Origin of the sequence: Kordia sp., assembly GCF_050633145.1 — a bacterium.
GTDB lineage: Bacteria > Bacteroidota > Bacteroidia > Flavobacteriales > Flavobacteriaceae > Kordia.
The window spans coordinates 1-57,671 of record NZ_JBOEFY010000023.1 but is presented as its reverse complement, the minus strand read 5'-3'; the positions used below and the strand labels follow the sequence as shown (position 1 = coordinate 57,671).

43 protein-coding genes and 1 tRNA gene (1 of these 44 running past the window's edge) are annotated in these 57,671 nt (G+C 33.9%); 23 read left to right on the top strand and 21 right to left on the bottom strand.

Annotated elements, in window-relative coordinates:
* From ACRBBL_RS11620 to ACRBBL_RS11605, 4 genes are all read right to left on the bottom strand, one after another.
* A protein-coding gene (locus ACRBBL_RS11620) for a DUF2911 domain-containing protein (RefSeq protein WP_431369222.1) crosses the window boundary here: on the bottom strand, nt 1-158 show its 5' portion. The gene continues 418 nt to the left of window position 1, outside the view; the window shows 158 of its 576 coding nt (coding positions 1-158); the start codon lies at nt 156-158; its stop codon lies beyond the left edge, outside the window.
* Between the two features lie 2 nt (nt 159-160).
* The gene (locus ACRBBL_RS11615; protein WP_431369221.1) at nt 161-967 is read right to left on the bottom strand and encodes a DUF6503 family protein; all 807 of its coding nucleotides are present in this window, start codon (nt 965-967) and stop codon (nt 161-163) included.
* A 99-nt stretch (nt 968-1,066) separates the two neighbouring features.
* Nucleotides 1,067-1,666 carry a methyltransferase gene (locus ACRBBL_RS11610; protein ID WP_431369220.1) on the bottom strand — a complete coding sequence of 200 codons (600 nt, stop codon included), beginning with the start codon at nt 1,664-1,666 and terminating at the stop codon, nt 1,067-1,069.
* Between the two features lie 233 nt (nt 1,667-1,899).
* Nucleotides 1,900-2,844, bottom strand: a complete 945-nt coding sequence (locus tag ACRBBL_RS11605) for a hypothetical protein (RefSeq protein WP_431369219.1) — start codon at nt 2,842-2,844, stop codon at nt 1,900-1,902.
* Nucleotides 2,845-3,032: 188 nt separating this feature from the next.
* Between ACRBBL_RS11605 and ACRBBL_RS11600 the strand changes: the two genes are divergently transcribed.
* The 4 genes from ACRBBL_RS11600 to ACRBBL_RS11585 are packed head-to-tail and all read left to right on the top strand — an operon-like array spanning nt 3,033 to nt 7,581.
* On the top strand, nt 3,033-3,542 hold the full coding sequence (locus ACRBBL_RS11600; RefSeq protein WP_431369218.1) for an RNA polymerase sigma factor: 510 nt from the start codon (nt 3,033-3,035) through the stop codon (nt 3,540-3,542).
* 51 nt (nt 3,543-3,593) lie between these two features.
* Nucleotides 3,594-4,502 carry a FecR family protein gene (locus ACRBBL_RS11595; RefSeq protein ID WP_431369217.1) on the top strand — a complete coding sequence of 303 codons (909 nt, stop codon included), beginning with the start codon at nt 3,594-3,596 and terminating at the stop codon, nt 4,500-4,502.
* A complete protein-coding gene (locus tag ACRBBL_RS11590) occupies nt 4,503-6,857 on the top strand; it encodes a TonB-dependent receptor plug domain-containing protein (protein ID WP_431369216.1) in 2,355 nt (784 codons plus the stop codon). It abuts the gene before it with no gap.
* Nucleotides 6,858-6,915: 58 nt separating this feature from the next.
* A complete protein-coding gene (locus ACRBBL_RS11585) occupies nt 6,916-7,581 on the top strand; it encodes a class I SAM-dependent methyltransferase (protein WP_431369215.1) in 666 nt (221 codons plus the stop codon).
* Nucleotides 7,582-7,898: 317 nt separating this feature from the next.
* Here ACRBBL_RS11585 and ACRBBL_RS11580 read toward each other — a convergent pair whose 3' ends face one another.
* From ACRBBL_RS11580 to ACRBBL_RS11565, 4 genes are all read right to left on the bottom strand, one after another.
* Nucleotides 7,899-9,068, bottom strand: a complete 1,170-nt coding sequence (locus ACRBBL_RS11580) for a glycosyltransferase family 2 protein (RefSeq protein ID WP_431369214.1) — start codon at nt 9,066-9,068, stop codon at nt 7,899-7,901.
* Nucleotides 9,058-10,341 carry a hypothetical protein gene (locus tag ACRBBL_RS11575; protein WP_431369213.1) on the bottom strand — a complete coding sequence of 428 codons (1,284 nt, stop codon included), beginning with the start codon at nt 10,339-10,341 and terminating at the stop codon, nt 9,058-9,060. The genes ACRBBL_RS11580 and ACRBBL_RS11575 overlap by 11 nt, the downstream gene beginning before the upstream one ends.
* Nucleotides 10,342-10,455: 114 nt before the next feature.
* Nucleotides 10,456-10,935 carry a DinB family protein gene (locus tag ACRBBL_RS11570; protein WP_431369212.1) on the bottom strand — a complete coding sequence of 160 codons (480 nt, stop codon included), beginning with the start codon at nt 10,933-10,935 and terminating at the stop codon, nt 10,456-10,458.
* 81 nt (nt 10,936-11,016) lie between these two features.
* Nucleotides 11,017-12,108: an SGNH/GDSL hydrolase family protein gene (locus ACRBBL_RS11565; protein ID WP_431369211.1), complete on the bottom strand. Its 1,092-nt coding sequence runs from the start codon at nt 12,106-12,108 to the stop codon at nt 11,017-11,019.
* 476 nt (nt 12,109-12,584) lie between these two features.
* Here ACRBBL_RS11565 and ACRBBL_RS11560 point away from each other — a divergent pair, with 476 nt between their 5' ends.
* Both ACRBBL_RS11560 and ACRBBL_RS11555 read left to right on the top strand, forming a co-directional pair.
* Nucleotides 12,585-19,889 (top strand): PKD-like domain-containing protein, encoded by a 7,305-nt coding sequence (locus tag ACRBBL_RS11560; RefSeq protein WP_431369210.1) that lies wholly within the window; start codon nt 12,585-12,587, stop codon nt 19,887-19,889.
* A 7-nt stretch (nt 19,890-19,896) separates the two neighbouring features.
* Nucleotides 19,897-20,904, top strand: a complete 1,008-nt coding sequence (locus tag ACRBBL_RS11555; RefSeq protein WP_431369209.1) for a PorP/SprF family type IX secretion system membrane protein — start codon at nt 19,897-19,899, stop codon at nt 20,902-20,904.
* A gap of 26 nt (nt 20,905-20,930) precedes the next feature.
* Here the strand turns inward: ACRBBL_RS11555 and ACRBBL_RS11550 are convergent, their stop codons facing one another.
* Genes ACRBBL_RS11550 through ACRBBL_RS11535 form a run of 4 tightly spaced genes read right to left on the bottom strand, consistent with a single transcriptional unit; the run spans nt 20,931 to nt 25,141 of the window.
* Nucleotides 20,931-22,025, bottom strand: coding sequence for an acyltransferase family protein (locus ACRBBL_RS11550; protein ID WP_431369208.1), 1,095 nt, complete (start codon nt 22,023-22,025; stop codon nt 20,931-20,933).
* Nucleotides 22,026-22,037: 12 nt separating this feature from the next.
* On the bottom strand, nt 22,038-23,348 hold the full coding sequence (locus tag ACRBBL_RS11545) for a sugar MFS transporter (protein WP_431369207.1): 1,311 nt from the start codon (nt 23,346-23,348) through the stop codon (nt 22,038-22,040).
* Between the two features lie 18 nt (nt 23,349-23,366).
* Nucleotides 23,367-24,089: a LytR/AlgR family response regulator transcription factor gene (locus tag ACRBBL_RS11540; protein WP_431369206.1), complete on the bottom strand. Its 723-nt coding sequence runs from the start codon at nt 24,087-24,089 to the stop codon at nt 23,367-23,369.
* A complete protein-coding gene (locus tag ACRBBL_RS11535) occupies nt 24,086-25,141 on the bottom strand; it encodes a sensor histidine kinase (protein ID WP_431369205.1) in 1,056 nt (351 codons plus the stop codon). The genes ACRBBL_RS11540 and ACRBBL_RS11535 overlap by 4 nt, the downstream gene beginning before the upstream one ends.
* 222 nt (nt 25,142-25,363) lie before the next feature.
* Between ACRBBL_RS11535 and ACRBBL_RS11530 the strand changes: the two genes are divergently transcribed.
* The 13 genes from ACRBBL_RS11530 (at nt 25,364) to ACRBBL_RS11470 (ending at nt 44,593) form a co-directional block, all read left to right on the top strand.
* Nucleotides 25,364-28,450, top strand: a complete 3,087-nt coding sequence (locus ACRBBL_RS11530; RefSeq protein WP_431369204.1) for a SusC/RagA family TonB-linked outer membrane protein — start codon at nt 25,364-25,366, stop codon at nt 28,448-28,450.
* A 4-nt stretch (nt 28,451-28,454) separates the two neighbouring features.
* Nucleotides 28,455-30,035 (top strand): RagB/SusD family nutrient uptake outer membrane protein, encoded by a 1,581-nt coding sequence (locus tag ACRBBL_RS11525; protein WP_431369203.1) that lies wholly within the window; start codon nt 28,455-28,457, stop codon nt 30,033-30,035.
* Between the two features lie 108 nt (nt 30,036-30,143).
* On the top strand, nt 30,144-32,075 hold the full coding sequence (gene nagB, locus ACRBBL_RS11520; protein ID WP_431369202.1) for a glucosamine-6-phosphate deaminase: 1,932 nt from the start codon (nt 30,144-30,146) through the stop codon (nt 32,073-32,075).
* A gap of 3 nt (nt 32,076-32,078) precedes the next feature.
* On the top strand, nt 32,079-32,510 hold the full coding sequence (locus ACRBBL_RS11515) for a lipocalin family protein (protein WP_431369201.1): 432 nt from the start codon (nt 32,079-32,081) through the stop codon (nt 32,508-32,510).
* Nucleotides 32,507-34,555: a beta-N-acetylhexosaminidase gene (locus ACRBBL_RS11510; protein WP_431369200.1), complete on the top strand. Its 2,049-nt coding sequence runs from the start codon at nt 32,507-32,509 to the stop codon at nt 34,553-34,555. The genes ACRBBL_RS11515 and ACRBBL_RS11510 overlap by 4 nt, the downstream gene beginning before the upstream one ends.
* A gap of 7 nt (nt 34,556-34,562) precedes the next feature.
* Nucleotides 34,563-35,180 (top strand): LacI family DNA-binding transcriptional regulator, encoded by a 618-nt coding sequence (locus tag ACRBBL_RS11505; protein WP_431369199.1) that lies wholly within the window; start codon nt 34,563-34,565, stop codon nt 35,178-35,180.
* Between the two features lie 12 nt (nt 35,181-35,192).
* Nucleotides 35,193-35,504, top strand: coding sequence for a hypothetical protein (locus ACRBBL_RS11500; RefSeq protein ID WP_431369198.1), 312 nt, complete (start codon nt 35,193-35,195; stop codon nt 35,502-35,504).
* Nucleotides 35,505-35,514: 10 nt separating this feature from the next.
* Entirely contained in the window at nt 35,515-36,381 is an 867-nt protein-coding gene (locus tag ACRBBL_RS11495; protein ID WP_431369197.1) for a BadF/BadG/BcrA/BcrD ATPase family protein, read from the top strand.
* Between the two features lie 63 nt (nt 36,382-36,444).
* Nucleotides 36,445-37,677, top strand: a complete 1,233-nt coding sequence (locus tag ACRBBL_RS11490) for a T9SS type A sorting domain-containing protein (RefSeq protein WP_431369196.1) — start codon at nt 36,445-36,447, stop codon at nt 37,675-37,677.
* Nucleotides 37,678-37,754: 77 nt separating this feature from the next.
* Nucleotides 37,755-39,113, top strand: coding sequence for a Gfo/Idh/MocA family protein (locus ACRBBL_RS11485; protein WP_431369195.1), 1,359 nt, complete (start codon nt 37,755-37,757; stop codon nt 39,111-39,113).
* The gene (locus tag ACRBBL_RS11480; protein WP_431369194.1) at nt 39,113-40,192 is read left to right on the top strand and encodes a mevalonate kinase family protein; all 1,080 of its coding nucleotides are present in this window, start codon (nt 39,113-39,115) and stop codon (nt 40,190-40,192) included. The genes ACRBBL_RS11485 and ACRBBL_RS11480 overlap by 1 nt, the downstream gene beginning before the upstream one ends.
* A gap of 17 nt (nt 40,193-40,209) precedes the next feature.
* Complete coding sequence (locus ACRBBL_RS11475) at nt 40,210-41,100, top strand: sugar phosphate nucleotidyltransferase (RefSeq protein ID WP_431369193.1); 891 nt, start codon at nt 40,210-40,212, stop codon at nt 41,098-41,100.
* 217 nt (nt 41,101-41,317) lie between these two features.
* Entirely contained in the window at nt 41,318-44,593 is a 3,276-nt protein-coding gene (locus ACRBBL_RS11470) for a VCBS repeat-containing protein (protein ID WP_431369192.1), read from the top strand.
* Between the two features lie 344 nt (nt 44,594-44,937).
* On the opposite strand, the gene ACRBBL_RS11465 is transcribed toward ACRBBL_RS11470, so the two are convergent.
* The 3 genes from ACRBBL_RS11465 to ACRBBL_RS11455 form a co-directional block, all read right to left on the bottom strand.
* Nucleotides 44,938-45,011 (bottom strand) — tRNA-Asn (locus ACRBBL_RS11465).
* 103 nt (nt 45,012-45,114) lie between these two features.
* Nucleotides 45,115-46,443: an RIP metalloprotease RseP gene (rseP, locus tag ACRBBL_RS11460; protein WP_431369191.1), complete on the bottom strand. Its 1,329-nt coding sequence runs from the start codon at nt 46,441-46,443 to the stop codon at nt 45,115-45,117.
* A gap of 120 nt (nt 46,444-46,563) precedes the next feature.
* Nucleotides 46,564-48,306, bottom strand: a complete 1,743-nt coding sequence (locus ACRBBL_RS11455; protein ID WP_431369190.1) for a M1 family metallopeptidase — start codon at nt 48,304-48,306, stop codon at nt 46,564-46,566.
* 139 nt (nt 48,307-48,445) lie between these two features.
* Between ACRBBL_RS11455 and ACRBBL_RS11450 the strand changes: the two genes are divergently transcribed.
* From ACRBBL_RS11450 to ACRBBL_RS11435, 4 genes are all read left to right on the top strand, one after another.
* Nucleotides 48,446-49,114 (top strand): SCO family protein, encoded by a 669-nt coding sequence (locus ACRBBL_RS11450; RefSeq protein ID WP_431369189.1) that lies wholly within the window; start codon nt 48,446-48,448, stop codon nt 49,112-49,114.
* A gap of 82 nt (nt 49,115-49,196) precedes the next feature.
* Nucleotides 49,197-49,421, top strand: a complete 225-nt coding sequence (locus ACRBBL_RS11445) for a FeoA family protein (RefSeq protein WP_431369188.1) — start codon at nt 49,197-49,199, stop codon at nt 49,419-49,421.
* Nucleotides 49,422-49,433: 12 nt separating this feature from the next.
* A complete protein-coding gene (feoB, locus tag ACRBBL_RS11440; RefSeq protein ID WP_431369187.1) occupies nt 49,434-51,590 on the top strand; it encodes a ferrous iron transport protein B in 2,157 nt (718 codons plus the stop codon).
* Between the two features lie 4 nt (nt 51,591-51,594).
* Entirely contained in the window at nt 51,595-51,714 is a 120-nt protein-coding gene (locus ACRBBL_RS11435) for a FeoB-associated Cys-rich membrane protein (RefSeq protein ID WP_431369186.1), read from the top strand.
* 12 nt (nt 51,715-51,726) lie between these two features.
* On the opposite strand, the gene ACRBBL_RS11430 is transcribed toward ACRBBL_RS11435, so the two are convergent.
* From ACRBBL_RS11430 to ACRBBL_RS11405, 6 genes are all read right to left on the bottom strand, one after another.
* The gene (locus tag ACRBBL_RS11430; protein ID WP_431369185.1) at nt 51,727-52,380 is read right to left on the bottom strand and encodes an outer membrane beta-barrel protein; all 654 of its coding nucleotides are present in this window, start codon (nt 52,378-52,380) and stop codon (nt 51,727-51,729) included.
* Nucleotides 52,381-52,550: 170 nt separating this feature from the next.
* Nucleotides 52,551-53,198: an outer membrane beta-barrel protein gene (locus ACRBBL_RS11425; RefSeq protein ID WP_431369184.1), complete on the bottom strand. Its 648-nt coding sequence runs from the start codon at nt 53,196-53,198 to the stop codon at nt 52,551-52,553.
* 464 nt (nt 53,199-53,662) lie between these two features.
* Nucleotides 53,663-54,232: a cysteine peptidase family C39 domain-containing protein gene (locus ACRBBL_RS11420; RefSeq protein ID WP_431369183.1), complete on the bottom strand. Its 570-nt coding sequence runs from the start codon at nt 54,230-54,232 to the stop codon at nt 53,663-53,665.
* 17 nt (nt 54,233-54,249) lie between these two features.
* Nucleotides 54,250-55,641: a metal ABC transporter permease gene (locus ACRBBL_RS11415; RefSeq protein WP_431369182.1), complete on the bottom strand. Its 1,392-nt coding sequence runs from the start codon at nt 55,639-55,641 to the stop codon at nt 54,250-54,252.
* Nucleotides 55,634-56,707 carry a metal ABC transporter permease gene (locus tag ACRBBL_RS11410; protein ID WP_431369181.1) on the bottom strand — a complete coding sequence of 358 codons (1,074 nt, stop codon included), beginning with the start codon at nt 56,705-56,707 and terminating at the stop codon, nt 55,634-55,636. The genes ACRBBL_RS11415 and ACRBBL_RS11410 overlap by 8 nt, the downstream gene beginning before the upstream one ends.
* An 81-nt stretch (nt 56,708-56,788) precedes the next feature.
* Nucleotides 56,789-57,526 (bottom strand): metal ABC transporter ATP-binding protein, encoded by a 738-nt coding sequence (locus ACRBBL_RS11405; protein ID WP_431369180.1) that lies wholly within the window; start codon nt 57,524-57,526, stop codon nt 56,789-56,791.
* Between the last annotated feature and the right edge of the window lie 145 nt (nt 57,527-57,671).

The following is a 57,671-nucleotide window of genomic DNA, read 5'->3' as shown; positions in this document are numbered from 1 at the left end:
GATTTCTTCTGAGCATCTGTTTTTGCAAATGCTCTTTTTGGTGCATTTGTTGGAAAATGTGCAATGTCTGTTGGACTTTTATCTGCTTTTGGGAAATCTTGTGCATTTACGGTACTTACTGCCGCAAAAAATGCGAACAACATGATAATTTTTTTCATGATTACTTTTTTAAATTGATTACTTTCTCTGTTTCTATTCTTGATAGTTCTTTTAAACTTCCTTTTTCGTATAAAGCTGGCAAATCCTTTAATGGTGTACCAACTTCCGCTTTGTAATTGATGTAATCTTGAAACGTAATTCCATCTATTACACGTGTATTGTATGCGCTTCTAAAACGAACGCCGCCGCCATTTACTTGATAATTATACGCTAAGTAGTCTATTTTTTTTGTGCTTTGATTGATCCAATAATGGTATTGATCGTCATGATCTTCTCCGCCGCCTTCTTCGTTAAAAGTCACTTGTAACACATCGTATTTTTGACCTTTAATTGTAGTTTCTTCTACGAACTTTTTATTTACAGCTGCATCATTTAATTTGTGTGGTAATGTGGCAAAATAAATCACTGAGTTTACTGAACCTATGGCTCCGTTTTTTTTCTTTTCAGAAAGTGTTACAGGCTTTTTGTTTACTTGGCGTGAAAATGCTCCGTTTTCTAAAATGTCTTCTGTGGTATTACCGTCTTTTGTGCCTTTTACAGTATAGGTGTAGTTTTTCCCATTATTTTTAAAACTGTATTCTTTGTTACGAAAAACAAATTGGTAATTCGCCTGATCGTACAAATCGCCACCATGTGCTTTCATGGTTTCTTGTAAAATTTTTGTGGCTTTATCTACTTTTTTTGGAGTTTCTGTTTGTGTTGTTTCTGCAGCTGTTTTTGTAGCTTTTTCAGCTGATTTTTCTTTGGTTTCGCATGCCATCAAACTAAAAAATAGTGTGATAAGCAAAAATGCTTGGGTCGTTTTCATGAAAACTGTATAGATAGTTAAAGTTTGTTTGTAAGCTATTCTTATTGAGTTGGTGAATTTGTCGAATAAATTACAAGTCCTTTCTATTTTTAACAGAATTTAACTTTTCACAAAAATTCCAAAAAGTTCGTTGCCTGCACGTGGCGTGATAGAGTTGTGTGCTTTCTCCAATGTTTTCACTTTAAAATACGATTCAAAATAACTAAGATATTCTTCTTTACTTCCACCGAAAGGGCGTTTTTCCAAATCTCCCGTAAGGGGAAAATCAAACCATAAACCGACTAACTTTCCGTTCGGTTTTAATAATTCAGAAATGTGTTTTGCATATTTTTTGCGTGTTTCGGGCAATGGAGGAAATGAACAGAAGAAGGTTTGTTCAAAAATTAAATCGTATGTGTCTTTATGTGTAAAAAAGTCATCACACACTAAATTTTCAGCAGGAAACTCAGGATTTCGTTGTTGGAATTCTTGCAGCGGAATTTCAGAAATATCTAAAATATATACATTCGTAAAGCCTTGTTGTAGTAAATATTCGGCTTCGTAGGCATTTCCTGCACCAGGAATTAAAATCTTAAGGTTTTTATTTTCTAACTGATCAATATATTCCTTTAAAGGTGTTGATGGCGCACCAATGTCCCAACCTGTACGTTCGTCTTTGTAACGTTGTGACCAATATTCTTTTGTAGAAGTAGAATTCATAGCAATCGTTTTGATTGTAAAGTAACACTTTTTTAGATGTAGTTTGTTTTTTTGTTGTTTGTCAATTTGTTTTGCTTACACTTTATCAAATTTCTAGCAAGTAAGTTTCATCAAAAAAAGAACCCTTGCTTCTTTCGAAACAAGGGTTTTCAAGTGAGTAATTAAAAAGCTGTACGTTGGCTTAAAAACGTATAGCTGTTAATTTCCTAACCATACCAACCTAACTATTATTATTAATTACAAGCGTCAAACGCTGCAATTAATTCATCTTCACTATTTATAGTTGCTTGCGTTCCATCTTCGTACTCAATATTCATTGGGAACGTAATTGTAAAGAACGTGTCGTTTCCTAATCCGTCTAAATATGTGATAAACTCATCATCATCATTTACTGTAGTAACGTTTCCAGCATCATCGATTAATGTAAGTGGGAATACAATTTCAAAGCAGTTTGTTCCACAGTCATCACATGGCTCAATATCATAACAATCGTTGTATAAAGCATCAAAGTCTTCATCACCATTTATTGTTACAACACCACTTTCTGTAGTTACTGAAATTGGATATACAAATCCTACAGCTCCTTCAACAGTAAATAATTCATACTCGTCATTTACAACAACTGTAGTTCCATCTATAGTTTCAACACTTAATGGAAAGTTGAATTCAAAGCACTCGTTTCCAAAAGGATCACCAGGTTCTCCACCTCCAGAGTTTCCGCCACCGCCAGGGTTTCCACCACCAGCTGTTCCGTCTTCAAAGCAATCTTCTAACAACTCAATGAAACCTAATTCGTCATTGATAGTTATTACTTCACCATCAGCAGTAGTTACATCTACAGGAAATGCTAACATATACCCTGCATTGAAAAAGTTTTCTGCTTCTGCTTGACTGTTTACTGTACCTGTAGTGTTACCATTTGTTACTGTATAAGGAAAGTTCAATGTAAAACAGTTTTCAATGATGTCATTATTATCATCATTGTTTAAAAACATGGTCTCTGCCTGATTGGTAGTAGTTGCAGTACGAGCATATGTTGTTAAGCTTGACTTAAGTGCTATTTTTGTTTCACTAGTACTTTGTGTGTCTTCTGGGATTACATCAGTATTGTCATTACTACAAGAAAAAGTAAAAACAGCTAATGCAAGAATCAATGAGAATTTCAGAAATTTTTTCATAGATATTTAGTTTTGATTTGTTTGTTTTTGTGTTTACGAATTATAGACAACTGGACATACTTTCACCCTACCTTTGTCAAAATAAATTTTAAAATAATTATTTAAATAGTTGATATTTAATAAATTAATAGTTGATATTTTTTGCATACTTTTGAATCAACCAATTTCAAACATCAATAGTTCTCATCTTGAAGCCCGAAAAATCAGTCTGTGAGTCCAAAAATTTTGATGCGCTTTTTAAGCAGCATTCAAGAACCTTGCGCAACTATATTTATTATAAATCTGGCGATGCTGAGTTGGCTGAAGATTTGGTTCAAGAAGCCTATATTAAACTTTGGAATAACTGTAAAAAGATTCCTTTCGATAATGCATTATTCTTTTTAAAAAGAGTTGCCAACAATGCTTTTTTAAATGTTGTAAAGCACAAAAAAGTTGTATTGCAACACAAGCAAATTAAAAAATCAGAAGTCGATGTAGAAAGTCCTGAGTTTTTATTAGAAGAGAAAGAGTTTTTACAAAAGTTAGAAAACGCTATTGCTCGTTTGTCAGAGAAACAGCGTGAAGTGTTTTTATTAAATAGAATTGATAAGAAGACATATGGTGAAATTGCAGTATTTTTAGATATTTCAAAGAAAGCCGTAGAGAAACGCATGCACAATGCATTAAAAGTGCTCAGAAAAGAAATTGGTGATATATAAAAAAGGTAGGGTAAGCAACTTTTGAGTTGTCTGTAATATAAGTGAGTAGTCATGAATAGTGAAGAAAATAACGAAATTGATTTAGCAAAATGGCTTAGTGGAGAATTATCTCCAGCTGAGAAGCATGCTTTTGAACAAACTGAAGCTTATAAAACCTATGCTAAAATCATCAACGCAACAGAGAAACTAAATGATCCTGCGTATGATGATGAAGCTGTGTTGGCTAAAATCAAAGAAAAAATTGCAACGAAACCTAAAGTACGAAAACTCAATTTCCGCTATGCGTATGCAGCTGCGGCAGTTTTGGTTGTTTTATTCGGATTGTACTTTTTCTTGAAAAATGCAACTATTACTTATCAAGCAGATTTTGGAAAACAACTCGCCATCAACCTTCCCGATGGTTCTAAAATCATGTTAAATGCAAAATCAACGTTATATTACGATGAGGACACTTGGAATAAAGAACGCACACTTCATTTAGACGGTGAAGCATATTTTAAAGTCACTAAAGGTTCACCTTTTACAGTGATAACAAATGAAGGAACAGTTGCCGTTTTAGGAACTGAATTTAATGTAGATACTAACCAAAATTTCTTTGAAGTGAAGTGTTTTTCTGGAAAAGTAAACGTGATAAATTCTGAAAAAATCGCACATATTCTAACAAAAGGAAAAGCTGTTAGAACGTATAATACATCTCTAACCAACTGGACGTTCAATACTACGGAGGAAACTTGGATGTCTGGTTTGAGTTCGTTTACCGAAATGCCACTATTGGAAGTAATTGACGCGCTAGAAAATCAATATCAAATCACCATAAAAAACAAAGAAAATTTCACTCAAGAACGCTTTACAGGTCGTTTTGTAAATAACAATCTCGATGTGGCGCTAAAAACAGTTTTTGAAGCCATGGATATTGATTACAAATTGAATACGAACATTGTGACACTTTCTAAAAAGTAGATGAAACGAACATATCTGGTATATCTTTTACTTGTTTGTTTTTACGCTGTTCATTCACAAGAGCAAGCAATTTCTTATAAAAATACGCCGCTAAAAACGGTTCTGGTTGCAGTTGAAAAACACTTTGAAGTGAGCATTTCTTATGACTCAAAAATTGTACTAGGAAAAATAGTTACATTGAAAAAAATGCCCGCTACACTTACAGAAACTTTTGCTATCATTTCACAACAAACAAAGTTAGTTTTTCAGAAGATTACCGCAACATCATACATTCTAAAAAGAAAGAAAGCTAAAAAAAATAGTGCACGTACTATTGATTTGGATGAAGTTTTAATTTCCGAATATTTGACCACAGGGTTTTCTAAAAATATTGATGGCGCCATTGAAGCAATACCGAAAGATTTTCAAACGCTTCCTGGCTTTGTAGAACCTGATGTTTTGCAGAGTGTACAATTAATTCCTGGCATTCAAAGTCCCGATGAAACCTCTACAGGATTGAATATTCGCGGTGGAACACCTGACCAAAATTTGATTCTTTGGGACGGAATTAAAATGTATCAATACGATCATTTTTTTGGAATGATTTCTTCCTTTAATCCGTATTTAATTGAGAATGTAAAGATTTATAAAAATGCTGCTTCTGCACGGTATGGAAATCATATATCAGGCGTTATTGATATTGAATCGCATTCCAAAATTCCGAAGAAAACCATCGTCGGGTTGGGCGCAAATATGATTTATGTAGATGCATTTGTACAACAACCTATCGGCAAAAAAGTAGCTGTCATTGCTTCCATGCGTCGTTCGTATTCGGATGCGTTTGAAACCGTTACTTTTGATGAGTTTTCAGAACAAATTTTTCAAAACACTAAAATTACAGACAATACAGGAACGTTCAGCGATGTGCTTTCGCAAACGAATAATAGCTTTTATTTTATTGATTTTACAGCAAAGGTCATTGCCGATCTTTCTAAAAATAGTCAGTTGAGTATCAGTTCAATTGTTTCTAAAAACGAACTTGATTTTGTGTCGCAGTTCGATGAAATTAATCAACGTACAGATGATGATTTATCCATTAATAATGTTGGAGTTGGCATTTCATGGAAACAAACTTGGGATACAAATTTGACGACAGAATTCAACTTAACGACTTCCCAGTATGATTTTGACTATTTGGGTGAAGAATTATTGTCAAGTTTGTTCGATTACGAAAACATCAAAGAAAATAGTATCTCTGAAATTGGTGTACATACGCAAGCTACATATACTTTAAATAAAGAAAATCGTTTCATTGGCGGTTACGAATTGGTTGCAAACAAGTTAGATTATAAAATTGGAAGGCAATCGGATGTGGTTTTTGATCCAGATTTTTTGGTGACTTCTGAAAATTCTAAAAATACCATTCATGCTATTTTTGGCGAACATCATTGGAAAAAGAATGATTGGACCATTTTTACAGGTATTCGCGGAAGTTATGCTACCGAACTCAACGATTTCTTTTTTGAGCCAAGAATTCATATTTCTAAAAAGTTGAACGAACAATTTACTGCTACATTTTCTGCGGAACGTCAACATCAATTTATCAGTCAGATTATAGAGTTTGAAACGCAAAGTTTTGGATTGGAAAATCAGGTTTGGGTTGCCGCAGATGATACTTCAATTCCTGTTTTACGCAGTGAACAAATGAGTTTGGGCGGAAATTTTCAGTATGATTCTTGGAGTGTTGATGCAGAAGCGTATTATAAAAAAATAAACAACTTAACATCGCTAACACGTGGTTTCGATATTGAAATCACGGGACTTTCTATTGGTAAAAGTACCATTACAGGTTTGGATGTTTTGGTAAAAAAACGCTTCTATAATTTTACAAGTTTAGTGAGTTATGCATTGACGCGAAACGAGTTTCAGTTTGACAATTTGAACAATACCAATCCGTTTGAAGGAAATTTTGATATTCGTCATTATCTGTCCTTTGTACAATCAGCAAAGTTTGGAAATTTGGAATTATCATTAGGTTGGCGTTATCGAACTTCGCGTCCATATACATTGGCTACAGGTTTAGCAGGCGACAATGCAGACAACATCACCATTCAATATAGTGATAGAAATGGCGAACGTTTGAGTCCGTATCATCGATTGGATTTCTCTGCGAAGTATGAACTCAAGCCTTTTAAAAATAATGATTTAAAAGCTTCTTTTGGAGTTTCTTTGTTGAATGTTTACAATCAGAAGAACATTTTAAACAGAAACTACAGAGTTATTTTAAACACTCAAAATGCCGAATTCCAATTGCGTACTATTGATAAGATCTCACTCGGAAGAACGCCGAATTTTATGGTGCGATTGGAGTTTTGATTTTTAAATAGTATTCATGTTATATTACCTATCTTTACTGCTCATTTCAAAATAATACATGAGTTCTCCGTTAGCAAAAGACAAAAAAAGTTTCTTTGATAAGCTCTTAATCAAGTTGCATCGAAATGCTTCACATAGCAATCGAATTGAGATTTTGAGCGCGCTTTTTATAAAGGAAATTCACGATTTAGTTATTGATAAAGAAAATTCTATTCGTTTGTTAGATATTGGTTGCGGCGATATGACGATTACGAATATGTTGGCTGAGAAAGGAACGAATATTTCTTGTACAGGCGTTGATATTTATCCAAACACCAAAAACTGGGAAAATTATTCTGAATTTGATGGAAAAACACTTCCTTTTGCTGATAAATCATACCATATAGTTTTGTTCAGCGATGTATTGCATCATGATGCAGAAAATACGAATCGACTACTTCAAGAAGCCAAACGTGTGGCCGATTTTATCATTATTAAAGATCATTTTGAATATAGCTTTTTCTCAAGAACATTGCTGCAATTAGCAGATATTGTTGGGAATTATGGTTACGGAGTTTCGATTCCGAAACGGTATTTTTCAAAAAAACGATTTCAGGCTATTTTAGATACAGAAGAACTTCAAGAAATTAAATCTATCTGTCCTATTTATTTATACAATCATCTTCCGTTAGTGAAGTATATTTTTAAAGGAAAGTATCAGTTTGTGAGTGTTATTAAGACTTGATATTTTCAATTTTTAACAAAAAACGCCAAATCGAACTCAGGTTAACTTGAATCCTACTTCTTTTAGTGTTTTTATACTCTATTTATCTTTAGTATATCAAATTACGATTTTAGTAACGCTCATTTTTTCTTGATAAAAAACGAACCAAAAAATCAAGTCTGAGTATAGGAAATTGCTAAGCACCATTCACTATCTAAGCTTCATGCTTGAAGCTACGCTTCGCAATTTCGCTTGCTAGTTCATTATTTCTGAACACAGACAATAAACTTCAAAGTAAATTAGTATAAATAGATTAAATATTTTTTATCAAATAACATTTACTTCTTTTGATTTGAAGTAATATTTTGCTTCAATCCTAAAATACTAAAGAAAAAACTAAAGAGAATAATTTGTAATCCTAACATAATAGTAAATACCGCAGGAACAATTGTGCGCAGTGTTTCCGCAGGTTTTAAATCACTAAAACTCGTGGCTTTCCAATCTAAAAACCCTGAAATACTAAGATAGATTCCTAAGGCAAAAGTCAAGAAACCAACAATGAGTCCTTTTTCAAGTGTAAAGATTTTAAAGAGTTTGCTATAGCGATCACTTTTGGGCAGCAATCCGTTTTCGACAGCAAATATTTTGGTTAAACCATAAAACATGAGAAATTGAAACCCGACAATAACAGCGCCTGCCGTATATAATAGTGTGTGTACATCAAAGATGATTCCGTTGAAATTGATTGGTTTTATGATTAATAAAGTAGATAAAACTGTTCCGACAATAATCAACAAAAATGCTGGATATAAAAACAGCCATCTCGGACTGTATAGTAGTAAGAAACGTAAGTGTCGCCAACCATCGCGCCAAGTGTTTAAATGTGGCGGACGCGAACGTCCATCAGGATGCAATATGGTCGGAACCTCAGCAAATGTGAGTCCGTTGAGTTTAGATTTTACAATCATTTCTGAAGCAAATTCCATTCCCGTTGTATTCAAATTCATTTTGTGAAATGCTTCTTTGGAAAATCCGCGCAATCCACAATGAAAATCACCAATTTTGATATTGAAAAAGAGTCTTCCAATAAACGACAACACAGGATTCCCTAAATATTTATGCAAAAACGGCATGGCTCCTTTTTTAACGCCACCTTTGAAACGATTCCCCATCACCAAGTCATATCCTTCGCGTAATTTTTCCACAAATAATTCCAACTTAGAAAAGTCATAACTATCATCAGCATCGCCCATGATCACATAGGTTCCCTTTGCGGCTTTAATTCCACCTTTGAGTGCGTTTCCATATCCTTTTTCGGCTACAGGAACTACACGTGCGTTTAATCGTTCAGCAATGGCTTGCGAACCATCTGTACTTCCATTATCTGCAATAACGACTTCTCCGTGTACATCGTGTTTTTCAAAAAATGCTTGTGCTTTTTTGATACAGATTTCCAATGTCTCTGCTTCATTGAGACAAGGCATCACTATTGATAATTCAGGATTCATACAGTTTTTTGTTAAGCGAATTCAATAATACAAAAATAGTGAGGAATAATACCCAATCATTGTAAAAAGTAAAACGAATTACTGCGTGCATTCCAATGGCAACAATAAGTACATTTCCGATAAGAAGTAACGAAGTAAGTCCCAATATTTTGTATTCTGTTTGATCGCGTTTTAGTAAAGCTACCAAACTATATAAGGCAATTAAAAAGTATAATAGCACATATTTGATGCCGCCAAAACCATGAATTGCATTTTGAATGTACAATCGTTTCCATTTAGAAAAATTATCCCAAATTAACGGTTTTACCATACATCTTGTCATTTTATCCAATTCGATAAAACGTTCTATTTTGGTAAGCGAATCATTCAATACTTCCTTCCCATTATTAAAAATAGGTCCCATGGTAATGTCTGCAAACTTCCCAATGTAAAACTGTGTAGGCGAGTGAAATGTAGTCAAATCCAAATTATTGATATTCATGTTTTCTTCCATCAAATGATAGTGTGTTTTTTGAAAGAATTCTTTTTCTAAAGGAGACTCAAAAAGTGTTTTATCTTCAGCATCTGACACAAAAAAAGCAGCCGTAATCATGTTCATTCCTGTCCAAGGTGTACTTACAAAATGACCGTGTACTACTTTGTGATAGGTTCTATCTGCCAAAGAAGCAATCAGCGGAAGCGTTATAAATAATACAATAATTAGTGCGTGTTTTTTGAATGATTTTTGCTGATAGCTGATCCAGAAAATCATCAATAAGGCTAATGGAATTAGGTATATAAATTGATATCGTGTGATGAGTAATAATCCTAAAATTGGAAGTGTATAGTAGAGTTCTTTTACTTGTTTTGAGATGAAGAACGAAATGAATTTTGCTACTAGAATTAAGTATAAGGAATACGAAATGGATTCCGTGAGAATGTTGTTGGCTATTTTTAAACCTGAAATGAATGGTAAGAGCAATACAAATGCAAAACAAACGCTAAAAAACTCATTTAATACTTGGTTTGATCGTAATTTATGAATGAAATAATATACGCTAAAACAACCCAATAAGATTTGAAAAATAACAATTCCTATTTCGTAATTATCTCCAAAAATGGTTTGTATGAGTTGTAAAAACAATGGATATCCAGGCGTACGAATGATGTGCATGTTTAAATATCCTATAGAATCTGGAAACATTTCGACTGGATTTCGAAGTACAATAACAAAGGTAATCAGGAATAAAATTCCGATTGCAATGTTACTTTTTTGTTGAATCCACTTCACCATTTTCGTTTTGGTAAAAGTATCTATATTTTTTTAGATATTTATTTTAAATGTGTTTTCTGTGTAAATTATGAAGTTAGTGTCTTTGGGTTTATACCAAAACCTTTTACAATTTCGCTATTTTACATGTCCGATTCCAAACCCCAAATCTTCAATTTTATACAAATGGTTATGATCGTGCATTAATAAATGTCTTAGCATTATGTATGGCGTGTACGTTTTATATTCTGGATGAACAGCCAACTTATTCCAGTCTTTTGAATTGAATGTTTTTGCTAATTCAATCGTTTTTTGTCGAATTTCAAAAAAATCAGCAATCGTCTTTTCCAAGTCCAATTTTATAAAGAAATCTTCATCAAAACTATCTCCAGATAATGGCTCAAAAATCGGTTTTTCTTTATTCTTAAAGTCTTCAAGCCTTTTTTGAAATCCATAAATGTCACCAACTCCAATATGAGTTGCATGTTCATGAATTGACCATTTTCCTTGTATAATTTTCTTTTTATATAATTCAGGATCAATTTCAGTAATGAGTTCTTCTAGCAATCTAGGAGTTTCATTTAAAGCATTTAATATTGTTTCAATTTTTTGGTTCATTTCCAATGAGTAATGAGATGTTTGTACATAAATTAAAGCGAATTTAATAAATGAAAACGGATCAAAAGGAAGATTTGCATGCTATTTTACAAAGCCAAGTTCATTCAGTTTTTGATAGATTTTTGCACCCAATTTTTTAGCACCAGTTGGTGTGTTGTGGTAATAATCATAAAAATCTATCGCGTTCCACTCTTCGTCATTTGTAAGATCAATGATATGTTTTAACCCAGCAACTTCTTTCATAGCTGCATTTAGTTTGTTGAGCAGTTTTAAATACCCAATGCCATTGTAACCATATGTATCTTCTAGATATTTGGTAGCGCCTGTGCCATACACAACTCCATTTCTAATTCTGTAATGTAATGTTGGTTGTGTGATAAAAATCGGCGTTGCATTGATACTTTTTGAGTACGCAATTAACTTTTGGATGCGTGCTTTGAATGCTTTTAGATTTTTTTCATCGTAGATTTCTAGCAGTTTTTCACTTACATACTCATTTTTGGTGTAGGATACTCTTGAAAAATCAATTTTGCGATGTCCAACTTCAAATTTAGTCGCTTTTTGCATGCCTTTTAGCTTTCGATATACATTGTATAATACCGATTTGTCTTTGAGTTGACTCATGAATCCACCACTATTTTCCAATTCTTGAATGTCATCGTATTTGGAATCGCTATTGACTCTGTAAAAATCATTGATTCCGACATAGAATAGGATAATTTCTGGTTGGAGTTTTTCAATTTTAGGAAACCAAATTTCGGTACTTTTCAAATGCCCATAAGTAGATTGCCCGTCGACACCAGCGTTGGAAACGTAGATTTCTTTCCCGTTGTCACGATATGTTTTTTCTAAGATTTCTTGCCATGTTTGGGAATCGTCTAAGTAACGTTGATCGGTCGTGCTTCCACCAACCGTGAGTATATTTATTTTTTCTGGTTGATTGTAGGTTGAAACACCACGCAAACCATATTTGTCTCTTGTATACGTAACTGTTGGAGTATCGGTGTTGTATAGATGACTTACGTCGAATTCGAATTTGGCATCTTTGATGATTCCTAAGTTACTCAACTGATTGCTATTACTAAACCAACCGCCGAAGCAGAGTTCAATAAGCAAAATTCCAATCAAGAGAATGGAAATGTTGATGAGTATGAGTTTTAGTTTTTTTGGCATGAAAGCATCTACAATTAAAAAAACTAAAATAAAGTTTATTAATTAAATATATGCGTTCTCTGTATATTAAGATTATTTATTTGATTCAAAAAAACTTCTAATGCTATCTATAGTTTTTCGTTTTTAGTGTTCATTTTCTTGATTGATGGTTTAAAGGTGAAACTAACTGTCTAAAAATGATATGACTTTTTACTTCCTTAAAAATTGTGATAAAAAAATCGTCTTTTGTGATGTTTTTACCCAATATTTCTTGCATTAATTTAGCACAAATACACAAATCATATTAAGAAACAGTAAAAATTACTCGAAATACGGAATTCCACAAAAATAAGTGGGTTTTATTGAATTATTTTGAAAATGAACAGGTTATTAATAATTTTTTAATGCATTTCTCACATTAACCAATAGATATTAGTTACTTTTAATATGTTGAAAATGGACATTTAGATGTTAATTAGACACAAGAAAACCTACTTATGATGAAAAAATACTTATTTGTGCTATTATTGGCGTGCTTTGCAGTACAAACGGATAGTACTGCATCGTCTATTGCTAAAAATACACACTCCACAATGATGCCTAATGCAACCATTAGTGTGGATGTTACAACTGTATGCCAATACAATGATTCGCCTGTGATTACCTTTACAGGATCCGCAGGAACTGCTCCATATACATTTACGTATACTATAGGTACAGGAGCACCATTAACGATTACCTCTACAGGAAATACGGCTATGGTAAATGTTAATACGCAGGTTAGCGGCACTTTTACATATACCTTGACACAGGTACAAGATGCAGTTGATCCAACGCCAGCAGTGATTTCTGGACAAAGTGTAACAATAAATATTACCGAAGGTCCAGATGCTAGTCTAGCTGGAACGGGCTTTATTGAAGCACAATCCTTATTTAGTATTTGTGGCGATGAAACATCTTCTATAATTACTTTTACTAATACTTCATCTACATCATCTACATTAAATGCAAATTATACAATAGATTGGGGAGATGGCAGTACTCCTTTTAGTGCAACTAATTGGAATGTAGAAATGCATGAGTACACAATAGGAACGTATACATTAACTTATACAATTGAAGGAAACAATGGTTGTACTACTGTTCGTGAATATACAGTATTTTTAGGCTCTAATCCTGGTGTTTTATTTGGAAGTGAAGGAAATGATGGAATATTATGCGAAGGAGGATCAATAACTATTCCTATACAAGGTACTGACTTGAATACTCCAGAAACTACTTATACAATTACATTTACTGATGGTTCACCCCCAGTAACTCTAAGTCACCCGCCACCAACTTCAATAACACATACATTTAATATGACATCATGTGGAACAAATAGTGACGGAAATGCGAATTCATTTTCTGCTACAATAGAAGCAGAAAATCTGTGTAGGGTTACAGAAGTCACCGTTGGTCCTATTTATGTTGTTACGCCGCCAGAAGCAGATTTTACAATACCCGCCAATCCTGTATGTAATACCACTGAAGTTTGTTTTGAAAATACCTCAATTGGTAATGAAATTAATGAAAATGATGGTAGCTGTGATACAAGTCCAAATTTTGTTTGGGAAATCTCTCCAAATACATTTACTATTGATAGTGGTATATTAGGAAATGATTTTGACACTACAGAACCTAGTCTTTGGCAATCAGGCTCAGATATTTTATGTGTGAATTTTCTAGATTCAGGAACTTATACCATCACACAAACAATAGCAAATTCATGTGGAATAGATACGAGAATACAAACCATCTGCGTAGAAGAACCTGTAAATCCACAATTTACTTTAAGTACAGATAACGGTTGTACACCTTTAGCAGTGACAACTGCAAATAACACAGACGAATCTACAAGTTGCACTCCACCAACCTATGAATGGCAAGTTACGTATGCTTCTGATTTTTGTGGAACTACACCTGAAGATTGGAGTTTTACCAATGGTACCTCAGCAACTTCTCCAAATCCATCATTCAATTTTGTAACACCTGGAACGTATACAATTCAGTTAACTGGAACCAATGAAACTTGTGGAAGCCAAAGTAGTTCGCAACAAGTGATTGTAAAACAACCGCCTACAGTAAGTATAAATCCTATAGCCGATCTTTGTAATTCAAGTACAATCAATCCTAGCGCAATTATTGAAACTTGTACTGATAATGCAGGCGCTGTTACATATTCTTGGTTATTTCCAGGAGCAAATACAACTTCATCTAATTTAGAATCACCTGGAACTATTGACTATCCTATGCCAGGAACGTATACAATTTCATTACAAGTAACCAACGATTGTGGTGTTTCAGAAGTTGCTATGGAAACATTTACCATTCAAGAAGTTCCTGTAATTACCAACACCGATTTAATGCAAGATATTTGTTCCGGAGCTTCAAGTACTGAAATTAACTTAATGTCTAGCAGTACCAGTACTACGTATACATGGACGGCAACGGCAACGGCAGGAATTAGTGGTTTTATTCCATCTGGAGCTTCAAGTACAATTCCTTCGCAAGTTATCACTACAAGCAATACCGCATCAGGAACAGTGACATATACTGTAACACCTTCTATTGGAGATTGTGATGGCGCGTCAGTAGATTTTATCATTACAGTAAATCCAGCACCAGAAATCACCACGCAACCACAATCTAGCACAGTTTGTCAAAACGGAACACCCAATACGTTAAGCGTTGCTACTTCGGGAGTTTCTGCTCAATATCAATGGTTTTCAAACACAACAAATAGTAACACTGGAGGAACACCAATTGCTGGTGCTACCAATGCAGATTATGTACCTCCAACTGATACTGTAGGAACTATATATTACTATTGTGAAATTACTTTTACATCTGGCGGCTGTTCTTCTTTAAACTCTCAGACAGCAGCTGTTGTCGTGACTCCAAATGCAAGTATTATTTCACAACCAACTATCACACAAAGTTTGTGCGTAGGAAGTACGATTGATAGCCCGCTATCCGTTGCATTTACAGATGGAACGGGAACTGTTTCGTATCAATGGTTTAGCAATACCACAAATAGTAATTCGGGCGGAACTGCCATTGCAGGTGCAACTAACTCCGATTATACACCACCAATATTTACCGCAGCCGGAAATTACTATTATTATGTAGTTTTATCCTTTGCAGGAAGTGGCTGTGATGATATCGTTAGCGATGTTTCAGAAATTATTGTGGTAGCATTACCTGTTATTGATGTACAGCCATTGGCGACACAATCTCTATGTCAAAATACAGCATCACAAATATTAGAAGTACAAGCTTCTGGAGGTTTAGGTGCATTTTCCTATCAATGGTTTAGCAATACCACAAATAGTACTACTGGCGGCACTGCTATTGCAGGCGAAACAAATGCTACATATACACCACCGTCAACGACTGTAGGCACATTGTATTATTATTGTGTAATTTCACAAGCTGCAAGCGAAAGTTGTACGGTTACTAGCAATTCCGCAGAGGTTATTGTAAATGCTGCGCCATTGATCGATTCTCAACCGCAGTCACAAGACTTATGCTTAGGAGATGCTGTAAATACGCTTACGGTAAGTTATATAAATGGTGTCGGAACACCAACCTATCAATGGTATTCCAATACTGTAGATAATACTACTTCTGGAACTTCCATTACAGGAGAAACAACCGATTCATATACGCCAGATGTTTCTGCAGTTGGAACAACTTATTACTACTGCATTATCACATTTACTTCGGGCGGTTGTCCAGAAGTCACTTCTGTTACTGCTGAAATTATCGTTAATGAAACGCCTAGTATCAGCAATTTTACTGAAACACTTTGTAGTGGTACTAATTTTACAATAACTCCTGACAATACCAATGGAGATACTGTTCCTACTAATACAACTTATACTTGGACAACACCTGTAGTTTCTCCTGCGGGAAGTGTAACTGGAGCAACTGCTGAAACTGCTCCACAAACAGAGATTAGTCAATTTTTGACAAACACTACTAATGCTGTGGCAACAGTTACGTATACAGTAGTTCCTACAGCTGGAAATTGTGATGGAACACCTTTTACAGTAGAAATTACTTTAAATGCTGCTCCAGAAGTTACCATGCAACCACAACCAAGTACGGTTTGTCAAGATGGAACACCAAACACGTTGAGCATTACTTTAGGAAATACTTCAGACACACCTCAATACCAATGGTATAGCAATACTATTGACAGTACTACAGGAGGAACACCAATTGCAGGTGCAACCAATGCTGATTATATACCACCAACAGATATGGTTGGCGAAATTTATTACTATTGTGAAATAACATTTTCGTCTGGTGGCTGTTCCTTACTCAGTTCTCAAACTGCGTTAGTAACTGTAACACCGAATGCAACTATTACAGATCAACCAACAACGACAGAAAGTTTATGTGTAGGAAGTACTATTAGTAATCCATTATCAATAACGTTCATAGATGGAACAGGTACCGTTTCCTATCAATGGTTTAGCAACGCAACAAACAGTAATACTGGTGGAACGGCTATTGCTGGAGCTACTAATGCTGATTACACTCCTCCAATATATACAACAGCAGGAACTTTTTACTATTATGTAGAATTATCATTTACAGGAAGTGGTTGTTCCACTGTTGTGAGTGATGTTGCAGAAGTAGAAGTTGTTGATGCTCCTGTGATTGATTTACAACCAATTGCAACACAAACACTTTGTCAAAATAGCATTCCGCAAGATTTAACAGTGCAAGCTTCTGGCGGTTTGGGAACATTTACATATCAATGGTTTAGCAATACCACAAATAGTACTAGTGGCGGAACGGCTATTGCAGGTGAAACAAATGCTACTTTTACGCCTCCAACTACTACAGTAGGCACATTGTATTATTACTGCGTGGTTTCACAAGCGGCTGGTGAAAGTTGTACAGCTACGAGTAATCCTTCAGAGGTTATTATAAACCTTGGACCACAAATAGACACACAGCCACAATCGCAGGAATTATGTACTGCAGATACGGTAAATGTGTTAAGTATAAGTTACTCCAATGGAGTTGGTACACCAACATATCAATGGTATTCTAATACGGTTGATGATACTGCTACAGGAACTCCTATTGCTGGAGAAACTTCTGATTCCTATACGCCAAATACTTCTTTGCAAGGAACAACGTATTATTATTGTGTTATTACGTTTTCTTCTGGTGGTTGTTCAGAAATCATTTCAAATACGGCTGAAATTATTGTAAATGAAACTCCTAGTGTGAGTAATTTTACCGAAACTATCTGTAGTGGCAACAGTTTTACAATTATTCCCGATACAGCTAACGGAGATGTTGTTCCTACAAACACGACATATACATGGTCAGCACCAACAATTACTCCTGTGGGAAGTATTACAGGCGCAAGTGCTGAAACAACACCACAAACAAATATCAGTCAAACATTAACAAATACAACTACTTCATCCGCAACTGTTACGTATACCGTAACTCCAACTGCGGGAATTTGTGATGGAAATACATTCACAATTGTAGTTACTGTAAACCCTGCCATTTCTGCAAATACCACAATTACTCAAATTGATTGTTTTGCTGCAAATAATGGTGAAATTGCTACAAATATTTCTGGCGGTGTTCCTTTTACAACAGGAGATCCATATATCATTTCTTGGACAGGTCCTGGAGGATTTACTTCTAGTGATGCTACCATTTCTAACCTTATTCCTGGTGATTATACCTTAACAGTCACAGACGAAGGCGGTTGCCCTTTTTCAGAAACCTATACTATTACAGAACCTAATGAATTGGTATTAACCGTTGATAGTGAAAATTCTATTAGTTGTTTTGGAGCGAATGATGGTGAAATTTCGGTGACAGTTTTAGGCGGAACTCAAAATTATGTGTACAATTGGACAAGAAATGGCATTGCTTTTTCTATGGATGAAGACATTTCAAACCTTAGCGCTGCCACTTATGAGCTTACAGTGACTGATGCCAACGGCTGCGGTCCAGTAACGCAATCATTTGTAATTACAGAACCTAATGAATTGATGGCTTCTTTATTAAATCAGACGAATGTAGCATGTTTTGGAGAAACTTCGGGAGCTATTGATATTAATGTAACTGGTGGAACTCCAACCGAAACCGCTCCTGGCGTATTTGAATATACATATGCTTGGACAGGTCCAAATGGGTATACAAGCACAGATCAAAACATAAGCAATTTAGCAGGCGGAACATATAATTTGACAGTGACAGATGAAAATGGTTGTGATGATACGCTTAGTGTTCTGTTAACTCAACCTGATGAAATTGTCATTTCTGTTGAATCAACGGAGCTTATGTGTTTCGGAGATAACAATGCTTCTATCACCATTACAGATATTTCTGGCGGATCAGGCTCGTACACAATTGAATGGAGTAATTTTGGAGAAGGGATGGTACAAAATAACTTATCAGCTGGTGATTATACAATTACTGTAACCGATAGTAATAACTGTACCGCTTCTGTAACTGTTACAATTGATGAACCTCCAATATTTACTATTGAACCTATTGTGCAACAAATTTCTTGTTTTGGAGAAAATGATGGAAGTATCAACTTAAACTTTCAAGGTGGACAAGATCCTATCAATTTTGCTTGGGCAGATGATCCTAATGCAGGTGTAGAACGTAATAACTTAGGTCCTGGTGTATATACAATTAATATTGTAGATGGAACGCCGTGTACTATTACAGAAACGTTTATAATTGTTGAACCTGCTGAGTTGACATTATCTGCTAATATTACCAATGCTTTGGATTGTGATGATGCGAGTTCAGGTGCAATTAACCTAATAATTTCTGGAGGATCTGAGCCATTTACTGTCAGTTGGTCAAATGGTGAAACGACAGAAGATTTAGATGATATTACTGCAGGAAATTATTTAGTAACAGTCGTGGATGCAAATGGTTGTGAAGCTACTGATACATATAGCATCATTCGTCCACCAGAAATCGTAATTGATGTAGATACGGAAACAATCGTTAATTGTAACGCTTTCACAGCGAGTCAAACCTTTACTGCACAAGTTTCTGGCGGTGTACCTCCGTTTACATTAAACTGGTCAAGCGGAACGGTTACAGGTGTCAATAATGAAATGATGAGTACTTCGCAAAACGGACTTGTTATTTTAGAAGCGACAGATGCTTTAGGCTGTATAAGTAGTTATACTTTTGAAGTAGATATTCCTGAATATAGCGATGCAGAATTCACTCTTACTTCTATAGCTTTTGAAACCTATGGAATTTATTCTCAAATAGATCCAATACAATTTACGAATACAACTACTGGCGATTATACTAATATTTCTTGGGATTTTGGTGACGGTAATTTTTCCAATGAAGAAAATCCATTGCACTCATACGCTTCTCCTGGCGCATATACAGTTGTACAAACCGTAACGTTTCCTGAAGGTTGTGTGTATACAAAAGTTATTACGTTACTTATTGATAAAGGATACAAACTTATTATGCCAACAGCTTTTACGCCAAATGAAGATGGTTTAAACGACTTTTTTAGGCCTGTTTTTATTGGATTAAATTCTATGGAACTAAACATTTATGATACTTGGGGAAGTCTAATTTATTCCGAATCGGGTGATGATGTACAAGGTTGGGATGGAAAAGTAAAAGACGAGTTTGTAGAAAACGGAAACTACTATTACACATTTAGCGCAAAAACATTTTTTGGAACAATTGTTCGCGAAAGCGGACCACTTACACTAATCTTATAATTCGAGTATGAAATTAAAAATATGTCTTTTTATTATTGGTTTATGCTTTGTTCCGCAAATAAAAGCACAAGACCCTATTTTTACGCAATATTTTTTAGTACCACAAACCTTAAATCCAGGATTTACAGGATTTTTAGAAACTACGCATTTCGGAATTGTACACAGAACTCAATGGCCAGCTTTAGGTTTCCGAGTTGATACGAATTATGGTTTTGCAAGCACTTGGTTTTCTGAAGCAAATAGTGGTGTTGGTGTTAGTTTTTTAAATCAGCGTGAAAGCCAAAGCGGATATACATTTTCTCAAATAAATGTCAACTATGCATATCAAGTACAGTTGGGAGAGGATTGGTATTTCCGTCCAGGGTTAGAAGTTGGTCGCGGTTGGAAAAACATTGGGTTCCAAGGCTTATTATTAGAGGATCAAATAAATATTCAAACAAGTACAATTAGCCCTACTTCTATTGATGCTCTTTTTTTTAATAATGATGGTCCTATTGGTTTTTGGGATATTTCTGCTGGATTATTGTTTAATACTGAAAATGCATGGATTGGCGTTTCAGCAAAACATTTAAACAGACCAAATATTTCACTAACAATAGGTGGAAATGCTCCGTTGGAAACATTCTTTTCCATTAGTGCAGGATATGAATTTCTTGTAACCGATTATATCGATGTTAGTTTTTTAACTTTTGAGACGCGTCTATTACTCACAGGAAATTATATGCGTCAAGGACAGTTTAGTCGATTTGACTTAGGAACTTCACTTTCGGTAGGACGCTTCTTTTTAGGATCTACCTTAGTGACAAATCCGTCCAAGAATAGTGGAAACAGTCATTTGTTGACTTCAGTGAATGCGTTCACTGGGTTGCAATATACCAACTTCCGATTTGGAATTTCGTATGATTTCAACACATCTCAAATTGGACGTACTGGCGGTGTATATGAAATATCACTCACCTATCAACTTGACTCAGAAAAAAAGAGGTGTTTTGGCTGTCCTGATTATCAAGATTAAAGATTTACTACATATAAAAACTGACGCTACACTTTAATAATGATTTTCTTTTTGAATAGAATATATCCTAATAATAAGTAAAATAACACTACTGTTAAAGCATATAGTAAAGAAGACATTTCTGCACTTAGAAAGGAATGTACAAATATGTTATTGTATAGATATGAATGTATGTTTTCGGTTTCTCCAACCTTCGTCAAATAAAAGAATTTTGAGATAAAACTGGATAAAAAATAAATGGTAATTGCGTTGATCCCAACATATTTGAAGATTGCACCAAATTTTATATGTAGTACATCTGTAATGAAATAAATTATTGATAAAATTAAAACTGCCCAACCACCTGTAACTATTACAAAACTGCTACTCCACAGTGCTTTGTTTATAGGAAACCAATAACTAAAAATATATCCGATAATGAGTAATCCAATAGCTATTATGAAAAGTAAAATTTCTTTTCTGCTTTGATAACTCATCAATACTTTACCAATTAAAACTCCTAATAAACATGTGATTACAGAAGGAATTGTACTTAGTATGCCTTCAGGATCATAATCAGGTTTCCACATGTGTTCTCCTAAAATGTTTAAATCTACATAATTAACCCAATTATTAGGCGCTCTGTCAAAAGTTGGCAATGTTCCATCTGAAAAAGGGAGGAACCCTAAAAAAGCCCAATATAATAGTAATGTAGCTATGGACAATCCTACGATAACTTTCCAATTAAAGTGAAGATATAGTATTGCCGAAACACAAAATACAATACCAATCCGTTGTAAAACTCCTGGTATTCGCATCGTTTCGATATCCGTAATAAACGGAAGATATGGTAAGAATACATTGAGAAATAACCCTAATGCAATAAGCTTTAAACTTCTAATAAAAATCTTATTGTATGTATAGAATGTTTTCGGCTTGTTTTTATAAGCAAATGCTATAGAAATTCCTACAATGAATAAAAAGAAAGGAAAAATTAGGTCTGTTGGTGTTAAGCCATGCCACTCTGCATGTAGCAGAGACCCATATACATTAGACCATGTTCCAGGTGTATTTACAAGAATCATTGCCACAATGGTAATTCCTCTTAAAATATCAACGGAAGCTATTCTCTCCTTTTTCATCAGACCAATAAATTAAGATTTTTTGAGTCCTACTTTATGTCCCCAAAAAGCATAGTATAATATGATAACATAACATGGAAGTAATACCCAATATCCGTATGATGCAGCTTCTGCTGTTGCTGCTATTTCATTAGCTCCGCTAGAAATAAGATGTTCTTTTTTACTATCTACTAAAGCTCCATATAGAAGTGGAAGAATAGCTCCACCAGAAATTCCCATAATTAATAATGCCGAAGCAGTTTTTGTAAATTTCCCCAATCCTGTTAATGCTAAAGGCCAAACTGCTGGCCATACTAATGCATTTGCAAACCCTAAGGAAGCAACCAGAAGAACTGAAGTAAATCCGCTAGTAAAAACAATAGCAAACGACAATAAAATCCCTAGTACTGCACTGGCTTTTAGGGCAAACGCCTGACTTATATATTTTGGAATTAAAAAGACTCCTAATGCATAGGTAAATACCATAGCCATGAGCGTTAATAATGTAAAGAATTTAGCTTGTTCGGTAGGAATATCTAAGGCAATACCATAAGCAATAATTGTATCACCTGCTATAACTTCTACTCCAACATATACAAACAACGCTAAAACGCCCAACCATAAATGTGGGAATTGAAAAATACTCGTTTTTGATTTTTCTCCATCTTTAGATTCTTCAATAGGAGCTGCTTCTACATGAGGTAAAGATGCTTTTCTAATTAAAATCCCTAGTATAACTAACACTATTGCCATAATAACATACGGCATTACGACACCATCTGCAGTCGTATTTAACAGTTGGTCTTTTTCTACTTCACTAATTGTGGTTAATTTTTCTTTTACATCATCGATTCCAGTTAATAAAATAGCTCCAAAAATAACTGAACCTAATGCACCAGCTACTTTATTGGCAATTCCCATAATAGCAATTCGTTTGGCTCCACTTTCTATAGGTCCTAATATGGTTATATATGGATTTGATGCTGTTTGTAATAAAGTCATTCCAATTCCTTGAATAAAAATAGCGACTAAAAACATCCAATAGGTTCTTGCACTGGCTGCTGGCACAAAAATCAATGCTCCAATAGCCATGATTATTAAACCTAATGACATTCCGCTTTTAAATCCTATTTTTTTAATAATATAAGACGCTGGTAATGCCATAACGACAAATGAAATATAAGACGCTGAAGCAACCAAATAAGACTGAGATTCCGTTAACTCATTGATCGTTTTCATATATGGAATTAAGGCGCCATTAATCCAAGTCACAAAACCAAATACAAAGAATAAACCTGCAATGATTAAAATTGGAACTAGTGTTGATTTTTTTAAAGTAGACATTATAAAAAGTTATGTTAGTTAATTTTTAGTATCATCATTAATATTGAAAATACGCTGTTTTGTAATTTTAAGATAGTTTCTACCAATTGGAATTTTTTTGTTTAAAATTTCAACGGTATTGCCTTCTAAAGCACTTATTTTATTAATGGAAATTGTATAGGATCGGTGAATTCTTAAAAAGCTCGATTGTGGCAACTCTTCAGTAATTGCCGAAAGTGATTTATGTACAACATAATCGCCAAGTGTCGTATTCACTTTGATATAATCTTTAAGGCTTTCGACAAATAAAATATCATTGAAATTCACTTTCACTAATTTTTTATTAACCTTTAAAAAAATATGTGGCTCTTGTTGCATACCTACATCTGTAGTTGCATTGTTCATATACACTTGTTGGTATACTTTATTGATTGTTTTTAAGAATCTGTCAAATGGAATTGGTTTTACAAGATAATCTAATACATTTAGCTCAAAGCTTTTTACAGCATATTCACGATACGCTGTTGTAATAATTATTAATGGTTTATAACTCAAATTTTCTATAAACTTAAAGCCAGTCATTTGTGGCATATTAATATCTAAAAAAATCACATCAATTTTCTCCTGTTCTAAAATAGGATATGCCTTTAACGGATTGTTAAAGGTATCAACGATTTCAACATGATCAAAACTCTTTAGGTGATTTTCTATAACCTGAATTGCCAAATGTTCATCATCTATTATAACGCACTTAATTTTCATAGTACTGGGATCTTTAAAAATAAATTATATGTGTTATCTCGTATATCCGTGTTTAAAACGAAATCATTGTCATACAACAATGTTAACCTTCTTTTAGAATTCATAATTCCAATACCGTGATTTTTTTCTTGATCGGTGTCATTGGGATTAAAATTATTTGCAAGTTTAAATTCTAAATAATTGTCTTTGGTAATTTCAAAACATATATTAATATTAATTTCATCCATTCCTTTTAAACCATGCTTAAAACAATTTTCTACAAATGATAAAAACAGCAATGGAGGAATTTCAACATCATCTATATTTCCTGTAATATTCATATCAGATTCAATACGATCACTAAATCGCATCTTTTCAATATCTATATAATTATTGATATGATTTATTTCCTTTAACAAACCTACTTTTGATCCTTTTACCTCATATAAAGCATATTGCATCATGTCAGATAATTTCAAAATCACACGAGGCGTATCTTCAGATTTATCAATAGCCAAAGCATACAAACTATTCAATGTATTAAAGAAAAAATGTGGTTGAATTTGAGATTTTAAAAGATTCAACTCAGTTCTCATTTGTACTTCTTTTAATCGTTCCGTTCTTTTTCGCTCAAAAATCCAATCAGCAGTCAGCTTTAACATCGTAACAAGTGCTACATCATAAATCCCTATCATAAAAACTACAATGATATGATTAAAAGAGTATGCATTTTGCGGTGTTTCTGATTCAGGCCAAACATTTTCATTAATTAACGCATAAATCAACTCGGTTCGTATCACATAAAAAATACTTAGCGTAATAAAAAAATATATAATATAACTCGCGTACTTTTTGTTTAAAATAAATTTTGGGAATAAGAAATAAATATTGACATATACCAACACAGCTCCAATAGAAACGGTTAGTAAGTTAGACTTGAACGAATACCAATAATCTTGATAATAACTTCCCCATCTAATAAAATTAAGCACAAAATATCCTACCCAAAACCCGATGTGATATTTTCGTGGTATGGTATGATTTGAACCTTCTTTAAAGATGGATTTAAGCACGTTTTTCTAATTTTACTACTATTAAATTATCAATTCTATACAGCAATTTTAACGATATAATAATTAATTAACAATAAAATTGATTATTCTTTATTTTTAAAAAATCGTTTATCTTCAATTCATTGTCGTCTATGTGTAAAATAATGTTGTTTATATATTTTTTTTCCAAATAAATTTTGATTGAAATACTTTGGGGTCATTAAATTGTAAATAACCAACATTATGAAACAAAATTTACGAGTGTTATTTTTGTTTTCTTTTTTCCTATTATCCATGCAATATTCTTTTGCACAGGAAAGAGAAATTAAAGGTACAGTAACTTCAAAAACAGATAATCTACCTATTCCTAGCGTAAATATATCAATAGAAGGAACCACAAAAGGAACACAAACAGATTTCGATGGAAAGTATTCTATCGTAGCGTCTCCTGGAGATGTCTTAACATTTTCTTTTTTAGGAATGACTACCAAGAAAGTGCCGGTACTCAATTCAAATGTCATTGACGTTCAACTTGAGGATGATCAAGAAGCATTAGATGCAGTTATTGTAACTGCTCTTGGTATTAAGAAAGAAAGAAAAACACTTACGTACGCTGCCCAAGATGTAAAAGGAGATGATTTAACGAGAGTTAAACAAACAAACCCTATTAACAGTTTATCGGGAAAAACAGCTGGACTAGCAATTACTAGAAGTTCTTCAGGTGTAGGAGGATCTACTAAGGTTGTATTAAGAGGTAATTCTTCTACAACAAATAATGATCCTTTGTATGTAATTGATGGTGTACCAATGCTAAACAATGGTAACGGTGCGCAACCTGGAGGTGATATTTTTGGTAGTCAAACTGGAAATAGAGATGGTGGAGACATTACTTCGCTCATAAATCCAGATGATGTAGAAAGTATTTCTGTATTAAAAGGAGCTTCTGCAGCTGCCCTATATGGTAGTCAAGGAGCCAATGGTGTTATTCTTATTACTACAAAAACAGGAAAAGAAGGAAAGCTTAAAGTAAACTACAGCTCAACGCTTACTATTGATAATGTTGTTTCGTTACCGGAATTGCAAACAGAATATCAATCATTATCTGTAGGACAACCAATAGCAGAAAACGGAAGAGTTACTGACCCTAAATCTTGGGGAGCTAAAGCTGGTGGATTGTCAAATACTGTTGATGACTTTTTTGATACAGGAGTAACTTCAATTCAATCTATAGCGTTAAGCGCAGGAAACAAAAAAGCGCAAACATATTTTTCATTTGCAAATACAAATGCTGGTGGAGTAATGCCTGGAAATAGATTTAACAGAAACGTACTTAACATACGTGAAACAGCAAGTTTCTTAGACGACAAAATTCAAGTGTCAGCTAATATTAACTTGTCAGATCAAAGAATTTGGAATAGACCAACTAACGGATTATACTCTAACCCACTAACAGGTTTATACCTAAATCCAGTAGGAATTGATTTAAATAATTATAAAAATCAGTTTGAGTATTTTAATACTGCTACAAACATGATGGATCAGTATGCTACTTCTTTTGATGAAAACATTCAACAAAACCCATATTGGTTAATTCACCGTAATCCTAGTAAAGATATTGCGCAAAGAGTTTTAGCTAGTGTTAGTGTAAAGTATCAAATAAGCGAAAATTTCTCGTTACAATCTAGAGGAAGTTTTGACAAATCATTCTTTACGTTCGACAAAAGAATGTATGCTGGTAGTGATTTAACTTTTGTGCCAGACACAGGAAGATACATTCTTGAAAAAACAGAAAACACACAACAATATGTTGATTTAATTGGTAACTATACGAAAGAATTATCAGAAGATTTTGATCTTGGAATAACCTTAGGAACAAGTCTTACTAAGTATTCAATCGGTGACAGAATAACGTTAGATTCTGGAACAAACGGAGGATTAAGATTCCCTAACGAATTTACCATTGCAAACTTTGTTCAAACAAATAATATATCGCAAAGCGTAACCAATAGAGAAGTACAATCTGTTTTTGGAACTGCTAACATTGGATATAAAGATATGGTATACGTAGATGTAACTGGTAGAACAGACTGGTCTTCAACACTAGTAAATACTGCATCAAGTTCTTTCTTCTATCCTTCAGTAGGTGTTACAGGTATTTTATCGAGTATGTTTGAAATGCCAGAATCTATTTCTTTTGCAAAAATTAGAGCTTCGTATGCAGAAGTTGGTAAAGATATTCCAGCGTATGCAACAATTCCTTTAAGAACAATTGGAAATACAGGATCTGCCAATCAAGCAACATTTGCACCTAGAGAAGGAGAAACTCTTGAGCCAGAAAAGCAAAAGTCTTTTGAAATTGGTACTGAGTGGAGATTTTTAGGAAACAGATTAGGAATCGATTTTACATACTATAGTTCTACTACAGAAAATCAAATATTCTTTATTGCTGCACAGCCAAACATACAAGGATATACACAAAACATAGTAAATGCAGGTGAAATTACCAATAAAGGTATCGAATTAGTGATTAATGCAAAACCTTATGAAAGCGATAACTTTAACTGGAATACAACCGTAAACTATGCTTCAAACCAAAACAAAGTTGTATCGGTGCATCCATCACTTGATAATGGAGAAGCAATCTTAACAGGTCCAGGAGTAAATGGATATGGATACTCTTTAATTGAAGGAGAAGACTTTGGTAGTATTCGTGGTCGCTCTGTAGTGAGAAACGCTGCTGGTTTACCTATAGTTACTGATGATGGAAGTGGAAACTTAACTATTGAAGCTACTGACTTTGAAACTATTGCACATGCACAACCAGACTTCACATTAGGATGGAGCAATACATTTACATACAAAGATTTAACATTAAACTTTTTAATTGATGGAAAATTTGGTGGAGATGTAGTAAGTGTTACTGAAGCTGTAAATGATTTTTACGGAGTATCACAAGCTACTGCCGATGCTAGAAATAATAATGGAGGAATGATAAATGTTGTAGACACTAATGGAAATCAACTTCAAATGACTGCGCAAGACTATTACACAAAAACAGGTGGTAGAGCTGGTTTATTAGGAGAATATGTATACGACGCTACAAATGTTAGCTTAAGAGAATTATCTTTAAGCTATAGACTTCCTGTAAAAAGTGAATTCTTTGAATCTGTGAACCTGTCTGTAATTGCAACCAACCTTTTCTTTATATACAAAGATGCTCCGTTTGATCCAAATATTGCTTCTAGTACAGGAATAGGATTACAAGGTGTTGATATATATGGTCAACCTTCGACAAGAAGCATAGGTTTAAACATTAATGTAAATTTCTAAGAAAATGAAGAAAATATTTATAAAATACGGATTCGCCTTTTTAGCGGTGATGAGTCTATCTAACTGTACTGATGACTTTCAAGACATCAATACAGATCCTAATGGGATAACTGAAGAAAGTTTAACCCAAATGAACAATAACGTAGGGAACGAATTTCAACCTATGTTCTTAAATGTATTTAATGCAACTCCTGCTTGGAACTATCAATTACAACAAGGTCTTCTAGGAGATGTATATTCTGGCTATATGACGCCACCAACACCATTTGCAGGAAATGTAAACAACATGACCTATGCTTTGGTAGATGGATGGAATGGTTTTCCTTGGTCTGATGCCTATGGAAGCGTAATGCCACAAGCATTAAATATTAAAAATGCTGTAGAATTATCTGGAGACGCTAATGCGATCAAGTTTGTGCATTTAGCAAACATTATAAAAGTAACAGCAATGCATCGTGTGTCTGACATTTACGGACCAATACGTTATACGAAGTTTGATGATTTTGCTACTACAGGAGAATACGATTCTCAAGAAACAGCGTACCAAGCATTTTTTAATGACTTAGGAGCTGCTATCGACGGATTAGATGCGTTTGTGGGAGATGTACAATTTATTCCTTTTGACAAATCATCTTTCGCAGGTGATATAGCTAAATGGAGACAATTTGCAAATAGTATGCGTTTACGATTAGCAATGCGTGTTTCAAAAATAAATCCAACACTAGCAAAAACACAAGGAGAATTAGCTTTAGCTAGTAATGCTGGATTGTTAGAAACAGAAGACATGGTTGTTTCTACTGGTTTCCCTCATCCTATTACAGTGATTAGCGGTTCTTGGGGAGATATCCGAATGGGAGCAGAAATGGAATCTATCTTAACAGGATACAATGACGGAAGAATCGATGTATTCTTCAATCCTTCTGCCGATGAATCTCTTGCAGGTGACTACAAAGGAATTCGTATGGGAATCGATATTGAGTCAAAAGCACAATACTTAGACCACGCTTCTATTGGAAGTGTTATAGATGGTGAAACAATCACTTGGATGACAGCATCAGAAGTACATTTCTTAAAAGCGGAAGCTGCCTTAAGAGGTTGGGCTGGAGCTGGTACTGCACAAGCAAGTTACGAAGCTGGTGTAACTGCATCATTTACACAACATGGTGTTTCTGGTGTATCAGATTACTTAGCCGACAACACAAGTACTCCAAACGATTTTGTAGATGCGTTATTTGCTGTAAACAACATTCCTTACGGAAGTGATGTTAAAATAGCATACAACGCAGGCGGAACAAATGAAGAACAATTAGAGCAAATCATAACTCAAAAATGGATTGCAATGTTCCCTGATGGACAAGAAGCTTGGAGTGAATTTAGACGTACTGGATATCCAAGAATTTACCCTGTAGTTGTAAACAACAGTGGAGGAACAATAGATACAGATACGCAAATAAGAAGAATCAATTTTGTTCAAAATGAACTAAACACCAACAGCGCTAATGTAGATATAGCCGTAGGATTTTTAAGTGGTCCGGACAATGGTGGAACGCGTTTATGGTGGGATACAGGCGGATCCAACTTCTAAAAATATAACGCGCTCATATTTCACGTTTGATTAGTTTATTACAACGAGAACGAAAGTTCTCGTTGTTTTACCCTGCACATTAATTTCAAAAAAAAGAAAGGCTATAAAATGGAAGTCGATTTCGAAAATCATAAAAACATTTCGTATACCAAAGCTGGAAAGTTTGAAGAAACACGTTTCGAAAAAATACACAATGTTATTTTTGAAACCTCTAATGAAGCGTCTATTCTTGTCGCACAAGAAATTGCTTCGTTAATCAGAGAAAAAGAGCTATTAAATAAACCATGTGTTTTAGGATTAGCTACTGGATCTTCTCCAATAAAAGTATATGAAGAACTTGTGAGAATGCACAAGGAAGAAGGGTTAAGTTTTGCAAATGTAATCACATTCAATCTTGACGAATACTATCCAATGGATAAAAGTAATATTCAAAGCTATCATTACTTTATGCATGAACACCTTTTTAATCATGTAGATATTTTACCTGAGAATGTTAACATTCCTAATGGAAAAGTAAGTGCCGAAGATTTATACCAATATTGTATTGATTATGAACTAAAAATTAAACACGTAGGCGGATTAGATTTTCAATTGCTTGGAATTGGTAGAACAGGACATATCGGATTCAACGAACCAGGTTCACATTTAAATTCTGGTACACGCATCATTACACTAGATCATATAACACGTGTAGATGCCGCACCTTCTTTTTTAGGAATTGACAATGTTCCAAGAAAAGCCATTACTATGGGAATTGGAACTGTGCTAAGTGCTAAAAGAATCATTCTATTGGCTTGGGGAATTAACAAAAGTGATATTGTAAAAGAAACGATAGAAGGACAAATAAGCGCCAATGTTCCTGCTACATACTTACAACAACATCAAAACACAACATTTATATTAGACAAAGAAGCTTCTGCCGAATTAACACGTGTAAAAACACCTTGGTTAGTAACCTCTTGTGTTTGGACAGAAGACTTAAAATTAAAAGCTGTTGTTTGGTTGAGTGAACTGCTCGAAAAACCTTTTCTAAAACTAACAGACAAAGATTATAACGATAATGGAATGTCTGGACTTTTAACAGAAGAAGGTTCTGCGTACGACATGAATATTAAAATGTTCAATAAGCTACAACATACCATTACAGGTTGGCCAGGAGGAAAACCAAATGCCGACGATTCTAACAGGCCAGAACGCGCATTTCCTGCCAAAAAAAGAATTATCATTTTTAGTCCGCATCCTGATGATGATGTCATTTCTATGGGCGGAACGTTTGACAGATTGGTAGAACAAGGACACGATGTGCATGTTGCATATCAAACCTCTGGAAATATTGCAGTATCTGATGAAGAAACGCTGAAATTTGCCGAAATCGCTAAAAATTTAGAACCTAGTTCTTTAAGTGTAAACGGAATTATCAATTTTCTGAAAACCAAAAAAGATAATGACCAAATAGATTCATTGGATGTACGAAAGCTAAAAGGAGCTATTCGAAAAAGTGAATCACTTGCCGCAACTAGATATGTAGGGTTAAATGATGAAAATGTACACTTTTTAAACCTTCCTTTTTATGAAACTGGAACCATCAAAAAAGGAAATCTTTCTCCTGTTGATATCCAAATCATGAAAGACATTATTGATGAAATAAAACCGCATCAAATTTATGCTGCTGGAGACTTAGCAGATCCGCATGGAACACACAAAGTATGTTTAGATGCACTTTTCATTGCCTTAGAGCAATTAAAAACAAACAAATACATGGACGATTGCTGGGTTTGGTTGTATCGCGGTGCATGGCATGAATGGGAATCGTATGAAATAGAAATGGCTGTACCAATGAGTCCAGATCAAATACTAAAAAAGCGTCACGCTATCTTTTACCATCAATCACAAAAAGATGGAGTCATGTTTCAAGGTGGAGATTCTAGAGAATTTTGGGTGAGAGCTGAAGATAGAAACAGACTCACAGCAAAAAAATATAATGATTTAGGATTAGCTGATTATGCTGCCATTGAAGCTTTTAAACGATATCATTTTTAAAAAATGAAAAAAATAACACTTCTTTTTTTAATGCTTTTCAGTCTTAGTAATTGTGCTAAAAAAGAAGATTCAAACAATATAGAAGGTACTTGGAAAATGGTGTATGCAGAAACTATAGAAAATGACACCATTACACTAAAAGACCTATCGAATACAACTTTTATAAAAATCATAAATAAAAGTCATTTTGCCTTTTTCAATCAAGAAAATACAGGCACTACCAATTTTTATGGTGGCGCAGGTACATACACATTAAAAGGCAATACGTATACAGAGATCTTAAATTTTACGGCTGTAGAAGCCATAAAAAATCATCCATTCTCTTTTACAATTGAAATTAAAGGAGACACTTTAATTCAATCGGGAATTGAAAAAGTAGAAGCCGCTGGATTAGACAGACACATTGTAGAAAAATATATTAAACTCAAAAAATGAATAGAATTGTTCTCATCATAATCGCTGGACTTTTTAGTCAATTAGCAGCTTCTCAAAACGCATTGTCTGAGAAGTACAACTTAATGCCTTGGCCTCAAGAAATCCAAGAAAATAATTCTAAATTCAAGATAAATGAAGCGTTAACTATTACGATTCTTGGAGACGATTCAAAAGAAAGAGTACACAAAGCAGCAACAACATTTTTAAGAAGACTTTCCGGTAGAACTGGCGTTTTTATTGACACAGGTTTTCCTGTTGAAAGTAAAAATGCTGCTATTAAAATTAACTTTGAAACGGTTTCAGACTTAACAATTCATCAAAATGAATCGTATACGTTAGAAATTAAAAATGATGAGATCCTTATACAAGCAAAAACAGATGTTGGCGCTTTAAGAGCGCTTGAAACCTTATTGCAATTAACAACACATAACACTTCCGAATATTACTTTCCTGGAGTCACAATTCAAGATGCACCACGATTTGTTTGGAGAGGTTTAATGATTGATGTTGCCAGACATTTTCAGCCTGTAGGTGTTATAAAACGAAATTTAGATGCAATGGCATCTGTAAAATTGAATGTTTTTCATTGGCATTTAACGGACGATCAAGGATTCAGAGTGGAATCGAAAGTATATCCAAAACTACATGAACTCGCTTCAGACGGTTTATACTATACGCAAGCGCAAATAAAAGATGTGGTTCAATATGCTTCTAATTTAGGAATCAGAGTCATTCCAGAATTTGATGTACCAGGTCATGCTTCTGCTTTTCTAACTGCATATCCAGAATTGGGCAGTAAAGACGGTTATAAAAATAACATCGAAAGATATGCAGGTGTTTTTGATCCGACATTAAATCCAATAAAAGAAGAAACATACATTTTCTTAAAAAATCTGTTCACTGAAATTGCGCCGTTATTTCCAGATGAATACTTTCATATTGGTGGCGATGAAAACGCAGGAAAACATTGGACAGAAAACAAAGAGATTCAAAAATTTAAAAAGAAACACGATTTAAAAACGAATCACGATTTACAAACGTATTTCAACATTCGATTGGAAAAAATCTTAAAGAAATTGGATAAAAAGTTGATGGGTTGGGACGAAATTATGACGCCTACGATGCCTACAACAGCAGTAATTCATTCTTGGAGAGGCACAAACGAAGGATTAAAAAGTAGCACCTTAATTGAAGCTGCAAAAAAAGGATACAACACAGTGCTTTCCAATGGCTATTATATTGACCGAATGCTTTCTGTAAAGCATCATTATACCGTTGATCCAATTGGAAAAGCAGTATTAACCAAAGAAGAACGCAAACGCATTTTAGGTGCTGAAACTACGATGTGGAGTGAATTGGTAACTCCGTTAACAATAGATTCAAGAATTTGGCCAAGAACAGCAGCCATTGCAGAACGTTATTGGTCTGCCAAAGAAGTAAATGATGTTGACAATATGTTTCAAAGAATGTCAGCCGTAAATCTTCAACTAGAAGAATTAGGAATTACACACATTCGCAATAGAGATGTTATTTTGCGAAACATGGCTAAAGGTCAAGATATTACTTCATTAATTACGCTATCAAACATTTGCGAACCTTTAAAGATTTATTCACGAAACGAAGGTGGTACAGAATACAAATCTTTTTCTCCTTTTACACTATTTGCTGATGCCTGTACTGCCGATGCAAAAGATGCACTTATTTTTAATAAAAATGCATCGCAATTTATAGATAATAAAAGTAATCGTAGCTACGGTAAAATTAGCTATTATTTAGAAAAATGGAGTCGTAATCATGTTTCGTTTACTAAAATTTCAAAAAATCCAATTGTACAACCTTTAGCGGCTTTATCTAAAAACTTAGCGGAAATTTCAAAATCGCTACAAAGATCACTTCAAACTAAAAAAATTACACAAGAAGAATTTAGTGTATGTAAAAATTATATAACACAACTTAGAGAGCCATTTGCAGACACAGAATTGGCTATTGTAGATTCCTTAGAGAAGCTACTATTTTTCTGTGAAGCAAACTATCTTACTAAATAACAAAAAGATGTTCAACTCAAGTAAAAAACCAATAAACGTTACATTAAAAGATATGGCAACTATCTTAGAGTTGTCTATTTCTACAGTTTCAAAAGCGTTAAACGATAGCCCAGAAATAAGTGATGCTACAAAAAATAAAGTACACGAAGTGGCAAAATCGCTCAACTACAAACCGAATATTATTGCGACGGCTTTGCGAAATAAAAGAAGCTTAATATTAGGTGTAATTTTACCAGATTTAAAAGACGCATTCTTCTTAGAATCTCTAATTGGAATTACGGAAGAATCCTCTAAAAACGATTACAAAATAATGGTGTATCAATCGTGTAATGACTACAAAAAAGAGATTGCGTATACCAAGCTATTATCTGAAAGCAATATTATTGACGGATTGATTTTTTCTTCCATAAAAGAAACCGTTGCATCAAAAAAAGTAGCTCATATTCAAAGTGTTACTAAAAGAGGATTGCCTGTAGTCTATATAAAAAATAACATCAAATTTTCTTCAAACTTGGTTCAGAAAAACAATCCTGATTCAGAAAAAGACGGATTCAAAACTGGACAGAATTGTGTGAAAAAATTATTGAGAAAAATTGAAAACGAGCAACTAAATTTAAGTGCTTAAAACAACTAAAAAGTGGATAACGAAACAAACATATCTTTTGCAAGTCCTTATCATCAATTGATTCGTAAAACTACGTTCTCTTCATCGAAGCGTTATCACAAGTTTATAAATTGGGTAAGTGGCGAATTTGACTTGTACTTACAAGATGAATCAAATGGACTGCATGTTTTTTTCCCGGAAGGAAAATTTCACATTAAAAGTGATACAGAAAATGACACTCCTGTGATCGCTGAAATTCATCTAAAAAGTAAAGTGCTTCAAAAAGGCATTGATAAGATTGACGAAATCATGTCTGTCTATAATTCATTAGCAAAAATTTCCTAAAACTAAAAAAATGGTATTAATAGCAGACAGCGGTTCTACAAAATGTGATTGGATTTTATATGAAAATAAAGAAAAGCAACCTTTACGAATTAGAACGGAAGGACTAAATCCTGTTATTTTAAGTAAAAAGGAATTACAAAAAATCATCACAGAAAACTCAAAATTAGTTGCATATAAAGACAAAGTTACTTCTGTTTGTTTCTTTGGAGCTGGTTGCGGTACTAAAAAAAATCAGGATAAAGTTGAAGATATTTTAAATGCATTTTTTAAAAACGCTACAGCTATCGTACGAGAAGATATTATGGCTGCCGTTTGGGCTACTACCAATGAGCCTGCAGTTGTCTGCATACTTGGCACAGGTTCTAATTGTTGTTATTTTGATGGACACACTACGCACTCAAAAATACCTTCGTTAGGTTATATGGTGATGGATGAAGGAAGCGGAAATTATTTTGGGAAGAAACTATTAAGAGGTTATTTCTATAAAAAAATGCCTGAAGAACTGCGGCTTTCGTTTGAAGCGACATTCAATCTAAAAGAAAAGAAAGTTATTGATAAGCTCTACAAATCTGCTACACCCAATAAATACTTAGCTGAATTTGCAAAATTCATGTTTGAAAACAAAGAATACGCATACATTAAAAAGTTGCTTGCAAAAGGAATGGCTAAATTTATTGAAAATCACATTTTACAATACCGTGACGAACTAAAAACAGTTCCACTGCATTTTGTAGGTTCTATAGCATATCATGGAAAAGATTTTATAAATAATGAATTAGCTAAAAAAGGTTTACTAGCAACTAGCTTTGTGAGAAGACCTATGGAAAACTTAATTCATCACTTAAGAGAAGATAATTTTCATGTAGAACTACATTGATTTTTTTTCAAATATTGGTAGGATAAAAACTTAGATAAGTGTTTTATTAGCAAACCACCACAAATGACAAAAAGAAGCCTACTATATATCATAGCTATTTTATTTTCTTGTGTGCTACTAGCGCAAGACACTAAAAAAGTATTATTCTTAGGAAACAGTTATACCGCATCCAATAATTTACCTTCAATGATAAGTAGTATGGCAACTAGTACTGGCAATACACTTACGTATGATTCTAATACGCCTGGCGGTTATCGGTTTATGAATCATGTTTCTAATACTACAACGATTAACAAAATCAATGCAAATAATTGGGATTTTGTAGCCTTACAAGCGCAAAGTCAGGAAACTTCTTGGGAACAATCGCAAATGGAGGTTGAATTGTATCCGCATGCAGCATCTTTAATTAATACCATCCGAACAAATAATGCCTGTACCCTACCTCTATTTTATATGACTTGGGGACGAGAAAATGGCGATGCAAACAACTGTGCTGCTATTCCGTGGGTTTGTACGTATGAAGGTATGGATGATGCAATTAGAGCAACCTATATTCTTATGGCAGAGCAAAACAATGCACAAGTATCTCCTGTGGGAGCTGTTTGGCGTTATTTACGCACCAATGTACCAAATATTGATTTGTATACTGGAGATGGTTCTCATCCTTCGCTTGCAGGTTCGTATGCAGCGGCATGTGCATTTTACACCATGATTTTCAAAAAAGATCCAACTCTAATTACGTGGAATTCATCTTTGCCAATAACGACTGCAAACGCTATAAAATTGGCTGCTAAAACAATTGTTTTTGATGATTTAAATGCTTGGGATTTTACAGCATATTTCAATCATGTTACAAATATTGATGAAGTAACATTTGCCTCAGAAAATGACTATGAAAATGTAACTTGGAACTTTGGAGATACTAACTCTTCAACACAAGAAAATCCAGTACATACGTATGCTGCAATTGGTGACTATCAAGTAACGCTTACGGTAACAAAATGTGGTGTAGAACATACGTATACCAAAACAATAAGTATTACGGCTTTAAGCATTTCTGATCCTACAATTGATAAGATAGAAATCTATCCGAATCCAGTAAAAAATGAAATCCATATAAAAAACACATCCAATCCAGTAATCAACATCGAAATATTTGATGTCAATGGAAAATTGGTGCTTACAAAAAAGAATGAATTAGAAGTGATAACTATAAATGAATTAGGAAGTGGTATATACTTTATGAAGTTATATACTCAAAATAGTAACTCATCTTGGAAATTTATAAAAGAGTAGTTTTTCTATAACAGTTTCAAACTTCTCATATAATTTCCTAGTTTTATAGACATCTTAACCAAACCAAAAAAAACAGGATGAAATCGAGAAGAAATTTCATAAAAAAAGTAGCTGCTGCTGGAGTAGGTATATCTGTAGTTCCGAACATTGCTTTTGGATCTATAATAAATACAAACAAGCAAAAATTAAAACTAGCCTTTATTGGCGTTGGACTTAGAGGAACGAATCACTTAAATAACTCTTTGCAACGAAAGGATATTGAAGTAACTGCCATTTGCGACATAGATCCTAAACGAATAGAAATTGCCTTAAAAAAGATTGAAGAAGCAGGTTATAAAAAACCAAAAGTCTTTGGGAAATCTGACCATGATTATAGAAATTTATTAGACCTAAAAGAAGTAGACGCTGTTATCATATCAACACCTTGGTTGTGGCATACCAAAATGGCTGTTGATTCCATGAAAGCTGGAAAATATACAGGTTTAGAAGTATCTGCCGCCAACACACTAGAAGAATGTTGGGATTTGGTAAATACGCATGAAGCTACAGGTTCTCATTTAATGATTCTTGAAAATGTAAATTACCGCCGCGATGTAATGGCTGTACTGAATATGGTGCGACAAAATGTTTTTGGTGAATTGGTACATTTTAGATGTGGTTACCAACATGATTTACGCTTTGTAAAACTGAATGATGGAAAAACTCCGTATGGAAAAGGAGTCGAATTTGGTGAAAAAGGAATCTCAGAATCCAAATGGCGTACGCAACATTCTGTATTAAGAAATGGTGATGTATATCCTACGCACGGAGTTGGACCAATGGCAACCATGTGCGATATAAACAGAGGAAATCGTTTTGTTTCCTTAACGTCAAATGCTTCAAAAGCTATTGGACTTCATAATTATATTGTAAAACATGGAGGAGAAGATCATCCAAATGCAAAAGTAAAATTTAAGCAAGGTGATGTCATTACCACAACGATTGAAACAGCAAAAGGAGAAACCATCATTGTAACCCACGATTGTAACTTGCCAAGACCATATTCATTAGGTTTTAGAGTGCAAGGCGCAAATGGTTTGTGGGAAGTTGATGGAAACAGAATATATATAGAAGGAAAATCAGATCCGCATCGTTGGGATGCTGCTGACGAATGGCTTAAAAAGTACGATCATCCATTATGGCAAAAATATGGTGAATATGCTGCTGGTTCTGGCCATGGCGGAATGGACTTTTTTGTGTTGAATGCTTTTGTTGAATCTGCCAAAGAAAACATTGCACCACCATTAGATGCGTATGATGCTGCAGCTTGGAGTGCCATTACTCCACTTTCGGAAGCGTCTATTGAAAACAATGGCGCACCACAAGATTTCCCAGATTTCACGAGAGGTATGTGGGTAAAACGCACACCATACAATTGGATTAAAAATACGTACTAATGAAGGAAATAATATCATTAGCTTCTGGAAGAACCTGCCTTTTTGGCGATCATCAAGATTACTTAGGTTTGCCAGTTATTGCTTGTGCAATTGACAAATTCATAAAATTAGTAGCTGTTGAAAACAATTCAGCAAGTTTCAATATATCCAAACCAGATATTGACGAACAAAGAACCATACAAATTGATGCCGTAAACGAACATACAGACATCATTGGAGATCATTTTTTAGCGGTTTTAAAAGTTTTACAAACATATAACTGTATTCCAACAAAAGGATACGACATTACCATTACGGGAACAATTCCGATAAACGCAGGACTTTCAAGTTCATCAGCAGTTGTGGTAGCTTGGGTGCAATTTTTACTAGAAGCTTTTGGATGTAATGAAAAAGTAACGCAAGAGTTTATTGCTCAAATTGCGTACGAGGCAGAAGTGGTTGAGCAAAAATCATCTGGTGGAAAAATGGATCAATATAGTATTAGCTTGGGCAATATTATATACTTGGAAACAGACGAAAGTTCAGCATACGAAACCATTCCTAAAAAATTACCAGGACTCATCATTGGTGAATCTGGTATTCCTAAAGACACTTTGGGAACGCTAAAAGAATTAAAAGAAAACGCTATACTATCTATTGAAAAGGTAAAAGAATTTGAAGGGAATTTTGATATAAGAAGCATCAAAAAAAATGATTTAAAAACCTATGAAAACTATTTAACAACAGATTTACAACCGTATTTCCGTGCAGCAGTTTTAAATTATTTGATTACGCGAAAAGCATTGACTGAATTTCGAAAAGACGAATTAGATTATACAGCAATAGGTCATTTAATGTATCAACACCATGAAATTTTAAGAGACTTATTACACATTACAGTTCCAAGAATTGACGATATGATTGATGCTGCATTAGCAAATGGCGCTTTAGGAGCAAAAATAGTAGGTTCTGGAAAAGGTGGAAGCATTGTAGCTTTGGCTCCTGAAGGAAAAGAACAACAGGTAATTGACAGCATCAAAAATGCGGGAGCTGTAGACGCGTATTTAGTATCTATAGATACTGGAGCTAGAATCGTATAACGAGTACAAACAACTAAATGCATACAAATTTAATCATATTGGCTGGAGGCGCTTCTTCAAGAATGAAAAAGCAAACGACACTAAAAAGTGTAAGTGAACAAGAAATCGCGGAAGCCAATCAACGAAGTAAAAGTCTTATCAGTGTAAATCCTGATGGACGACCAATACTCGATTATTTATTGTACAATGCAAAGTCGGCTGGATATAAAAACATCTATATTGTTGTTGGAAAACAAAGTGAATTATTTAAACAATTCTATGGAAGTAAGGAAAAAAACAATGCTTTTCATGGGCTTAACATTTCCTTTGCTACACAACATATTCCGCAAGGTCGAACAAAACCTTTTGGCACTGCAGATGCCGTATATCAAGCCGTGACACAATATCCTGAGTTGAACACACAATATTATACGGTTTGTAATAGTGATAATTTATATTCATCAAATGCATTTTTAGCATTACGAAAAACAACGAGCGATCATGCTTTTGTTGGATATGATAGAGATGCTTTGGAATTTTCTCTGGAAAGAGTTGCACGCTTTGCCTTAGCTAAGTTAAATGCAAAAAATCAATTAGTAGGTATTATAGAAAAACCTTCCTTAGATGAAGTTGATGATTACAAAGATGCTTCTGGCGTATTGAGAGTGAGCATGAATATCTTTAAATTTAAAGGAGCTATTTTTTTTGACTATCTAAAGAATTGCCCTGTTCATCTGGATAGAAACGAAAAAGAATTGCCAACTGCTTTGCTAAACATGATTAAAGAGCATCCAAATACAGTTGAAGGCATTCCTTTTTCTGAACATGTTCCCGATTTAACGGCTAAAGAAGATATTTCTATTGTTAAAAACTATCTGGCAACGCATTATAAAAGCTTAGACTGGAATGATAGTAATAAAATAACGTGAGTTCGACGTAAGAAGTCGGTAATATAATCACAACCAAATAAGATCAACTCTTGTCACTTCGAGCGCAGTCGAGAAGCTAAAGAAAACGATCATTTTTATTGAATCTCGACTGCGCTCGATTTGACATTTTGTTAAAACATTGAAAGTCAAAAGTTGTAAAATTAAATTGAACTCATATTAAAATAGAAACATCCTAATACTAAATAAATCCTCTGAAATGATATTTTTAAAGCAACATAAAATCTTTTACTTCGCGATACTTTTTTTAGGTATTGGTTGTGCTAAAAAAACAGCAGAAAAAAGCGACACATTATTTAGTTTGATAAACAACGAACACACAAATGTTCATTTTAAAAATGAGGTAAAAGAGAATCTTTATTTTAACTTTTTAAACTATTCATACATTTATAATGGTGGCGGAATTGCTGTAGGAGATATTAATAATGACGGATTGGATGATGTGTATTTTTCTTCTAATCAAGGAAGCAATGCGTTGTACTTAAATAAAGGCGATTTTGCATTTGAAGATATTACTAAGAAAGCAAAAGTGTCTGATGAAAATGGTTGGACAACTGGCGTTACCATGATTGATATTAATAATGATGGTTGGTTAGATATTTATGTATGTAAATCGGGATCTTTAAAAAATCACAATCCTCGAAAGAACAAATTATACATCAATCAAAAGAACAATACTTTTAAGGAAAGTGCTGCGGCATACGGAATTGATCATTTTGGATTTTCTACACAAGCCTATTTTTTTGATTATGATTTAGATGGCGATTTAGATTTGTACTTAGTAAATCATCGTTTTGACTTTCAGAATAATACCAACATTGATCCGCGAATTCAACAACGAAAAGAACCGTACAATTCAGATCAATTATTTAGAAATGACGGAAAACGTTTTACGAATGTGACCAAAATTGCTGGTATTGAAAACAAAGCTTGGGGATTGAGTGCTTCTATAGGTGATTTTAACAATGACAATCTTCCAGATATTTATGTAGCTAACGACTTTTTAGAACCTGATTTTCTATATATAAATCAAGGTGATGGAACTTTTAAAGATGAAATTTTAGACCGTTTCAAACACATTTCTGCAAATAGTATGGGATCGGATTTTGCTGATATCAACAACGATTTACAACCCGATTTGATTGTTTTAGATATGTTAGCCGAAGATCATGTACGAAGCAAAGAAAACATGGCAACGATGAGCACGGAAAACTTCCATGCTGTTGTCAATGCGGGTTATCACCATCAATACATGTCTAATATGTTACAACTCAATAATGGTGATGGAACGTACAGCGAAATAGGACAATTATCGGGCATTGCAAAAACCGATTGGAGTTGGGCGCCATTAATTGCCGATTTTGATAATGACGGATTCAATGATGTATTTGTGACCAATGGAATTGAGCACGATCTTTCCAATCAGGATTTTAGAAATAAAATGAAGACTAATATTCAAAATCGAAAGAAAGTGTCTTTAGAAGAAGCGATCAATATGATGCCTTCAAACACATTAAACAATTATATTTTTCAAAACAATCAAGATCTTACTTTTTCCAACAAAACAAAAGATTGGGGTTTTGATTCCAAAGTGAATTCTAGTGGCGCAGTGTATGCCGATTTGGACAATGATGGCGATTTAGATATCATCACCAATAATCAATCTGCGGAAGCACAGATTTACAAAAATCATTCAGAAGGAAACTCCGTTACTTTTTCTCTTGTCGGAACTGCTCAAAATAAAAACGGAATTGGAACTACAGTTAATGTGTATGCTGACGGATTACAGCAATCTAAAACATTGTTGGTAAGTAGAGGTTTTCAATCGTCAGTCACAAATAAATTGCATTTTGGTTTGGGCGAAATCACACAAATAGATAGTGTTACAGTTCGTTGGTCAAACGGTAAAAAACAATTGCTTTCTAATGTAAAAACAGGCAAAACAATTACGCTAGATTATAAAAATGCAACTCAAGAAAAAGCAGAAAATTCAAATTTAACAGCATTATTTGAAACGATTCATCCTACGGATTTAGGAATTGAATATGTTCACAAAGAAAATGAGTTTAACGATTTTGATTTGCAAGTGCTCTTACCGCAAAAGCAGTCTGAAAAAGGAAATCCTTTAGCAGTGGCTGATGTGAATAATGATGGTTTAGATGATTTCTTTGTGGGAAATGCAACAGGAACTTCAGGGAAATTATATGTTCAACAAAACGATGGAACTTTTACTGAGAAAAGTCAAAAATTATTTGAAGGCGACAAAAAATATGAAGATACCAATGCACGATTTATTGATGTTGACAACGATAAAGATCCAGATTTGTATGTAACTTCTGGAGGATATGAAAATGAAGAAAATAGTGCGTTGTTACAAGATCGATTGTATATAAATGATGGAAAAGGGAATTATAAAAAATCCAATCGTTTGCCTAAAATTCGAGCAAATACAAAAGGGATTGCTCATGGAGATTATGACAATGATGGCGACATCGATATTTTTATTGGCGGAAGCACAACTCATGGAAAATATCCACTTGCAGAAACATCATACTTGCTAAAGAACGAAAACGGAAAGTTTATAAACACGAATGATAGCGTAATTTCTGAAATCTCAGAATTACAGTTAGTCAATGATGCACTTTTCTCTGATTACGATGCAGATGGCGATTTAGATTTAATTGTAGTTGGCGAATGGATGCCAATTACCATTTTTGAAAATAACGATGGGAAATTCAGCAAAAAGAATCTTTCTGAACTTAGCAATACAAGTGGTTGGTATCAATGCATTACGGAAGCGGATATTGATAACGATGGTGATAACGATTACATTATAGGAAATTGGGGAACGAACAATAAGTATCATCCAACAAAAGAAAAACCATTGCATATTTACGCTGGGAATTTAGATCAGAATACTTCCTTTGACATGGCGTTGAGTAAAGTATCAAAAACGGGCGAATTACTTCCTGTGCGAGGAAAACAATGTTCTTCTGAGCAAACTCCAGTTTTAAACAGCAAACTAAAAACCTACAAAGATTTTGCCAGTTCTACATTGCCGGAAATCTACGGACAAGAGAAATTGGCGAATGCTACACATTTGGAAGTTACCAACTTCGAATCGATCATTCTTAAAAATAATGGAAAAGGGAATTTTAACATCGAAACATTGCCAAATCATGCACAATTTGGACCAACTTTAAGCATTGTAACTCATGATGTAAATAAAGACGGTTTTTTAGATGTTTTTGGTGTTGGAAACATCTATGATGCCGAAGTAGAAACTATTCGTTACGACGCGTCTAAAGGTTATCTATTAGTAGGAAACAACAAAGGAACGTATCAATATTCTAAAGACGCAAGTTATTTAAATCATTCAGAAGCAAAATCCATTCAGAAAATTGTGATAAACGGCACGACTCATTTTATCATTTTAAATAAAAACGGGGAATTGAAGGTTTTAAAGGGGAATTAACGTGAGTTAGATATAAAAATCATAGACGTTACACATAAAGTATTGAAAAATTAATCATTTGTCAGTTCGAGCACAGTCGAGAACACTAGGAAACTATAAGTTTCAATTGAATCTCGACTGCGCTCGATTTGACATTTACGATAAGACATTAAAATCAATCATAGCTATTGAACCTATAAATCGTTTCTGACTACTACAATCCTACTTAGATGCAAATTTTTAAACCGAAATACTTATTAGGTTCTCAATTCAACTTCGCTAGAATACATCTATAAAATTGATGGTTTCACGAAAAGTATAGCCATAAAAAAAGCCATCATTTCTGATGGCTTTTAAAAGCTTTGCTCCTCCTCAAAGACTCGAACTTTGGACCCTCTGATTAACAGTCAGATGCTCTAACCAACTGAGCTAAGGAGGAGTGTTATTGCTTTTTGCGGTTGCAAATATATGCTATTTTTTATTTTGAACAAACATTTTTTTTAAAATTTTAAAAAAAATTATTCCTCTTTTATTTCTTTTTATCAAGCACCTTTTATTAAGTTCCAAATATCATTTCCAAAAATGACAACCATTAAACTCATAATGATTACAAAACCAACTATTTGACCAATTTCCATTACTTTTTGCGATGGTGCTTTCCCCACAATTATTTCGTAAAGTAAAAACATTACATGTCCACCATCTAAAGCTGGGATTGGTAAAATATTTAAAAAGGCCAACCATACTGAGAACATCGCCATGAAACTCCAAAAGAAGTACCAATTCCATGATGTTGGCATCATATCTACAATTCCAATAGGTCCTTTTACTTTTTTGTATCCTTGAATTACAGGGTTGAAAATTAATTTAAATTGTTTTACCTGACGTACCAATACATTTATAGTTTCATTAAAACCTCTCGGTATTGATTCGAAAAATCCGTATTCTTTTGTTACAAATAAACGCTCATTCGCTTTTTGTCCATTTAATCGTACTCCAATAGTAGCACTATCATTTACTTGAACAGGTAATACCATTTCTCTGCCATCTCTTTTTAAGGTAAGGCTGATCTCTTTACTTTTATTGGCTTTTATCTTAGTATCAAATTCGTCCCAGAACTTAATTTTAGCGCCATTTACGGCAAGTACTTCATCATTAACTAATAATCCTGCTTTTTTAGCATTTGTGCTGTCTTTTACTTCTCCAATAATAGCAGCTACACGCGGATTTACAAAGTTTCTTCCTTGACTGTCTAAAGCGGCTTTTTTTCCTTCATCACTTAAGGGAACAGTAATTTCTTTACCATCGCGCAAAACCGTTACTTCATCACCAAGTAAAAGATCAATATTTAAGTATTTATCTAGTTTTTCAACTTTATTACCATCAATAGCAAGAATGTTATCTCCTGTAAGTAAACCAATTTTTTCGCTGGTTTCATCTACATAAATACCATCTGGAATTTTATTTACAGGAATATACGATTCCCCATAATACATAAATATTGAAATGTAAATTACCCAAGCCAATAAGAAGTTTACAATAACTCCACCTAACATGATTATTAAACGTTGCCAAGCTGGTTTTGAGCGAAATTCCCATGGTTCTGGCGGTTTTTCCATTTGCTCCTTATCCATGCTTTCATCAATCATTCCAGCAATTTTCACATAACCACCTAAAGGAAGCCATCCAATTCCATACACAGTATCACCAACTTTCTTCTTTACAATAGAAAACCATGGATCAAAAAATAAATAGAATTTTTCAACTTTCGTTTTAAAAAGTTTTGCTGGTATGAAATGCCCTAATTCGTGAAGAATCACAAGAATAGATATGATAAGGACAAACGATGTAATCTGAATAAATAATCCCATTTATAGTATAAAATGTTTATAGAACGCACAAAAGTAAGCTTTTATGATTACTTATAAAAAATAGCGGCGACCTAAAAATTGGATTTTAATATATTTACTCAGAATGTGTGTATTGTAGTATTATTTTTTAGCAGTTACGAGTGTAGTTTTATTGGTTGTAGATTGAATTTCCAATTCGGCAACAGCTTCAATATCAATTCTAACACTGTTGTTTTTAGAAATTAAATCGAATTTTGGATCAATGATAATATCAGAGATTTCAAAATCAACTGCTATTGCAAATTCTTGTCCATCAAAAGTATGATCTACAGTAATATACTGCTCTTCTCCTTGCATTCCCACAACTAAGAAAGATACATTCATTTCAAAGAAATCAACTTTTTTGTTTGATTGTGCTTGATTCATTGTAATATTCAATTCACTCTTAGCTCCTTGATACCAAGCTACATCATACGAAGGATATCCTTCTCCGTAAATCCAATCGTTAAAAAACGCTTGTAAATCTTGTCCGCTTGTTGTTTCTAAATGTGCTTGCAATTGATCTGAATCTGCATAACCATAGGCTAATTGCTCATCATTTAAATAATTTCTTAATGCTTTGAAGAATACATCATCTCCTAGCTTTTGGCGCAACATGTGAATTACCATTGCTCCTTTATTGTAGGTTAATCTTGAACTGAAAATACGTCCAACATTATCTAACTTTTCATCTTCAACATACACAGAACCGTTTCTTGAAGTTGTAATGTCTGCAATTTTCCCACGTTTCCAGTTAATGAAGTCTTCTTCTCCATCAAAATGATTTTCAACCAAACCAGTTAAATACGTTGCAAAACCTTCATTTAACCAAATGTTATTCCAAGAATCACAAGTTACTTTGTTTCCAAACCATTGGTGTGCCAATTCGTGAGCAATTAAAGATCTACTAAAATTCCCCATAAACGAAATTGTAGAATGCTCCATTCCGCCACCATATTCAAACTCTGCATGACCGTATTTTTCATCTTTAAAAGGATACTCTCCTAATAAATCTTGAAACAAGTTCATAATTTCAACAGTCACTTTCGTGTACTCTTCTGCTTTTTCTCTTGATTCTGGATATACATAGTTTACAATGTCAAAGCTATGTCCATTTCTTTCTACAGTCTGTGAAAAAACTTCGTAGTCAGTTACCGCAACACCTATTAAATACGTAGGAATTGGGTAGTTATGTTGCCAATGAGTCGTCATCAAAGCTCCTTCTTGAGTTTCTGATATTACCATTCCGTTGGAAACAGCTTTGTAAGCTGCAGGAGCCGTGATGATGACGTCAATTTGATCTATTTTGTCGTTTAAGTCTTGCTTACATGGCCACCATTCTCTTGAACCGTAAGGCTCAGAAAGTGTATATAATGATGGCGTATTGTTATGTGTTGTTGTTACAAATCCATTACCATCGTTACTCTTACTAGGAGTTCCTTCGTAAGCTATTTTTAATGTCTGCGTAGCGTCTTCGCAAAGACCTCTATCAAATGTGATAATGAGTTCGTTATTTTTGTGTGTAAATTGTAATGTTTCGTCTTTAGTAGTTACAGAAGCAACTTCTAAGTTGTCTGATAAGTCAAAAACAATAGTATCTGTATTTTCTATAGTGCGGAATTCTGTTGTAACTTCTCCTTTGATATAATGTATAGCTGGATCAACTTCTATTTCTAATTTTTGAGATAATAAATCGTAAGAAGCTGTATTTTCGTTTGCTTGAAAATCCTGTAGTTGTTTTGCCTTATTATACTCTCCTTGAGCCACGTCAATCAGTTCCTGATCTGTTTGGCTAAAAGCGACAAAAGTCCATAAGAAACCAAGGGCTAAGATGGTTTTCTTCATTGTTAAGTTAGATTTGGGATTAACAATATAGGAATTTTTCACTATCAAAAATAAAAATCGTAATTTTGTACAGGGTTTTTTCGATGAATACCCCAAAATTTATCGATGAACTGTAAATTTATCCGCTAAACGACATCAAATGCTATCATTTTTTAAAAAATACAGACTTTTTGCGATTGTAATGAGCTGTTTATCAGCAATTATCATGAGTGCAATCTACTTTATGCTTCGCAAGAAAAATGTACTTCCTATATATCAACCTACTAATGTAAATGTCGAATTAGTTGACAATTCCATACAACATGTAAGTAAATATCATAAAATAAATGATTTTTCACTTATAAATCAGAATGGGGAAACGATCACGCAAGACAATTATAAAGGGAAAATTTATGTAGCAGATTTCTTTTTTACAACCTGTGGTACTATTTGTCCGATCATGACAAAAAATATGGCAGACATCCAAAAAGAGATTCTTGACGATGATGACATTATGTTGTTATCACATTCCGTTACTCCAGAAATTGATACCGTAGCACAATTAAAACGCTATGCTATTGAAAAAGGTGTAAATGATGCAAAGTGGAATTTAGTCACAGGCGATAGAAAGCAAATTTATGACTTGGCGCGTAAATCATATCTAGCTGTAAAATCAAATGGTGATGAAGATTATAGTATGGTTCATACCGAAAATTTTATGCTGATTGATAAAGAACGTCGCATTCGCGGATTTTACGATGGTACCAAAGAAGAAGAGATTGAACAACTGCTAGAAGACATCGAAATACTAAAAGATTCATACGAATAGCGCTTTTTTTACATGGAAGTTTTCTAACTAAACTTTTTAACTTATTTTTGCTTCTTTAAAATTAATCTAAATAAAAGAAGATTTGACTGTTGCAGATTTACAAAAAGGAGAAAAAGCCATTATTCTTGATTTTCCTGTAGATACAATTCCGCTAAAACTCATAGAAATGGGTTGCTTACCTGGAAATGAAGTGGAACTTGTACAAACTACCTTATTTAATGGTCCTTTGTTTTTAACGATTAATGATAGCAATATTGCTATTAGAAAAGATACTGCTGCAGAAATTCTAATCGAAAAAGTCCTTTAATCCTATTTGTTAATGAGTGATTCAACAATAAAAGTAGCCCTAATAGGAAATCCAAATACAGGAAAAACATCTTTATTTAATCATTTAACAGGATTAAACCAAAAGGTTGGAAACTACCCTGGAATTACAGTCGATAAGAAAACAGGAACTTGTAAACTGTCCAAAACACAAAAAGCTACAATTTTAGATTTACCGGGTACGTATAGTTTGAACGCTTCTTCCGCTGATGAAAAAATTGCAATTGATATTTTAAACAATCCTTCAAATGCGAATTATCCTAATGTTGCCGTTGTGGTAACAGATGTGGAGCAGTTGAAACGAAATCTACTCATTTTCACGCAAGTGAAAGATTTAGAAATTCCGACAATCTTAGTCATTAATATGGCAGATAGAATGAAGTCGAAAGGAATTTCACTAGACGTTCAACAATTGGAAGCCGATTTAAAAGCTAAAGTTGTTGTTATCAGTTCTAAACAAAAAACAGGAATTGATAAAGTAAAAGAAGCTATTATAGAGTACAGTTCGCTTTCTACAGAGCGCTGTATTCCTGCTGAAAAGATTGAAAAAAATACTGTTACACATACGGAGTTACTCACTTCATTATCAAAAATTGAGCTTAAAAAAGTACAACATCGCGAAACCATTATTCGCTATCAGTTTATCAATGAAGCATTAAAAAAATCGTATACTGTCGATCGATCGAAAGCTAGTGACATGCAAGCAAAGCTCGATCGAATTTTTACACATAAATTCTTCGGATACGCCATTTTTGCAATTTTATTATTGTTGATATTTCAAGTAATTTTTGAATGGAGTAACATACCAATGGATCTTATTGACGGTGCTTTTGGCTCGTTGGCAGATTGGACAAAAGAAGTATTGCCCGCAGGAATGTTTACCGATTTACTCGCCGATGGAATAATTGCTGGTTTGGGCGGAATCGTCATATTTATTCCACAAATTGCCTTTCTATTTCTCTTTATTTCCATTTTAGAAGAAAGTGGCTATATGAGTCGTGTGGTCTTTTTGATGGATAAAATAATGCGCCGATTTGGATTGAGCGGAAAAAGTGTTGTGCCTTTAATTTCGGGTGCTGCATGTGCAATTCCTGCAATCATGGCAACCAGAAACATTGAAAGCTGGAAAGAACGCCTCATCACTATTTTGGTTACGCCGTTTATTACCTGTGCTGCACGATTGCCTGTGTATGCAATTCTAATTTCACTTATTATTCCTGGTGAACCTATCTTCTGGTTTTTCACTTGGCAAGGAATTACGTTAATGTTATTATACCTTATCGGATTTGCCATTGCTTTGATTTCTGCTTACATCTTACACAAAACCTTAAAGATTGAAAGTAAATCGTATTTTGTAGTTGAATTGCCAAAGTATAAAATTCCATTATTCAAAAATGTGGCGTTTACGGTTATTGAAAAAACCAAAGCATTTGTATTTGAAGCCGGAAGAATTATCTTGGCGATCTCCGTTATTTTATGGGTATTAGCGTCTGTTGGTGTCAATGATACTTTTGATAATGCAGACACGATCATTACGGAATCAATTGCTGAAAATGGTTTTAATGAGATTCAACAAATTTCGTTACAAAACAAAATCATTCGCTTTGAAAAAAGCGTACGTGAAGAAGCAAAAGAAGCTGGAAAAACGTTAAATGCAAAAGAGATGAATTCAGCTGTAGCTGGAAAAATCCCAGAATTTAAAGAAGCTGTAATAGAAGATGAAATTGCTGGATTGCGATTAGAAAATTCTGTATTAGGAGTCATCGGAAAAACCATTGAACCTACTATACGACCTTTAGGATACGACTGGAAAATAGGAATTGCTTTGGTAAGTTCGTTTGCAGCACGTGAAGTATTTATAGGAACCTTGGCAACTATTTATACCGTTGGAAGTGAAAGTGATGATGAAGAAGGAAATACGATAAAAGCCAAAATGAGATCGGAAGTACATGCAAGTTCTGGCAAAAAGGTATTTACGTTTGCTTCAGGAATATCATTATTATTGTTTTATGCATTTGCCATGCAATGTATGAGTACGTTGGCAATTGTAAGAAGAGAAACCAACAGCTGGAAATGGCCAATGATTCAATTAGGCGCCATGACGGTTATTGCGTATGTAGCAGGATTAATTGCGTATCAATTTTTAAAATAAGAGTATGATTCAGGAAATATTAGTTGGTATTACATTTTTGATTGCAGTAGGTTTTATTGTGAAGAAATTTTTCTGGAAAAAGAAAACCGCAAAAGCTTGTGGAAAAGACGATTGCGGTTGTTAGTAATTGTTGCTTTTAAAAATAATAATTCAATCCAAAGAATAAATTTGAAGTATTTAGAGATAAACTGAATCCTTTAGAATCTGAATTAGAATTGTTGAGTTTATTTTCAGAATCTGCACTAGCATATCCTAGTGAGCCAATGGAAGTTTCTAATCCTAAGTTTTTATTCAGCATCAATGTAAATCCTGGACGCACACCTATAAATAGGCTATTGGTTCTCCAGTTTTCCTCATTATTACGCTCAATTTTAGAATGAGAAAAACGAGTCTCTCCTTGTATAAAAAAAGCTAGTTTCTTTCCTATTCCTTTATAGTAACGCACATACGGAAATACTCGATATGTATTCCCCTTATCTTCAAAATCTGATACATCAGATCGATCATCTTGTTTTTGTTTGTTATGTGAATATCCAAGTCCTAATCCAATAAAGAGATTATTACTAATAGCATAACTATATGAAGAGTTGATGTTGAAATGAAACCTTTTAGTGTTATAATTTTGTGTTTCAGAAATAAAATCTGAATCTGTTGCTCCTAGCGATAAATTCACATTCACAAACTGCGTTCCTTTCGCAAAAGTAAGCTTATCAGAGTCGTTTTTAGTGTCATCTTGAGCATTTACAAAGGCAATAATTAGTAGACATGCTACTAGCGTAATTTTTTTCATAATAATGGTTTTAATGTTTAATGTTACAACCAAATGTAAGAAAGCAGTTATAATACAAATATGACTTTAACAACGTTTTAGCCTTTTTTAATAAAGTTTAACGTAAAAAGAAAACCGCAACAATCTTTAAAAGACAGTTGCGGTTTTACGAAATATGTTTTTATCTTTTTTTAGAAATAGTAACTTAAACCAACCAATAAGTTTGATGAGTTTAATGAAAAATTGAAACTGTTAAAATCAGATTCTGAATTGTTTCCTTCGTCTTCAACATTGCTTGTTGTATATCCTAAAGCACCGATTGAAGTTTCTAATCCTATATTTTTACTAAGCATAAAAGTTAATCCTGGTCGTACTCCAAAAAAGAATGAATTCGTTGTTCGAGCATTTGTATTGTTCACTTCATTCTTTGAATGAGAATAACGCGTTTCTCCTTGAACGAAAAAAGCTAATTTCTTTCCAATTCCTTTATAGTAACGTACAAACGGAAATACTGAAAATGAATTGGTACTCGCTTCATTATCCAAAACTCCATTCAAGTCATTTTCTCTTGAATTAGTAGTATACCCAAGTCCTAATCCTAAGAAAAAATTATCGCTAATTGCGTAACTGTATGATGGATTAATGCTAAACCCAAAGTTTCTAGACTCTTGCGTTTGTATAGCTCCATTTAAGTCAGAATTGGTAGTATTCAAAGATAAATTCAAGTTGACGAATTGTGTTCCTTTTGCAAAGCTTAATTTGTCGGTAGTTTTGTCATCATTTTGTGCGTTGACAAAAGCAAATGCTAATAGAAATACAAATAATGTAATTTTTTTCATTGTAATGTTTTTAATGTTAGATTAATCAAATGTATTATAGCCAATATAAAAAATAGGCATGTTTAACATATTTTTATTGGTTTTTGTAAGTGCCTATAAAGTAGGTAGGTTTTATCTAAAAGAAAGATACAAAGGAAAAAATAGGGCATAAAAAAAGAGAGTGTTAAGCCTCACTCTCTTTTCTTAACAAAAGTTGTTAAGTTAATGTCTTAAGTTAAACAACTAAATGATTTCTAAAATTACTCAATACTAAAGTACATTCTTTATCTATGAAATGTTCAATATTTAGGTTAATGCACATAGTTTATCGATAAATGCACTGAGTTCTTCGATGAACGGTAATTTCAAAAAACATAATGTGCTGAAAATCAATTAACTAACATTTGTTAGTTAATTTTTACATTTCTGAAAGAATTTACGTTTTTTAAGCGTGTCATTTATCTTTATGATACTGAAGAATCTGTTTATTTTTTCTTATTTGCTATGGCAATGGCACTCGGTTTTGTTGTTGCATTATAAAACTTTGTTGTTGTTTCAAAAAGCAATGCATAGCCATTTTCTTTGGGTTTAGCCTTATTAACATCACTCATTGCCCAGCCTGCTAAAAACTGTTTTTTCGAATATGTTAGTAATCCAATTGCAGGATCGGCTACCCAAACACTATCTTTACTCATATTATATACTACAGCAAAATGTCTGTTTCGCCAATGTACCATAGCTGGATATGGCACTTCTTCAAAGAAAGTATCATAATCTATTTCTACCGCTAAGGTTTTAAATCCTATAGTTTCGGCCGCATCGGCTATATCTCCTAAAGAAGTTCCTTCAGCTCGTAGGTTGGCAAGTTTATTCAGGGTTTCTATTCCGTAATCTGTTCCATAATGTTTACTTATCATTTGCAAGCATGTAGGACCACATTCTACTTGATCTTTTTGTAGAATGATTGGAAATGACTCTTTTTGAGTTGCTAGTTTTTCTTCTCCAGTCGAGAACAATACAAAAAATATATACCAAAGTATTTTTATGATATCCATCTAAGCAAAAATAGTTTTTATCCTCTAAACAAAAAGAAATCATCTTTCATTTCTTCTATCTCGGTGTCTTTATTGGTGATAATATAATCAATGGCTTTTTCGGTGAAATCTTCTCCCTTTTCAGTCAAAGAAATAATTTTATCTGTAACTGTAATCATATTATTCTTTTTCGCCAATTCCACAATAGATTGTGAACGCAATCGCTGCCAATTAATGTGCTCATTTAAATGCTTTACATGACGTTCGCTTTCTTCTTTATGGTTTCGAATGTGCAGTAAAAACACCAACAACATGATTTCTGTTTTTTGCTGTCGTACTTTATAATATCCATAAATTAAACCTCTTTTTGGCAAAATATAGATTAAAACAGATGCCAATATAAGTGCAATAAGAAAAATATATAGATAATCGACCCAGACAAATTCTGAGAATACAGTTCGTATTTTATCGCCAAACAACTTACGTTCAAAATCAATTCCGCTTGCCATTGCAAGTTCATAATATTGATAAAAAATAATGCCTGTTCCTGTAGCAATACTTACTACTATAGACATAATTATTGGCTCAAAAACTAATAGAAATAGAACAGCTAAAACTGTAGTCATAGAACCTGAAATAGACGCGTCTAAAATATGTGCTAACCAAAAACCTGCTATGGACGCAACAACTCCAAAAAAGCAGGAAAGTAACAGCATTTTCTTCAAATCTTTGGTAAATAAATACGCTGTTGCTGCAGGCGCTATCATTAATGCGACAACAAGTATGGGGCCAACTGCATCAAAAGCACCAACAATGGTTACCGATGAAACTGTCATTAATCCGTAGTGCATAATTACTGGAGAAAACCCTAAAGCCGCTGCCAAACCAGCATCAAACGTACTGACTTTTAATTCTTTGAAAAAAGCAAATAGTAAAATTAGAGTCACAAGTAAAATAGAGCCAATTACCCAAATGGCTTTTGGACCTAGGCTGACACAGGAATCTGCAACACCTTCTTGACAGTTGATTAAGATATTATCAAACGCAACCAAACTCAAATCACCAACCATAACAGAGTCAATATCTAAGTGTACATCGTTGGCATTTTTCGAAATCAGAATTACCCCAATACTAAACAATGCAGGAAACACCAATCCAATAGCGGTATCTTCTTTTACCAAGCCAGTTTTTTGAATGAATTCGACTAAAATCACTGTGACGACTCCAGCCAACGCAGCTAAAACAATCAATAACGGTGAAGATGTATCTTCCACAATAAAAAACCCAATCACAATACCTAATAAGATTGAATGACTTATTGCATCACTGATGAGCGACATTTTACGCAATACCAAAAACGTACCTGGAATTGCACAGGCAATAGCAACCAGCGTAACAACAATTTGTATGGTGATTTGCGCGCTATCCATGAATATCTTGTACTTGTTGGTTGTATAAATTGGCGGCGGTTTTGTAGCCTTCTTGCGTCATTGACCATTGTTGTCCATCAATTTGCACATAATTCAAATCTACAAGTTCCTGCAAAGAACGTTTGGAAAATCCTTGAAAACCGTTTAATATTTTTATCGCATGCGGATGCGAGATATTTTCGTGTGTTTTGGCAATTTCATACATAAACGCCAAGGTTTTTTGCATTTTGATATTGTTTCTGTTTTTTCGAAAGCGAATTTCTCTAAATAATAATCCTCTTTTTGGCGAAAATATAAAGGAGAATAATACAAAACTTGCCGCTACCAATACAATTACGGGACCTGTAGATAGGTTTCCAACAACCGTACTAATTCCTGTTCCAAAAACTCCTGAAAACGCTCCGAATATAGCAGCCAATATGACCATTTTTTCTAAGCTATTTGTCCATTGTCGTGCCGCAGCAGCTGGCGCTAACAACATTGCGCTCATCAAAATAACGCCAACAGTTTGCAAACCTAATACAATCGTAATTACAATGAATGTTGTGATTAAAATGTCTATAAAACGCGTGTTGAAGCCTAGTGTTTTGGTATAATCTTCATCAAATAGTAAGATTTTAAATTCTTTCCAAAAAACCAATAAAATGAGCAATGCAATTCCGGCAACAATCGCAATAAGCCACACATCTTTTACTAGTAAAGTTGCGGCTTGTCCAAATAAATAGGTGTCCAATCCAGCTTGACTGGCATTCGGCTGTTTTTGAATAAAGGTTAAGAGCAACATTCCAAATCCAAAAAATAAGGAAAGTGTTAAACCTAAAGCCGTATCTGATTTTAGGTGTGTTTTTCTTGTAATACTTCGAATCCAAAATGTACCAATCAATCCGCTAATTAAGGCACCAAGCAAAAATAGATTGCTGTCTTTTACGCCTGTAATAAGAAACGCAATGGCAATTCCTGGCAAAGCGGCATGTGAAATAGCATCTCCTAAAAGGCTTTGTTTTCGCAATACAGCAAAACTTCCCAACATACCACAAATAGCACCTAATATTGCAGTTCCTAACATCACAACTCGCGCTGTATAATTGGAAAAAATAAGTTCTATGTATCCTTGAAAATCTATGGTTTCTTACTTTTTAGTTGTTTTTTATTCCTGAACACTTACTTTATAGTTAATACCGTAAGTTTTGGTCAAGTTGTCATCATTAAAAATATCTTTTACGGGACCTGTGGCAATTTTTTTCACATTCAAAAACGTAACCCAATCAAAATATTCGGGAACTGTTTGCAAATCGTGATGCACTACTACAACTGTTTTTCCTGCTTTACGGAGTTCTTTTAAGATGTTGATAATTGCTTTTTCAGTGGTTGCATCTACACCTTGAAAAGGTTCATCCATGAAATAAATTGAAGCATCTTGCACCAAAGCTCTCGCTAAGAAAATTCGTTGTTGTTGTCCACCCGAAAGTTGGCTTATTTGTCTGTTTTTAAAAGGCAACATCCCAACTTTTTCCAAGGCTTCCAGTGATGCTTTCTTTTCTTTTCTCCCAGGACGTTTAATCCAACCGAGACTTCCATACGTTCCCATCATTACAACATCTAATGCCGTTGTTGGAAAATCCCAATCAACACTTCCTTTTTGCGGAACATACGCTACTAACGATCGTTGTTTTGCATAGGGCTTTCCATAAATAGAAACTGTTCCTGCTATTGGTTTGATAATTCCTAGAATTGATTTGATCAACGTAGATTTTCCTGCGCCATTTGGTCCTACAATGCACATCAATACACTTTCGGGAATCGCTAAATCAATATCCCACAACACAGGTTTATAGTCATAAGCTACTGTAAGATCATCTACCGTAATTGCGTATTTTTCTTTCATTTGATCAGGTTTTAAGCTTTAGGTCGCTTCGCTTTTGGGTTTTAGTTTTTTGTTAATTTGTCAATTCGAGCATTATCGTAGATACCGAGCGTAGCTCACGAGAATCTTTGATTCACTATGAATCCAAAGTACTTCTCGATACAAC

What these genes read in the sequence shown, in the direction of transcription:
- ACRBBL_RS11615 (WP_431369221.1), bottom strand. Translation starts at nt 967, where the DNA reads ATGAAAACGACCCAAGCATTTTTGCTTATCACACTATTTTTTAGTTTG.
- ACRBBL_RS11610 (WP_431369220.1), bottom strand. Translation starts at nt 1,666, where the DNA reads ATGAATTCTACTTCTACAAAAGAATATTGGTCACAACGTTACAAAGAC.
- ACRBBL_RS11605 (WP_431369219.1), bottom strand. Translation starts at nt 2,844, where the DNA reads ATGAAAAAATTTCTGAAATTCTCATTGATTCTTGCATTAGCTGTTTTT.
- ACRBBL_RS11595 (WP_431369217.1), top strand. Translation starts at nt 3,594, where the DNA reads ATGAATAGTGAAGAAAATAACGAAATTGATTTAGCAAAATGGCTTAGT.
- ACRBBL_RS11590 (WP_431369216.1), top strand. Translation starts at nt 4,503, where the DNA reads ATGAAACGAACATATCTGGTATATCTTTTACTTGTTTGTTTTTACGCT.
- ACRBBL_RS11585 (WP_431369215.1), top strand. Translation starts at nt 6,916, where the DNA reads ATGAGTTCTCCGTTAGCAAAAGACAAAAAAAGTTTCTTTGATAAGCTC.
- ACRBBL_RS11580 (WP_431369214.1), bottom strand. Translation starts at nt 9,068, where the DNA reads ATGAATCCTGAATTATCAATAGTGATGCCTTGTCTCAATGAAGCAGAG.
- ACRBBL_RS11575 (WP_431369213.1), bottom strand. Translation starts at nt 10,341, where the DNA reads ATGGTGAAGTGGATTCAACAAAAAAGTAACATTGCAATCGGAATTTTA.
- ACRBBL_RS11570 (WP_431369212.1), bottom strand. Translation starts at nt 10,935, where the DNA reads ATGAACCAAAAAATTGAAACAATATTAAATGCTTTAAATGAAACTCCT.
- ACRBBL_RS11565 (WP_431369211.1), bottom strand. Translation starts at nt 12,108, where the DNA reads ATGCCAAAAAAACTAAAACTCATACTCATCAACATTTCCATTCTCTTG.
- ACRBBL_RS11560 (WP_431369210.1), top strand. Translation starts at nt 12,585, where the DNA reads ATGATGAAAAAATACTTATTTGTGCTATTATTGGCGTGCTTTGCAGTA.
- ACRBBL_RS11555 (WP_431369209.1), top strand. Translation starts at nt 19,897, where the DNA reads ATGAAATTAAAAATATGTCTTTTTATTATTGGTTTATGCTTTGTTCCG.
- ACRBBL_RS11550 (WP_431369208.1), bottom strand. Translation starts at nt 22,025, where the DNA reads ATGAAAAAGGAGAGAATAGCTTCCGTTGATATTTTAAGAGGAATTACC.
- ACRBBL_RS11545 (WP_431369207.1), bottom strand. Translation starts at nt 23,348, where the DNA reads ATGTCTACTTTAAAAAAATCAACACTAGTTCCAATTTTAATCATTGCA.
- ACRBBL_RS11540 (WP_431369206.1), bottom strand. Translation starts at nt 24,089, where the DNA reads ATGAAAATTAAGTGCGTTATAATAGATGATGAACATTTGGCAATTCAG.
- ACRBBL_RS11530 (WP_431369204.1), top strand. Translation starts at nt 25,364, where the DNA reads ATGAAACAAAATTTACGAGTGTTATTTTTGTTTTCTTTTTTCCTATTA.
- ACRBBL_RS11525 (WP_431369203.1), top strand. Translation starts at nt 28,455, where the DNA reads ATGAAGAAAATATTTATAAAATACGGATTCGCCTTTTTAGCGGTGATG.
- nagB (WP_431369202.1), top strand. Translation starts at nt 30,144, where the DNA reads ATGGAAGTCGATTTCGAAAATCATAAAAACATTTCGTATACCAAAGCT.
- ACRBBL_RS11515 (WP_431369201.1), top strand. Translation starts at nt 32,079, where the DNA reads ATGAAAAAAATAACACTTCTTTTTTTAATGCTTTTCAGTCTTAGTAAT.
- ACRBBL_RS11510 (WP_431369200.1), top strand. Translation starts at nt 32,507, where the DNA reads ATGAATAGAATTGTTCTCATCATAATCGCTGGACTTTTTAGTCAATTA.
- ACRBBL_RS11505 (WP_431369199.1), top strand. Translation starts at nt 34,563, where the DNA reads ATGTTCAACTCAAGTAAAAAACCAATAAACGTTACATTAAAAGATATG.
- ACRBBL_RS11495 (WP_431369197.1), top strand. Translation starts at nt 35,515, where the DNA reads ATGGTATTAATAGCAGACAGCGGTTCTACAAAATGTGATTGGATTTTA.
- ACRBBL_RS11490 (WP_431369196.1), top strand. Translation starts at nt 36,445, where the DNA reads ATGACAAAAAGAAGCCTACTATATATCATAGCTATTTTATTTTCTTGT.
- ACRBBL_RS11485 (WP_431369195.1), top strand. Translation starts at nt 37,755, where the DNA reads ATGAAATCGAGAAGAAATTTCATAAAAAAAGTAGCTGCTGCTGGAGTA.
- ACRBBL_RS11480 (WP_431369194.1), top strand. Translation starts at nt 39,113, where the DNA reads ATGAAGGAAATAATATCATTAGCTTCTGGAAGAACCTGCCTTTTTGGC.
- ACRBBL_RS11475 (WP_431369193.1), top strand. Translation starts at nt 40,210, where the DNA reads ATGCATACAAATTTAATCATATTGGCTGGAGGCGCTTCTTCAAGAATG.
- ACRBBL_RS11470 (WP_431369192.1), top strand. Translation starts at nt 41,318, where the DNA reads ATGATATTTTTAAAGCAACATAAAATCTTTTACTTCGCGATACTTTTT.
- rseP (WP_431369191.1), bottom strand. Translation starts at nt 46,443, where the DNA reads ATGGGATTATTTATTCAGATTACATCGTTTGTCCTTATCATATCTATT.
- ACRBBL_RS11455 (WP_431369190.1), bottom strand. Translation starts at nt 48,306, where the DNA reads ATGAAGAAAACCATCTTAGCCCTTGGTTTCTTATGGACTTTTGTCGCT.
- ACRBBL_RS11450 (WP_431369189.1), top strand. Translation starts at nt 48,446, where the DNA reads ATGCTATCATTTTTTAAAAAATACAGACTTTTTGCGATTGTAATGAGC.
- feoB (WP_431369187.1), top strand. Translation starts at nt 49,434, where the DNA reads ATGAGTGATTCAACAATAAAAGTAGCCCTAATAGGAAATCCAAATACA.
- ACRBBL_RS11435 (WP_431369186.1), top strand. Translation starts at nt 51,595, where the DNA reads ATGATTCAGGAAATATTAGTTGGTATTACATTTTTGATTGCAGTAGGT.
- ACRBBL_RS11430 (WP_431369185.1), bottom strand. Translation starts at nt 52,380, where the DNA reads ATGAAAAAAATTACGCTAGTAGCATGTCTACTAATTATTGCCTTTGTA.
- ACRBBL_RS11425 (WP_431369184.1), bottom strand. Translation starts at nt 53,198, where the DNA reads ATGAAAAAAATTACATTATTTGTATTTCTATTAGCATTTGCTTTTGTC.
- ACRBBL_RS11420 (WP_431369183.1), bottom strand. Translation starts at nt 54,232, where the DNA reads ATGGATATCATAAAAATACTTTGGTATATATTTTTTGTATTGTTCTCG.
- ACRBBL_RS11415 (WP_431369182.1), bottom strand. Translation starts at nt 55,641, where the DNA reads ATGGATAGCGCGCAAATCACCATACAAATTGTTGTTACGCTGGTTGCT.
- ACRBBL_RS11410 (WP_431369181.1), bottom strand. Translation starts at nt 56,707, where the DNA reads ATGTTAGGAACTGCAATATTAGGTGCTATTTGTGGTATGTTGGGAAGT.
- ACRBBL_RS11405 (WP_431369180.1), bottom strand. Translation starts at nt 57,526, where the DNA reads ATGAAAGAAAAATACGCAATTACGGTAGATGATCTTACAGTAGCTTAT.